The sequence below is a fragment of the Prochlorococcus marinus str. MIT 9201 genome (genome assembly GCF_000759955.1).
GTDB lineage: Bacteria > Cyanobacteriota > Cyanobacteriia > PCC-6307 > Cyanobiaceae > Prochlorococcus_A > Prochlorococcus_A marinus_G.
The window spans coordinates 54215-111885 of sequence record NZ_JNAL01000012.1; the positions used below are offsets into that span (position 1 = coordinate 54215).

The 57671-nt window shown below is 31.4% G+C and carries 67 protein-coding genes (2 of these 67 running past the window's edge); 36 read left to right on the plus strand and 31 right to left on the minus strand.

From position 1 onward, the window contains the following. From EU95_RS03935 to EU95_RS03905, 7 genes are all read right to left on the minus strand, one after another. Nucleotides 1-973, minus strand: the 5' portion of a protein-coding gene (locus tag EU95_RS03935; protein WP_032522272.1) for a ligase-associated DNA damage response DEXH box helicase. The gene continues 1502 nt to the left of window position 1, outside the view; the window shows 973 of its 2475 coding nt (coding positions 1-973); it begins with the start codon at nt 971-973; the stop codon falls past the left edge of the window. Continuing rightward, the gene (locus tag EU95_RS03930) at nt 973-2610 is read right to left on the minus strand and encodes an ATP-dependent DNA ligase (RefSeq protein WP_032522273.1); all 1638 of its coding nucleotides are present in this window, start codon (nt 2608-2610) and stop codon (nt 973-975) included. The genes EU95_RS03935 and EU95_RS03930 overlap by 1 nt, the downstream gene beginning before the upstream one ends. Next, a complete protein-coding gene (locus EU95_RS03925; RefSeq protein ID WP_032522275.1) occupies nt 2607-3599 on the minus strand; it encodes a ligase-associated DNA damage response exonuclease in 993 nt (330 codons plus the stop codon). Before EU95_RS03925 ends, EU95_RS03930 begins: the two co-directional genes overlap by 4 nt. A 34-nt stretch (nt 3600-3633) precedes the next feature. After that, entirely contained in the window at nt 3634-4047 is a 414-nt protein-coding gene (locus EU95_RS03920; protein WP_032522276.1) for a hypothetical protein, read from the minus strand. Nucleotides 4048-4129: 82 nt separating this feature from the next. Further along, the gene (locus EU95_RS03915; RefSeq protein ID WP_032522277.1) at nt 4130-4417 is read right to left on the minus strand and encodes a translation initiation factor IF-2 N-terminal domain-containing protein; all 288 of its coding nucleotides are present in this window, start codon (nt 4415-4417) and stop codon (nt 4130-4132) included. A gap of 95 nt (nt 4418-4512) precedes the next feature. Then, on the minus strand, nt 4513-5832 hold the full coding sequence (locus EU95_RS03910; RefSeq protein WP_032522278.1) for a DUF2130 domain-containing protein: 1320 nt from the start codon (nt 5830-5832) through the stop codon (nt 4513-4515). A 131-nt stretch (nt 5833-5963) separates the two neighbouring features. Continuing rightward, nucleotides 5964-6332 (minus strand): hypothetical protein, encoded by a 369-nt coding sequence (locus EU95_RS03905; RefSeq protein ID WP_032522279.1) that lies wholly within the window; start codon nt 6330-6332, stop codon nt 5964-5966. A 230-nt stretch (nt 6333-6562) separates the two neighbouring features. Here EU95_RS03905 and EU95_RS03900 point away from each other — a divergent pair, with 230 nt between their 5' ends. Continuing rightward, nucleotides 6563-6766: a hypothetical protein gene (locus tag EU95_RS03900; protein ID WP_032522280.1), complete on the plus strand. Its 204-nt coding sequence runs from the start codon at nt 6563-6565 to the stop codon at nt 6764-6766. 49 nt (nt 6767-6815) lie between these two features. On the opposite strand, the gene EU95_RS10095 is transcribed toward EU95_RS03900, so the two are convergent. Then, entirely contained in the window at nt 6816-6989 is a 174-nt protein-coding gene (locus EU95_RS10095) for a hypothetical protein (RefSeq protein ID WP_206537476.1), read from the minus strand. Between the two features lie 134 nt (nt 6990-7123). On the opposite strand from EU95_RS10095, the gene EU95_RS03895 reads away from it, so the two are divergent. Continuing rightward, on the plus strand, nt 7124-7330 hold the full coding sequence (locus EU95_RS03895) for a hypothetical protein (RefSeq protein ID WP_032522281.1): 207 nt from the start codon (nt 7124-7126) through the stop codon (nt 7328-7330). A 14-nt stretch (nt 7331-7344) separates the two neighbouring features. Here the strand turns inward: EU95_RS03895 and EU95_RS03890 are convergent, their stop codons facing one another. Beyond that, entirely contained in the window at nt 7345-7539 is a 195-nt protein-coding gene (locus tag EU95_RS03890; protein ID WP_032522282.1) for a hypothetical protein, read from the minus strand. A 142-nt stretch (nt 7540-7681) separates the two neighbouring features. On the opposite strand from EU95_RS03890, the gene EU95_RS03885 reads away from it, so the two are divergent. Beyond that, the gene (locus tag EU95_RS03885; RefSeq protein ID WP_032522283.1) at nt 7682-7864 is read left to right on the plus strand and encodes a hypothetical protein; all 183 of its coding nucleotides are present in this window, start codon (nt 7682-7684) and stop codon (nt 7862-7864) included. 170 nt (nt 7865-8034) lie between these two features. Here the strand turns inward: EU95_RS03885 and EU95_RS10285 are convergent, their stop codons facing one another. From EU95_RS10285 to EU95_RS03875, 4 genes are all read right to left on the minus strand, one after another. After that, nucleotides 8035-8163, minus strand: a complete 129-nt coding sequence (locus tag EU95_RS10285) for a hypothetical protein (protein ID WP_275040497.1) — start codon at nt 8161-8163, stop codon at nt 8035-8037. A gap of 9 nt (nt 8164-8172) precedes the next feature. After that, complete coding sequence (locus EU95_RS03880; RefSeq protein ID WP_241466725.1) at nt 8173-8553, minus strand: alpha-2-macroglobulin; 381 nt, start codon at nt 8551-8553, stop codon at nt 8173-8175. Between the two features lie 12 nt (nt 8554-8565). Next, nucleotides 8566-8742 carry a hypothetical protein gene (locus EU95_RS09955; protein WP_193742478.1) on the minus strand — a complete coding sequence of 59 codons (177 nt, stop codon included), beginning with the start codon at nt 8740-8742 and terminating at the stop codon, nt 8566-8568. Nucleotides 8743-8818: 76 nt separating this feature from the next. Beyond that, nucleotides 8819-9250, minus strand: coding sequence for a hypothetical protein (locus tag EU95_RS03875; protein WP_032522285.1), 432 nt, complete (start codon nt 9248-9250; stop codon nt 8819-8821). Nucleotides 9251-9383: 133 nt separating this feature from the next. On the opposite strand from EU95_RS03875, the gene EU95_RS03870 reads away from it, so the two are divergent. Then, nucleotides 9384-9653: a hypothetical protein gene (locus tag EU95_RS03870; protein ID WP_032522286.1), complete on the plus strand. Its 270-nt coding sequence runs from the start codon at nt 9384-9386 to the stop codon at nt 9651-9653. Between the two features lie 253 nt (nt 9654-9906). Here the strand turns inward: EU95_RS03870 and EU95_RS03865 are convergent, their stop codons facing one another. Continuing rightward, nucleotides 9907-10185 (minus strand): DUF2103 domain-containing protein, encoded by a 279-nt coding sequence (locus EU95_RS03865; RefSeq protein WP_032522288.1) that lies wholly within the window; start codon nt 10183-10185, stop codon nt 9907-9909. 111 nt (nt 10186-10296) lie between these two features. Between EU95_RS03865 and petN the strand changes: the two genes are divergently transcribed. Continuing rightward, nucleotides 10297-10398, plus strand: coding sequence for a cytochrome b6-f complex subunit PetN (gene petN / locus EU95_RS03860; RefSeq protein ID WP_011376303.1), 102 nt, complete (start codon nt 10297-10299; stop codon nt 10396-10398). A 142-nt stretch (nt 10399-10540) separates the two neighbouring features. Here petN and psb29 read toward each other — a convergent pair whose 3' ends face one another. After that, the gene (gene psb29, locus EU95_RS03855) at nt 10541-11194 is read right to left on the minus strand and encodes a photosystem II biogenesis protein Psp29 (protein ID WP_032522290.1); all 654 of its coding nucleotides are present in this window, start codon (nt 11192-11194) and stop codon (nt 10541-10543) included. Between the two features lie 36 nt (nt 11195-11230). Here psb29 and clpP point away from each other — a divergent pair, with 36 nt between their 5' ends. Continuing rightward, complete coding sequence (clpP, locus tag EU95_RS03850) at nt 11231-11818, plus strand: ATP-dependent Clp endopeptidase proteolytic subunit ClpP (RefSeq protein ID WP_032522291.1); 588 nt, start codon at nt 11231-11233, stop codon at nt 11816-11818. Here the strand turns inward: clpP and ftsH are convergent. Further along, nucleotides 11815-13728, minus strand: coding sequence for an ATP-dependent zinc metalloprotease FtsH (ftsH, locus tag EU95_RS03845; RefSeq protein ID WP_032522293.1), 1914 nt, complete (start codon nt 13726-13728; stop codon nt 11815-11817). The genes clpP and ftsH overlap by 4 nt on opposite strands. Nucleotides 13729-13835: 107 nt before the next feature. Here ftsH and EU95_RS0108965 point away from each other — a divergent pair, with 107 nt between their 5' ends. Beyond that, nucleotides 13836-14045, plus strand: coding sequence for an NAD(P)H dehydrogenase assembly family protein (locus tag EU95_RS0108965; RefSeq protein ID WP_032522347.1), 210 nt, complete (start codon nt 13836-13838; stop codon nt 14043-14045). A gap of 1 nt (nt 14046) precedes the next feature. Here EU95_RS0108965 and EU95_RS03840 read toward each other — a convergent pair whose 3' ends face one another. Then, nucleotides 14047-15264: a M16 family metallopeptidase gene (locus EU95_RS03840; protein WP_032522294.1), complete on the minus strand. Its 1218-nt coding sequence runs from the start codon at nt 15262-15264 to the stop codon at nt 14047-14049. Then, the gene (locus EU95_RS03835; protein ID WP_032522295.1) at nt 15258-16508 is read right to left on the minus strand and encodes a M16 family metallopeptidase; all 1251 of its coding nucleotides are present in this window, start codon (nt 16506-16508) and stop codon (nt 15258-15260) included. The genes EU95_RS03840 and EU95_RS03835 overlap by 7 nt, the downstream gene beginning before the upstream one ends. Nucleotides 16509-16549: 41 nt before the next feature. Here EU95_RS03835 and EU95_RS03830 point away from each other — a divergent pair, with 41 nt between their 5' ends. The 11 genes from EU95_RS03830 to EU95_RS03785 all read left to right on the plus strand — a co-directional run bounded on the left by EU95_RS03830 (nt 16550) and on the right by EU95_RS03785 (nt 27079). After that, nucleotides 16550-17275, plus strand: a complete 726-nt coding sequence (locus tag EU95_RS03830; protein WP_032522296.1) for a phycocyanobilin:ferredoxin oxidoreductase — start codon at nt 16550-16552, stop codon at nt 17273-17275. After that, nucleotides 17275-18186 carry an HlyD family efflux transporter periplasmic adaptor subunit gene (locus EU95_RS03825; RefSeq protein ID WP_032522297.1) on the plus strand — a complete coding sequence of 304 codons (912 nt, stop codon included), beginning with the start codon at nt 17275-17277 and terminating at the stop codon, nt 18184-18186. Before EU95_RS03830 ends, EU95_RS03825 begins: the two co-directional genes overlap by 1 nt. Then, nucleotides 18186-19358 carry an ABC transporter permease DevC gene (devC, locus tag EU95_RS03820; RefSeq protein WP_032522298.1) on the plus strand — a complete coding sequence of 391 codons (1173 nt, stop codon included), beginning with the start codon at nt 18186-18188 and terminating at the stop codon, nt 19356-19358. The genes EU95_RS03825 and devC overlap by 1 nt, the downstream gene beginning before the upstream one ends. 13 nt (nt 19359-19371) lie before the next feature. After that, nucleotides 19372-20100: a DevA family ABC transporter ATP-binding protein gene (locus tag EU95_RS03815; RefSeq protein ID WP_032522299.1), complete on the plus strand. Its 729-nt coding sequence runs from the start codon at nt 19372-19374 to the stop codon at nt 20098-20100. 18 nt (nt 20101-20118) lie between these two features. Continuing rightward, entirely contained in the window at nt 20119-20268 is a 150-nt protein-coding gene (locus EU95_RS09640; protein WP_011376314.1) for a hypothetical protein, read from the plus strand. 61 nt (nt 20269-20329) lie between these two features. Further along, on the plus strand, nt 20330-21241 hold the full coding sequence (locus EU95_RS03810; protein WP_032522300.1) for a glycosyltransferase family 2 protein: 912 nt from the start codon (nt 20330-20332) through the stop codon (nt 21239-21241). 134 nt (nt 21242-21375) lie between these two features. Then, a complete protein-coding gene (gene rpsB, locus EU95_RS03805; RefSeq protein ID WP_032522302.1) occupies nt 21376-22068 on the plus strand; it encodes a 30S ribosomal protein S2 in 693 nt (230 codons plus the stop codon). Nucleotides 22069-22123: 55 nt separating this feature from the next. Further along, nucleotides 22124-22780 carry a translation elongation factor Ts gene (tsf, locus tag EU95_RS03800; protein ID WP_032522303.1) on the plus strand — a complete coding sequence of 219 codons (657 nt, stop codon included), beginning with the start codon at nt 22124-22126 and terminating at the stop codon, nt 22778-22780. Next, complete coding sequence (locus tag EU95_RS03795; protein ID WP_241466726.1) at nt 22734-23858, plus strand: adenylate cyclase; 1125 nt, start codon at nt 22734-22736, stop codon at nt 23856-23858. The genes tsf and EU95_RS03795 overlap by 47 nt, the downstream gene beginning before the upstream one ends. A 22-nt stretch (nt 23859-23880) precedes the next feature. Further along, on the plus strand, nt 23881-26337 hold the full coding sequence (gene recG, locus EU95_RS03790) for an ATP-dependent DNA helicase RecG (RefSeq protein ID WP_032522306.1): 2457 nt from the start codon (nt 23881-23883) through the stop codon (nt 26335-26337). A gap of 58 nt (nt 26338-26395) precedes the next feature. Further along, nucleotides 26396-27079, plus strand: coding sequence for a M15 family metallopeptidase (locus EU95_RS03785; protein ID WP_032522307.1), 684 nt, complete (start codon nt 26396-26398; stop codon nt 27077-27079). A 3-nt stretch (nt 27080-27082) separates the two neighbouring features. On the opposite strand, the gene EU95_RS03780 is transcribed toward EU95_RS03785, so the two are convergent. Then, complete coding sequence (locus tag EU95_RS03780) at nt 27083-28870, minus strand: NADPH-dependent assimilatory sulfite reductase hemoprotein subunit (protein WP_032522308.1); 1788 nt, start codon at nt 28868-28870, stop codon at nt 27083-27085. Between the two features lie 87 nt (nt 28871-28957). Here EU95_RS03780 and glyS point away from each other — a divergent pair, with 87 nt between their 5' ends. Continuing rightward, nucleotides 28958-31120 (plus strand): glycine--tRNA ligase subunit beta, encoded by a 2163-nt coding sequence (gene glyS, locus EU95_RS03775; RefSeq protein ID WP_032522309.1) that lies wholly within the window; start codon nt 28958-28960, stop codon nt 31118-31120. Here the strand turns inward: glyS and chlP are convergent. Continuing rightward, nucleotides 31101-32441: a geranylgeranyl reductase gene (chlP, locus tag EU95_RS03770; RefSeq protein ID WP_032522311.1), complete on the minus strand. Its 1341-nt coding sequence runs from the start codon at nt 32439-32441 to the stop codon at nt 31101-31103. The genes glyS and chlP overlap by 20 nt on opposite strands. Nucleotides 32442-32553: 112 nt before the next feature. On the opposite strand from chlP, the gene EU95_RS03765 reads away from it, so the two are divergent. The 5 genes from EU95_RS03765 (at nt 32554) to ccsB (ending at nt 37440) form a co-directional block, all read left to right on the plus strand. Further along, nucleotides 32554-33273 carry a M15 family metallopeptidase gene (locus EU95_RS03765; protein ID WP_032522312.1) on the plus strand — a complete coding sequence of 240 codons (720 nt, stop codon included), beginning with the start codon at nt 32554-32556 and terminating at the stop codon, nt 33271-33273. A gap of 124 nt (nt 33274-33397) precedes the next feature. Continuing rightward, nucleotides 33398-35194, plus strand: coding sequence for a translational GTPase TypA (gene typA / locus EU95_RS03760; protein WP_032522313.1), 1797 nt, complete (start codon nt 33398-33400; stop codon nt 35192-35194). Between the two features lie 11 nt (nt 35195-35205). Then, complete coding sequence (locus tag EU95_RS03755; protein ID WP_032522315.1) at nt 35206-35574, plus strand: DUF309 domain-containing protein; 369 nt, start codon at nt 35206-35208, stop codon at nt 35572-35574. Nucleotides 35575-35668: 94 nt separating this feature from the next. After that, nucleotides 35669-36397, plus strand: a complete 729-nt coding sequence (gene lptB, locus EU95_RS03750; RefSeq protein WP_032522316.1) for an LPS export ABC transporter ATP-binding protein — start codon at nt 35669-35671, stop codon at nt 36395-36397. A 113-nt stretch (nt 36398-36510) separates the two neighbouring features. Then, the gene (ccsB, locus tag EU95_RS03745; RefSeq protein WP_032522317.1) at nt 36511-37440 is read left to right on the plus strand and encodes a c-type cytochrome biogenesis protein CcsB; all 930 of its coding nucleotides are present in this window, start codon (nt 36511-36513) and stop codon (nt 37438-37440) included. Between the two features lie 35 nt (nt 37441-37475). Here the strand turns inward: ccsB and rpe are convergent, their stop codons facing one another. After that, entirely contained in the window at nt 37476-38231 is a 756-nt protein-coding gene (rpe, locus tag EU95_RS03740; protein ID WP_032522318.1) for a ribulose-phosphate 3-epimerase, read from the minus strand. Nucleotides 38232-38416: 185 nt separating this feature from the next. Here rpe and glpX point away from each other — a divergent pair, with 185 nt between their 5' ends. The 7 genes from glpX (at nt 38417) to EU95_RS03705 (ending at nt 45366) form a co-directional block, all read left to right on the plus strand. Then, nucleotides 38417-39418 (plus strand): class II fructose-bisphosphatase, encoded by a 1002-nt coding sequence (gene glpX / locus EU95_RS03735; RefSeq protein WP_032522319.1) that lies wholly within the window; start codon nt 38417-38419, stop codon nt 39416-39418. Between the two features lie 18 nt (nt 39419-39436). After that, a complete protein-coding gene (locus EU95_RS03730; protein ID WP_032522320.1) occupies nt 39437-40747 on the plus strand; it encodes a glutamyl-tRNA reductase in 1311 nt (436 codons plus the stop codon). 130 nt (nt 40748-40877) lie between these two features. Further along, on the plus strand, nt 40878-42173 hold the full coding sequence (locus EU95_RS03725) for a glucose-1-phosphate adenylyltransferase (protein ID WP_032522321.1): 1296 nt from the start codon (nt 40878-40880) through the stop codon (nt 42171-42173). A gap of 94 nt (nt 42174-42267) precedes the next feature. Next, complete coding sequence (gene gndA, locus EU95_RS03720; protein ID WP_032522322.1) at nt 42268-43686, plus strand: NADP-dependent phosphogluconate dehydrogenase; 1419 nt, start codon at nt 42268-42270, stop codon at nt 43684-43686. After that, nucleotides 43674-44411 (plus strand): 6-phosphogluconolactonase, encoded by a 738-nt coding sequence (pgl, locus tag EU95_RS03715; protein ID WP_032522324.1) that lies wholly within the window; start codon nt 43674-43676, stop codon nt 44409-44411. Before gndA ends, pgl begins: the two co-directional genes overlap by 13 nt. Before the next feature lie 30 nt (nt 44412-44441). Continuing rightward, entirely contained in the window at nt 44442-44990 is a 549-nt protein-coding gene (locus EU95_RS03710; RefSeq protein WP_032522325.1) for a CIA30 family protein, read from the plus strand. Continuing rightward, a complete protein-coding gene (locus EU95_RS03705; protein WP_032522326.1) occupies nt 44980-45366 on the plus strand; it encodes a hypothetical protein in 387 nt (128 codons plus the stop codon). Before EU95_RS03710 ends, EU95_RS03705 begins: the two co-directional genes overlap by 11 nt. A 21-nt stretch (nt 45367-45387) precedes the next feature. On the opposite strand, the gene ilvD is transcribed toward EU95_RS03705, so the two are convergent. Genes ilvD through EU95_RS03690 form a run of 3 tightly spaced genes read right to left on the minus strand, consistent with a single transcriptional unit; the run spans nt 45388 to nt 48022 of the window. After that, complete coding sequence (gene ilvD / locus EU95_RS03700) at nt 45388-47061, minus strand: dihydroxy-acid dehydratase (protein ID WP_032522327.1); 1674 nt, start codon at nt 47059-47061, stop codon at nt 45388-45390. Between the two features lie 23 nt (nt 47062-47084). Beyond that, on the minus strand, nt 47085-47375 hold the full coding sequence (locus EU95_RS03695) for a hypothetical protein (RefSeq protein WP_011376338.1): 291 nt from the start codon (nt 47373-47375) through the stop codon (nt 47085-47087). Nucleotides 47376-47404: 29 nt separating this feature from the next. Then, nucleotides 47405-48022 (minus strand): uracil phosphoribosyltransferase, encoded by a 618-nt coding sequence (locus tag EU95_RS03690; protein ID WP_032522328.1) that lies wholly within the window; start codon nt 48020-48022, stop codon nt 47405-47407. Between the two features lie 63 nt (nt 48023-48085). Between EU95_RS03690 and EU95_RS03685 the strand changes: the two genes are divergently transcribed. The 5 genes from EU95_RS03685 to purQ all read left to right on the plus strand — a co-directional run bounded on the left by EU95_RS03685 (nt 48086) and on the right by purQ (nt 50903). Beyond that, nucleotides 48086-48598 carry a pentapeptide repeat-containing protein gene (locus EU95_RS03685; protein ID WP_032522329.1) on the plus strand — a complete coding sequence of 171 codons (513 nt, stop codon included), beginning with the start codon at nt 48086-48088 and terminating at the stop codon, nt 48596-48598. Between the two features lie 9 nt (nt 48599-48607). Further along, the gene (locus EU95_RS03680) at nt 48608-49672 is read left to right on the plus strand and encodes a GTP-binding protein (RefSeq protein WP_032522330.1); all 1065 of its coding nucleotides are present in this window, start codon (nt 48608-48610) and stop codon (nt 49670-49672) included. A gap of 46 nt (nt 49673-49718) precedes the next feature. Then, nucleotides 49719-49883 carry a hypothetical protein gene (locus tag EU95_RS09960; RefSeq protein WP_193742479.1) on the plus strand — a complete coding sequence of 55 codons (165 nt, stop codon included), beginning with the start codon at nt 49719-49721 and terminating at the stop codon, nt 49881-49883. A gap of 98 nt (nt 49884-49981) precedes the next feature. After that, nucleotides 49982-50236: a phosphoribosylformylglycinamidine synthase subunit PurS gene (gene purS / locus EU95_RS03675; protein WP_032522332.1), complete on the plus strand. Its 255-nt coding sequence runs from the start codon at nt 49982-49984 to the stop codon at nt 50234-50236. A 1-nt stretch (nt 50237) separates the two neighbouring features. Then, nucleotides 50238-50903, plus strand: a complete 666-nt coding sequence (gene purQ / locus EU95_RS03670; protein WP_032522333.1) for a phosphoribosylformylglycinamidine synthase subunit PurQ — start codon at nt 50238-50240, stop codon at nt 50901-50903. Between the two features lie 51 nt (nt 50904-50954). Here purQ and fba read toward each other — a convergent pair whose 3' ends face one another. The 7 genes from fba to leuB form a co-directional block, all read right to left on the minus strand. After that, nucleotides 50955-52028 (minus strand): class II fructose-bisphosphate aldolase, encoded by a 1074-nt coding sequence (fba, locus tag EU95_RS03665; RefSeq protein ID WP_032522334.1) that lies wholly within the window; start codon nt 52026-52028, stop codon nt 50955-50957. A 150-nt stretch (nt 52029-52178) separates the two neighbouring features. Then, nucleotides 52179-53246, minus strand: coding sequence for a class I fructose-bisphosphate aldolase (locus EU95_RS03660; RefSeq protein WP_032522335.1), 1068 nt, complete (start codon nt 53244-53246; stop codon nt 52179-52181). 102 nt (nt 53247-53348) lie between these two features. Then, nucleotides 53349-54446: a Gfo/Idh/MocA family protein gene (locus EU95_RS03655; protein ID WP_032522336.1), complete on the minus strand. Its 1098-nt coding sequence runs from the start codon at nt 54444-54446 to the stop codon at nt 53349-53351. Between the two features lie 2 nt (nt 54447-54448). Next, entirely contained in the window at nt 54449-54841 is a 393-nt protein-coding gene (locus EU95_RS03650; RefSeq protein ID WP_032522348.1) for a hypothetical protein, read from the minus strand. 1 nt (nt 54842) lies between these two features. Further along, entirely contained in the window at nt 54843-55724 is an 882-nt protein-coding gene (gene accD / locus EU95_RS03645; protein ID WP_032522337.1) for an acetyl-CoA carboxylase, carboxyltransferase subunit beta, read from the minus strand. 141 nt (nt 55725-55865) lie between these two features. Beyond that, entirely contained in the window at nt 55866-56765 is a 900-nt protein-coding gene (locus EU95_RS03640) for a phosphoribulokinase (protein ID WP_032522338.1), read from the minus strand. An 89-nt stretch (nt 56766-56854) separates the two neighbouring features. Next, a protein-coding gene (gene leuB / locus EU95_RS03635) for a 3-isopropylmalate dehydrogenase (protein ID WP_032522340.1) crosses the window boundary here: on the minus strand, nt 56855-57671 show its 3' portion. Its footprint extends 257 nt past the window's final position; only the last 817 of its 1074 coding nucleotides appear in the window; its start codon lies beyond the right edge, outside the window — the gene reads right to left on this strand; its stop codon occupies nt 56855-56857.

Sequence of the window (57671 nt, forward strand, 5' to 3'; positions counted from 1 at the left end):
CAACGCCTAGGTCTAATGAACTGGTACAGACTACCCATTTTATTAATCCGTCTTTAACCCCTTCTTCAACTCTTCTTCTATCTTCCTTATCAAGGGAACCATGATGAATGGCTATTCTCTCTTCCATCTCAGGCACAAAAAATCTGAGACATTGATACCATCTCTCAGATTGATTTCTTGTATTGGTAAATAATAAGGTACTTTTATTTTTATCCAAGATTTTTAAAAGTGAAGAATGACTTCTAATTCCTAAATGCCCACTCCATGGAAAAGTTGTTTTCTCCTCTGGTAAAACACTTATAATTTCAATTTCTTTTTGAATATTTGTATTTATTATTTTGGGTTTATTACCCCTCATTCCTACTATCGCTCTTGCCGCTTCTTCAATATTTCCTATAGTGGCCGACATTGCCCAAATTTGTAAATTTTTTATATTCCCTCTTATCCAGCTTAAAGATAATTCGCATTGGTTACCTCTTTTACTGCCCATTAATTCATGCCATTCGTCAATAATTATTGATGATAATTCTCTAAAAATATTATTAGATTCTTTATTAGAAAGTAAAAGACTAAGAGACTCTGGAGTGGTAATAAGAATATTAGGTGGTTTCTTTAATTGCTTTTTCTTTTCATATGGAGAAGTATCTCCATTCCTGATTTCAACAGTAATATTTTTATTAAAATGTAAAGCTGCTAGTTGTATTGAATTCTTTAAATCCCTACTTAAGGCTTTTAAAGGAGTTATTAATAAAATATTTACACTAATATTATTTTTGGGATTTTCTATCTTTGATAAAGGACCCATTATTGCTGCATAAGTTTTGCCACATCCAGTTGGGACTTGAATTATTCCATTTTCCCCATTCAAAAATGCTTCCCATGATTCAATCTGAAATGGTAATGGGTCCCAGCCATTCTTGTAAAAAAAATCTTCAATTTTAGAAATTGAATTAGTTTGCGTAATATTTTTCATTATATTTTTTTCATTAATTCATAAGCATTTTCTAGACTATTAGCATCGGTAATTTTTTTATCTTTTCTCCATTTTGTTATTCTTGGAAATCTTACTGCTATGCCTGATTTATGTCGTTTTGAAATTTGTATCTTTTCGAAAGATATTTCGAATACCATTTCTGGTTTTAATGATCGCACAGGACCAAATTTTTCTATTGTATTTTTCCTTATCCATTTATCAAGCTCTTTAATTTCATTATTCGTTAGACCAGAATAAGCACTAGCAAATTTAATTAATTCTTTGTCTTTCCATAATGCAAAACTATAGTCTGTATAAAGACCAGCTCTTTTCCCGCTTCCTCCCTTAGCATAAATCAAAACCGCATCTAGTTGCATAGGGTCAACTTTATATTTCCACCAAATACCTTTTTTTCTTCCAGAAGTATATATGGATCTCTTGTTCTTAATTACTAATCCTTCAGTATTATTTTCTCGAGATTTTTCTTTATAACTTTGAGCATCTGACCAATCTTTAGGATAGATTAAATCACATATTTTGAAAACATCAGAGATATTATTTTTAGGTTGATTTTGCCATGTTGAAAAATACTTTTCTAACTCAATTCTTCTATTTTCTAATTTAATTTCTCTTATATCCCTTCCTTTAATCTCTAAAAGGTCATAAGCAATGAAAATTATTGGATATTTTATTTGTATTGATCTGGTGGGAGATTTTCTATTTATTCTTTTTTGAAGAAAAGAAAAATTCAATGCAATTTGCTCTTGAAAATCCCAAACTAATAATTCCCCATCAAGAACAAAATCATCTTTTATATTTGACATTTTATCCACTAATTCTGGGAATGATTCATTTACTAATTCTTGACCTCTTGTCCATAACGAAATATTCCCTGATCTTTTAACTAATTGAATTCTGATACCATCGTATTTCCATTCAAACTGGAAATCATTTATGGAATTTTTAATAATTCTATCTTCAAAGGTATTTGCTAAAAGAAATGGGAATGGTTTGGAATTTAATTCTTCAAGTTTTATCTTCTTATTAATTAAAAATTCATATGAATCAACTGAAGGTTTAAAATCTCCCATTAATCTATGAGAAATTATCTCTTCATCAACATTAATTAGTTTTGCAATTGATTTTGTTATTAATCCAATAGAGACTCCTACTCTAAAGGTGCCTGTAAGAATTTTGTTGAAAATTAGATGGTCATCTTCTGGCAATGTTTCCCAAATTTTTTTAATTTCTAAATTCTTCTCATATTCATTAAGTTTTGATAAATCAGGTAATGTTTTACTTAATAATTTATTGAGAGTTATATTTGATATTTTTTTATTTCTAGAATAATTTTTGTTTTTGAGTAATAAAGTAATAACCTCAGCTGAATCACCAACTTTTAAATAACATGTATCAATTAACCATTGAGGGTATTCATATACTTGAGAAAAAAGATTTTTTAAATATCTTCCACTAACAAATCTCTTGTTACTTTTCCCAGTTAATAAATATATTGCCCATGAGTTATCTATAGGTTTATTTGATAAAAAATAATTTTTTAAAACTTCAATTTTATTATTTGTACTATTAATTGAATCTAGATCTGTAAATAATTTTGAAAAATTTTTTAAGCTCATATTATTCCTTGAAAAAAAAGAACATTTATTGATTCCTTCTCAATCAAATATTTACTTATAGATTCACTGTCACCATGATGAAAAAATACGTTTTTTGCTTCAGATTTTTTTACTACTTCCAATATTCCATCCCAATCTGCATGATCAGAGATTGCGAATCCTTTATCATACCCTGATCTTTTTCTTAAAGCTCTTATTGACATCCATCCACTCGCAAAAGCTGTTTGAATATTTTTGAAATTTTTTAGATAAGAACCCTTACTTAAAGATGGAGGTAATAATATTAAATTTCCCTTGAGTTTATCAATCTCTTTTTTATTTTCGATTTTAATAGTTTCATTAATATCAATTCCAAGTTTTTTATAACAATTGTTTATTTTATTAATACTACTATGGGTATAAATATTGCCTTTAAAATTTGTTTGACTAATTTCGTTCAATAATCTCTGAGCTTTCCCTAGTGAATAGCAGAAAAGTAAAGAAGTTTTCTCGGGGGAATTAGTTATCCAGTTTGAAATATTATTAGCTATTTTATTTGTTTCATCCCATTTGAATATTGGTAAACCAAAAGTACATTCGCTTATTAAATAATCAGTTTTTACTATTTCATAGTGTCTACAAGTCTCATCTTTTTGAATTTTAAAGTCTCCTGAAATCAGCCATTTTTCTTCAGCAAAGATAAATCTTATTTGACTCGACCCAAGGATGTGGCCAGATGGATGAAAAGAAATATTGATACCATTTATTTTGAAGTTTTCACCATAATCAAAAGTCTTAATATTTATATTTTCTCCAACTCTCTCTTTAAGAAGTATTGCAGTCTCGTAAGTAGAGATGTACTCTTCACATCCGAATGTAAAGTGATCAAAATGAGCATGAGTTACCAATGCTCTACTTACTGGATTCCTTGGGTCGATCCAAACATCAGCAAGCTCACAATAAAGATTTCCATCTTTATATGTAATTAAATCTTTTTCTTTAGTTCTCAAAACTAAATCTATTAAATAAAGTTAATTTAGCTAATTATGCCCAGGCTTGTTTTGATAAAGCTATAGCTGAAATTGTAAGTAAAGCAATTACTACAAATTTGTTACTCCAATTTATCATAAACAAACTAATTTTATTAGCCGGTACTTTATATAAAAAAGAAACTTTTTCCTCATTTCTTTTGTGTTGCTTTTCATTATTTTCTAAATAATTTAAATTACTAATTTTATTAATTAATTTAGATTCGCAATTTGATAGTTGTTCAACTTGATTTAATAAATCAAAATCTTCTGGTCTTAATAGGGTATTTAGTTCTTTAATTTGGACTTTGTTATTTGCGATAAATTCATTAACTATCTGATCGGTATTATGACCGTTCTTTATTTTTAAAAGAATATCATCTCTTTCCCAGGATTTTTCTAGGGAGTCTAAAATTTTTTTTATGCTCATTTAAGTATTTTTACTTATGATAGATTATTGCCATTATCTTATGTGGTTTATTCTTTGAGGAATAACAAAAAATAAGTTTTTTTTAAGATTTGCGAATTAGTCTGTTAGCAAAATAATTTATCTTTTCTTTTTCTTCAATTTTTTTTGAATTAATTTTTGCTTTTACTTTATTTTCATTTAAATTAACTATTTCATCTGATACATTTTTACCAGTATTGAAATATCTTTTTATTTGTTCTGATTCTTCTTTATTTAATCTTTTTGTTGAACCTTTCGCATTTATTCCAAGTTTCTTGCAGGCTAAAAGTATTCTATTACTTTCGACATTAAGATCTTTAGCAAGAGTGAAAATAGGAGTGTTGATAGACATTATTTTTTTCTATGAAATTTATTATTAATAATATATTTATAAATTAGTAATTAAATCTATTTTTAACTATTATTAATTTCAAATATTTTATTTGATTATGCAACTTCATCTTCGAAACTATTTAAATCATTAAACTTTTTCTTCATAGTTGGATTATTTCTAGTTAATTTCTTAACCGTTAAATCTTGAGATTTGCTGTCAGCAGATAAAAGGTGTTTTTTTGAAAGAATTAGAGCCTCTTTAGTTTTTTGTAAATGAGTTATTGATTTATCTATTTCTAAAATTGCATCATTAAATCTATCCTGGGCAAGGGATACATTTTTACCAACTGCATTCTTAAATTGCTCAAGAGTATTTTCAAAATTTGTAATGTCATAATTCTCACGTTTCATTAAATCAATTTGTGATTTGTATTTTAAAGTTTCCATAGATGCATTTCTTAGTAAAGAAATAATTGGCAAAAAGAATTGAGGTCTAATAACATACATTTTTGGGAATCTATGTGAAACATCTACTATCCCTGCATTATATAATTCGCTATTTGGTTCTAATAGAGAAACAAGTACAGCATACTCACAAGACTTTTGATTTCTATCTTTATCTAATTCTCTCAAAAAATCTTCGTTTTTTCTTTTAGTGCTGCCATTCAAACTTTCGTTCTTCATCTCAAACATTATTGATACAATTTCAACTTTGTTTTCATCAAATTCTCTAAAAATATAATCACCTTTACTACCTGAAGAGACATCATTATCCTTTTCAAAATATGAATTTTTAAATGCCGTAGCGCGATTAAGATTGAATTGATTTTCGCAATGGATTTCTAAGGTTTCTCCTACCATTTTGGTAGACAATCTGGATTTCATTTCTCTTAGTTCCTGAATAGTCAGGTCCCTTTCGCTAATTTTGCTTTTAAATTTTTCTTCAATTAATTTTTCATTTATTGATTGTTCAAGTCTCATCTTTTCAATGGAAGTTGTTAATGCTGAGTTTTCTTTTTCTAATTTAGTAACAGCTTCATTGACTTTATTTTTTAATGATAATTCCGAAATTAAAGATTGGTTTTTAATCTCGTCCTTTAATTTGTTTAATTCATTATTCAGAGAATTAATTTTATTTGTAGCTTGATTGGTTAAATCATTTAGAGCATTTTTTTTCTTCTCTTCTGCGATATTTAATTTAGATTCAAGAGCTTTGATTTCAATCTCTTTAGAGCGTTTATTTTCTATCAATTGCATTTCCATTTCTCGCCTTAGGATTTTCAATGATTTTTTATTATCTTCTTCAGCCAATAGAAGTCGTTCCTTTATTTGTTTATTAAATTCTTCATCTTTTATTTGAAGAAGTATTTCTTCAAAGCTGCTGGGATCAATTCGGAAAGTTTTGCCACATGAAGGGCATTTAATATCTTTCATTTTTAAATTACAAAATTAATATTAGGGAGGATTTAATATTCGAATAATGTAGTAAGAATATTCTTCTTAACTAAGAATAAACAATAGTTATATGTTATGCACTAAAAAATAAAATAAATTTTCGATGAATGTTATATTAATCCAGATTCTTTAAGAATATTAATTTTATTTGCTAATTCAATATCTGCGGATGATATTTTACGATCTAATTTTTTGTAAGAAGAAACTGTGTAACCACTATCATCAACGAATTCATCTTCTGCATCTTTTAAATGCACGTTATCATTTTGAATCTCATTGTAAATATCAGATTTGTATATATTTGATTTATTAGTATTACCATACCCAAAATTTGCAATCCCTCTGGCATCTAATGCTTCCTCAACTAATATTCCAACTACTTTGGATCTACTTATAGATTCGCTTTTTGAAATTTCATCAATAATTTCAAGGACCCTTTTTCTTGGAAGATATCCTATTCTTTTAACTTTATTTTCCATGAGGCTTTGCATATGTCAGTATTGTAACACTTCTGTCAATTACGATTAAAGTATTCTTTGTGGTAATTAAGTGTAAACTTAAATTATTAAAGAAAGTATAATTTTATTGAACCTTATAATAAAACAGTTTCTTAATTAGTTATTCAAAAATTTTAATATGCTTTCTCTAATTAACCACTCAAATTAGGTCAAATTTAAAATTTTTTTTCTAATATAAATTCTTAATTCTTATGGAAGATAAACTTTATGACAATGCTGACAGCTTCGCCATGTCTTTTGACGAGGAATGGAAAAATATTGATTGTGATGATCCGCGATTAAAGATAAATAAAGTATTCGAAATTTTATCTGAGCATCCTTTTTTGGTTTCTAATCCAGAAAATGCAAGAAAAATGGCAGAATTTAGAATATTTTCACTAAAAAAATTTCAATAATTATTTTTGTACTTTTATTTAAACTAGAATTTATTTTAATAATTAGGATCTAAATATTTGGCGAATTAAAAAAGCCTTTACTGTACAAAAATATTATGATTCCTATAATTGGGCCTATCCCAAATACAAAAAGTACTAATTTTGCAGAATTTTTCGTTTGACCTAATTCTTGATTCTTTTTATTTCCCTTAGTTTGAATTTTTTTTGATTTTTTCTTTTTCATGAAAAATATATTACTACAACGCAACATCGAAAAAATTTTTTGCGTTATAAAATCTTATATATTATTGATTTGGTCAAATTTGTTCAGGAATCGAAAAATACAATATTGTATAATGTAATGAATAGAAAGCAAATATGAGTGCAACTAAGAGAGAGGAAGTAATTTCTCACCTTCGATATATAAGGTTAGAATTGAGAGAAATGCATCAAATGCTTATCAAAGAGGATTTGTTACCTGATCTAAGTGAAGCGAAAGAAGTACACGCACAACTTGATGCATTACTTGCTTTGTTATCAGATAAAAAAGTAAAGAAAATTAAAAATCAATTTGGAAAATTTTGATGTATTTGGATGTATTATAAATAATTAGTCGCTGATTCAATCTTTTTTCGATTATCGTGCATTATCTCTAGTTTATTATAAATTTCTTTAATTTGTATTTGTATTGAATCAGTTGAATTTATATTACTCAAAGCATCCATCGCTGATAAAAGACTTTCCTTAGCTTCTATCAGATGTCTACATTCTTTACTGCCTGCTTCGTATGACATAGTATTTAAAGAAACTTATTATCATAAATTTATATGTAATTCTTCCGTATTGCTTGATACTCTTATCAGATAAAAGTTTATTATTGTCATTTTTAATACACTATAAAGAATAAACTTTACTAATAATTATATAAAAAAACTAATGCAAGAAAATTTTAAAAATTATGAATTCTGTATTAAAGTAGCCTTAGATAACGCAAAGAAAAGAATAAATCTGCTTGATAATTTAGATAAAAAGTGTGTTTTGGACGAGTACAAAGAATGGATCAATGATGGTGTAAATAACCATAAAGTTTTAATATTAAGAGAGGACCCAATTATCTAAGAAATAACAAAAGAATTTTTCAATTATTGGCTTTCGATGTGATTTTAAATAAAAAATAAAGACTTGCAATAAAAGTAATTATTAGAATAATTGTTAAAGGAGAAAAATTATACATAATATAATTACAATATTATTTATTAATAATATATTTCATTATAACTGCTTTTAAATCAGTCTTCTTTAAGTAAAGAACAAATAAATTTGTTAAGAATTTCTTTTTCTAAAAAAATCTCTTTACCTTTATAATTTTTTAACTTCTTAAAAATTAAATCAACTAAATCTTCTAATTTTGGGTCCATTATATAAAATTATTTTTCTAATAAATAAATTTTCTCTTCACCAATTTTATCTGGTTTAGTTATTTTACATCCTTTATCTTTTTCCATATCACAATCTTTTGTAGCAGGAATAGATATCCAAGTACAAATCTTTTCTTGTGAATCTTCTTTTAAGATAACCCATCCATCATCTAAGTATTTTGATATACCATCCTTGCCACATGAAAACTTTATTTCAATTCTTTTCTTCTCTGAATTGTTATTCTCATTAATATTTTCTTCAGAATTAATTAAGGGGTATTCTTTCTTGATTAAAGTACTACAAGAACTTAATAAAATTGATATGAAAATTATTTGTGAAAAATTTTTTATTCTTTCCAAATTTTTTATTTTTTTAATATTCAATGCCATTTAAAGTATATTTTATTTTGATTCTATTAATTTTAATAGTTGATCCATTTTAGTCATTAATTTTTTTACATCATCTGGATGTGGTAATACTAATTCTTCAGTAACTTCTAAATGCATTTTCTTTAAGTTTTGCCTTAAATCCTTTAAATGCATTTTTACGTTTTCTTTCTTTTGTACTACATCATTCATAGGGTTAAAAATTAGGTTTGTAAAACTTTAAGTAAATATCATAATATTTTAAGCGTTTTTACCAAATATTTTAAATTTAAAAATTGTCAATTTCAAATATGGCTCTACCACCATAACAAAAATTAGTAGATAACATTCTTAATTTCTTATTATTAAATCCATTAGTACTTTTATTTTTAATAATATAATTTTTTGCAAATGATTCACAATCTAACTTGTTTTTTGAATGTTTAATTACTGGATAAAAATATGCCAACACAATAATTATAAAAAAAATTGTTATGAATGACTTTTTTTCATTTTTGACTAATTCTCTTGCATCCCTGTTTGTTTTTAAAATTTTTATGAGTAATCTATCTGGCAGCCCTATTTGAACAAATAACAATTCCACCCACCATGGAAGATCTCTATTATTCTTCTTTTTTGATTTTCCGGAAGTATTCATTTTCTTGGCTTCATGATTTTGATTTCTAGCATCTTTTGAATTAAATTTTTCTTCTTTATTCATATCATCGAATAATTTAATTGGAATATAGAGCTTTTATTTTGATTTGGAAACTATATTTTTATTTTATAAGTTTTAATTTAATTTATCTATGAATTTTAGTATTGTTAATTTGTAGTTAATATAGAAATCTTAGATGCCAAAAAAGAGAAGGAAGTTAAATAAAGATTTCGAGAGGAAAATATATTCATCAAAAAAAAATGTTGAGTTGGTCTTGGCCAAAATTTATGATATCGATGATGAAGATATACAAAATGAATATATGAACGCGTTTAACGGAGTTGTTTTTCTATATGACGAAGTGAAAATGGATTATGAAATACAAGGATTTAATGATAATTCGGAAGAACTACTCTCAAATTATATGAATGCTTTTAAATTATTCGAATCAGAATTTGAAATTTAAATTCTGATTGCCTCTATAAGGTATTACGGGTATTTCAATTAGATTTCCTTTTTGGAGAAAATACCTTTTCTCTTGCAAATGTTTTATGCACGAGAGCTTCCTTTTTTCTTTATTACAAAATTTTCTTATTTGGTAATCAGTAAGTGAGAATGATTTATTACCAAATGTAAGTAAAGCAAATAAAAAAAAAGATAAATATAATGGTAATTTCATTTAATCTATTGAGATTGAACTCTAATTTTCATTTATTAAATCATTTTCTATTATAAGTATCTATAATTTGTTTTAAATCGGCTTTACTTAAGTCTGTTGAAATAAAAACTTCTTGTGCTGTTGTACCTTTTCTTGCGATTGCTTTATATCCGTTTATTGTCTTAACAGATATTCTAAATATTAATTTAGAGGTTTTTCCTTTTACTCTTGATATTACTGCAGGAGTTACTGTTTTTATATTTGTGTCAAGGGCTAACCTCTTTAGTATTGGGATTAGACCTTCTATATTTGTACTATGATTTAATACTAACCTTCCCAATTTTTTATTTTATATTCTATTGGCAAAATTATGTTTCTGAGAAATTAAAATAAAATTTAAAAAATAAATTACTGAAGTTCTGTTATATTTACAATGAGTTATTTAAATCTAATGATTTTTCAGATAGGATGGGCCGCATTAGCTGCAATTTTTACTTTTTCAATTGCAATGGTTGTTTGGGGTAGAAATGGTGACGGATCTATTGATATATGATTTCATTTATAACTTATGAGGTGTTTTTAAGTAAGTTTCTTATTATTACTTCATTCGTTTTACTTATATTTATAACATTTGCTGTAATTTATATCTCGTATGTCTCTTGGAAAGATAAACAAAGACTAAAAAATAGATAATATTAATTTTGATCTTTTTTCTTATCTTTTATTCTTAGTTCTTCAATCAATTCTTTTGCTTGTTCCATTTTTGTTAAGCTGCTTTTATAAATCCCAATATCTTTTTCTGCTTTATTAGTAGATAAACTTAACTTTTCAAAAATATCAGTGATCATCTTATTAGTATCTGATTCAGTTTTCTCCTTGAGATCTTGGGATTTTGAAATTAATATATATATTCCTAAGTTCAAAATCCTTGAAGGATAAAGTTTAGAATTGTTTTTTTCTATTAATAATTTCAAAATATCTTTTGAGTTTTTATCCTTGAATTCCTTTTGAGAATTTTGAGATATTTCATTAATTTCCTTCGCTTCAAAATTTGTAGAACTGCATAAAGAGTTAAAAAGTAGATCCAAATGTTTCTCCGGTTGATATCCTTTCATTAATTCTTTGAATGTTTCTGTGAGGCCAACACAAAAGAGATAATCTTGCGTAAATTCACTTTGGTGGTTAAGAAGATTAAGTTCGACAAGCATTTCATCCACTATTCTTTTATATAAACCGGGAATGACGAAAGGAAATTTTTCATGAAATAACTTTTTGCTATCTGAAACAGTCAATTTTTCTTTCAATTTTTTATATGTAAACCTTAATAAGGTTAGCGTATGTTGACTCAATATCGTTAGTATCTTATTAACAGATAAACATTAATTATGATCCCTTTAGTCTTAGAAGAGTCTGGCGGTAGTGAAAGAGTATTTGATATTTATTCGAGACTATTGAGAGAGAGAATAATTTTTTTGGGCGAACAAGTTACTAGCGAAACTGCTAATAGAATTGTTGCTCAATTATTATTCCTTGAAGCAGAGGATCCTGACAAAGATATCTATATGTATATAAATTCACCAGGAGGATCTGTCTATGATGGGCTGGGTATCTTTGACACAATGCAGCATGTAAAGCCTGACATACACACTGTTTGTGTAGGTTTGGCAGCTAGTATGGGTGCATTTTTGCTTGCAGCAGGTACTAAAGGTAAAAGAAGCAGCCTCAGACATTCAAGAATAATGATTCATCAACCACTTGGAGGCGCTAGAGGTCAAGCCAGCGACATAAGAATTCAAGCCGATGAAATATTATTCTTAAAAGAGCGACTTAATACAGAATTATCAGAAAGAACTGGTAAGGATTATGACACTATTAAGGAAGATACTGATAGAGATTTTTATATGTCTCCAAGCGAAGCTGTTGAATATGGATTGATTGATGTTGTGTTAGATAAGAAACCTATTAGGGTTTAACTTAATAATTGGGGTGTTCTCTCTTTCTCAGGAATTTTCGTGAATTTAGAAAGAATACTAACAAATTCTTCACCATCTAAAGTTTCTTTTTCTATTAATAAATCTACTATTTTATCCATAGCTTCTCTATTTTCGTTAATTATAGAATAAGTTTCCTTATAGCATTCCTTAACCATTACTCTTACACTTTCGTCAATTTGTTTGGAAATTGAATCGGAGACTTCACTTCTAGTCATCAAATCTCTTCCAACAAAAACTTCTTGATTCCCCCCTTCCAAAGCTATAGGTCCTAAATTACTCATCCCAAATCTTGTAACCATTTGCCTAGCCATTTGAGCGACTTGTTGGAAATCTCCGCCAGCACCAGTTGTTATTTCACCTTCACCAAATACAACATCCTCAGCGGCTCTTCCTCCAAGAGCACCCATTATTCTCGCTTTTAAATTTGCTCTACTTATAAGTGTTTGATCATCATCTGGAGTAAACCAAGTAAGACCTTTTGCTTGTCCTCTTGGAATGACAGTTACTTTTTGTACAGGATCATGAGCTTTAACTAAAGTTCCAATAATTGCATGTCCAACTTCGTGATAAGCAATTAACCTTTTACTTCTTCCATCTGTTAGTGGAGAACCCTCCATTCCAGCAACAATTCTGTCAACTGAATCATCTATTTCTGAAATGCTAATTTCAGTTTTTCTTCTTCTAGCAGTTAAAATTGCAGCCTCATTTAGTAAATTTGCTAAATCAGCTCCAGTGAAGCCTGGAGTTCTTCTTGCAATACTTTCGAGTGTTAGGTCTTCTTTAAGTTTCTTGTTTCTCGCGTGGACTTCAAGAATTGATAATCTACCCTTAATGTCAGGTGCATCTACAGTTACCTGCCTATCAAATCTACCTGGCCTCATAAGAGCTGAGTCTAAGACATCTGGCCTATTTGTAGCTGCAATTATAATTATGCCACTATTACCTTCAAATCCATCCATTTCGGTGAGGAGTTGATTGAGAGTTTGTTCTCTTTCATCATTACCACCTCCAATACCAGCTCCTCTCTGTCTTCCAACAGCATCGATTTCATCGATAAAGATTAAACACGGACTGTTTTCTTTAGCTCTTTTAAAAAGATCTCTTACTCTGCTTGCACCAACTCCAACAAACATCTCAACGAATTCAGAACCTGATAATGAAAAAAATGGAACCCCTGCTTCACCTGCAATGGCCTTTGCTAAAAGAGTTTTACCTGTTCCAGGAGGTCCAACTAGTAAAACGCCTTTGGGAATTCTTGCTCCTACAGAGGTAAATTTTTCTGGTTTTTTTAGAAAAGTAACTACCTCCTGTAAGTCCTGCTTAGCTTCGTTAACACCTGCCACATCGTCAAATACAACACCTGTCTCAGCTTCCATTGCAAATCTTGCCTTTGTCTTTCCAAATTGCATTGCTTGTCCTGGACCCCCTGGCATTCCATTTGATCTCCTTGCCAGTAGGATCAATCCTCCTATTAAAATTGCTGGGAAAAGTAAATTACCTAAAATTCCTAATGCAGGAGGAGCTGTTTTAACAGGATGTACGTCAAAACTAATACCTTCATTTTTAAGATTATTTATTAGTTCTGGTGTTAATCCTGGAAGATCAACCCTCAGTCTTTGAACTTTATTATCCAAATCTGAATCTATTGTCTCTATAACTGCATTTCTACCGCCATCAAAAATATCAACTGATGTAACCCTACCTGAATTTATGTAATCTAAGAATCTACCGTAACTAACCCTTGCTACTGCAGAATTTCTTGGAGCAACGGTTGTTCCATTTGATTTAAGTGAGTCAATATTGCTGGAGGATAAAAATTGGTAGGAAAGTGCAATGACTAAAAGTATAGGTAAAGCCCATAAAATTATAGTTTTAAATTTCTGATTCATTAATTTTTTTTCAAATTTGTTCTAGATTCTAGAATGAAACATCACATTTCGTTGGTATTTTCTATAACTTTATGCTTATATTACTCTTGAATGTATTTGATTTAATGATGAAATTTGAGATTAAAGATAAGGTTAAGTTTATTATGCCCGTTTCATACCTAAAGACATCAGATAATATGCCAATGTTGAGACCACCTGATCTTGTCGCAATTGATGAAATTGGAGAAATACTATCGATAAAGTCACCTGAAACGGTTGAGGTAAAGTTTAGACGAGGCTCATTTTTAATTGATATTGATAAAATTGAAAAAATTTAACTTAAAAGTCTCTATTCCACTTATTTTTGATTTCTAAACAAATTTTTTTGTTTCCAGAAATGCTTATAAAAGGTTTCGAAAAATATTTATTTGTCAATTTTAAAATATCCAATGGAGATATTTTATCTATTTTTGAGTTTAATTCTTCTTCTGAAATAGGATTTATACCATAACTTATTAACTGTATCTTTCTATGTAAAATTTCATCTAAAGATTGATTACTCAAAAGAAATGAACCTTTTAATTTTTCTTTTGCTAAAAATATTTCACTATCAATCAATGGATTTGAAAGTAAGTTTTTCCAAAGCGAGGTTAAAAGTTCAAATGCAAAAAGAGCATTTTTATTGGAAACTGATAAATAAACTAAAAATGGCGCATTATCACTTCTTATAGGATTAAAAACACCAAGATCATATGTGATGCCATTTTTTTCTCTAAAAAGTTTAAATAAAGCAGCGCTCATTCCATAAGACAGGTATGACTCCAAAACTTTAAGTGGTAAGTATTCACTACTTCTACGAGAACAAGTTTGGTTCCCAATCATAATGATTGCTTGATTTGAATCATTGTTAATAAAATCAAATCTATTTAAAGGATTCAAATCATAATTTCCTGAGACTAATTTTTCATTAAATATTTCTTGATTGCTAGTTTTCAAATTTTGTCCATTAATTACTGAATTGTTTGAAATTATGTACATTTCTCTCTTTCTGAAATTTTTATACTCTTCTAAAACATCTTTATAAGTAATTCTTGAGACATCAATTACATTACCTATCGTATTGAAAGCATAAGGATGACTAGAATAAACAATTTTTTTCCATTTTTCAAAACAAATATTGAATGGATTCTCTTTTTCTCTTTTAATCAAATCAATGGAGGATTTTTTTACTTTTTGAAATTCAGTTTCAGAGAGAATTGGCTTATTAATTATCAAATCTAATAAAGGAAGTAACTTACTGAAATGTTCATTTAGGGATTTAATGCTTATCGAAATACCATCTTCAAATACTTCTTGATTTAATTCTGCTCCATAGGACTCAATATACTCTGATAGAGTGAAATTATTAAAACCCTCACAACCTCGAGTAAGTAATGAACTGAGGATCTTGTTTATACCTTTTTGGCCAACACTATCCAAATTACTGCCTCCTTTTATCCAAACTGAAGCAGTTGAAAAATTCCTTTTTTTATTATCTAAAAAATATCTTTTTAACATTTACCAGGGGACGCAATTAAAGTAAATTTCTCTCCACGCATATATTCTGTGATCTCTTTGAAATTGTCCAAATCATTCCAATAATTTAAATGACTTTCTAAATTGTTGATTGAAGATTTTCTCCCCCAAAGAAGTTCATTTCCAAAGAATGAAGAAAGTTGTGTAGATGTTTCTAAATTAAAGATATAGTTACTTTTCACAATATTTATTGCTTTTTTTATTTCATCCAAAGTCAAAGCGTAACAATTTGAAATCTCATCTATTGTTTTATTAATTTTCTTTTCTACTAAATCAATATCTTTGGACTCACAACTTGCTTCCAGTATAAGTAATCCGCCTAACTCACCAGCATTTACATCTACATATACCGATTCAACAAGATTAGTATCTTCTTTTAAAATTTTAACTAATCTGCTGTTTCTTCCTACAGAGAGTATTGATGCTAATATCTCTAATCCAATAATATTTCTTTGATCATTGAGGTTTGGGATAAACCAAGCCATTAATACTCTTGAAAACTCTAAATCATCAAACTTAACTGATTCCCTAACATTCCTAATTTTTAAAATAGGGTTATTTTTTGGATTTATTAAATTTGGACAATTATTTATACCAGATAGATCACTTTTTTCAAAAATTTTATAAATTTCTTCAGAGAGGTTCCCAGCAATTGCAATACAAATTTTTTCGGTAGTGTAATGTTTGCTATGAAATTTTATAAGGTCATTTATCTCCAAGTTTTTAATACTATGTTCAGTTCCAAGAATGGAATTGGCATAATTCGGACTTAGCCAAACCCTTTTCAAAAAATAATTAAATAATCTTTCTTCAGGCTGATCATTTTGTTGTTTTATTTCATCAATAACTACCCCTTTTTCTTTTATAAATTCATCGGGATTGAAATCTGGAGCAACGACAATATTTGTCAAAAGAGCAAGTGATTCTCTAAAGTTACTTTGTGGAACTAGGACATGGTAATGTACATCATCATAACCTGTCGAAGCATTACTTAATCCGCCTAGTGATTCAATTTTATGGTCAAACTCACCTGGCATTATTTTGTTAGATCCTTTAAAAATCATATGTTCTAGAAAATGAGCAGTTCCGTTTTTATCAACCTCCTCAAAGGAAGAACCTGCTTTGCACCAAATATCAATGCTAATAAGCGGCAATTCTTTATTATCCACAAACACACATCGAGTTTTGCTTGAATGGGTGTAGTAACTAACATCTCCTACGTTCATTTAGTTTCTCTCTTTAAATTCCATTTTGGTACCTTTTAGCCTTGTTGTCTGAATCTTTAACTAAAACAAAATTAACTGACCCTCTTATTTTGGACTTATTACAAAATATTAGAGAGCATAGATCCATGCTTGAGGACCTTAAGAGTATAAAAATTGATCCAAATCTAACTAATATAATATCCAACGAAATAGGGAGAGAACTCTATATTGAAAATGAATTTCATAAAGCAAAGGGATTTAGAAAGTTACATATTGAAGTAGCAGAATTTTCAAAGAACCTTAAGATATTACACTGCGTTTTTTTTCCTGATCCAAGGTTTGATATCCCAATTTTTGGTATGGATTTGGTAAAAATAAATGATATTGTTTCTGCTGCCATTGTTGATTTATCCCCGGCATCGCAAAACCAAGGTTTGAAATATGAAAAATTACTTTCTGAAGTTGATAAAAGTTCTTTTACCTCTTTAAGAGAGATTCCTAAATGGGGTGGAATTTTCTCTAATAATGTGTTTTTTGCTGCCTTAAAAAGGAAATCTGAAATTAATAATTTTTGCATAGTTGTTGATCAATACCTCTCTATTTTGATCAAATTAAGTAAGAAAGCTAAACCAGAAGTGAATGAGGAAATTATCAAAGAGAGAATACATTATCAAAAAAATTATTGTGTGCAACAAATGAAAAATGAAAAGACCAGTATGGTTCTTCTAAAATATTTTGATGAAAAATGGGTCAATAACTATATAAAAAAAGTTCTCTTCGATTTTTAATGAAATTCAAAATATTTAAGAATTTAATAATTTATTTATTATTTACACCATTATCACTTGGGATTATTTCATGTTCTGGAAATAATAAATCAAGTTCAAAATTGAAAGAGGAAATAACTTTAGATTTCATACCACCTATTACCGCTGTCGCAGCATTAGGTCAACTTTCTCCTTCTGGAGAGATTAGGCAATTGGCAGCCCCTATAAGTCAGTTTGGCTCTTCCCCTCGAGTTGTTGAAATTTTAGTTAATGAAGGTGATTTTGTAAAAAAAGGAGATATCCTGGCAATCTTTGAAAATGGAGAAAAGTTAATTACTGATCTTGAAAGAAATGAAAATCTAATTAGTACCATTAATGATGAAATTTCCCTAAAGAAAGATCAAATTCAAAGGTATGAGCTGGCTTTGAGCAAAGACGCTTATTCTTTTGTAGAGTTTTCGCAGAGGAAAGATGAATTATTGAAGTTGCAAAAACAGAAAATTAACCTTATCGGAGATCAAAAAAATATCAAGATAGATCTATTTAATTCAAAACTAAGAAGTCCAATTGATGGTTTTATCCTTGGAATAAATACGAGAGTTGGTGAGAGGCCTAAAAATGAAGGGATCTTGGATATTGGTTCTAGTCAAAAAATGGAAGCTTTGATAGAGGTATATGAATCTGATATTGATAGAGTCTTTATATCTCAGAATGTTGAATTGAGCAGTGAGAATGGCGGTTTCCAAAAAATTCTTAAAGGAAAGGTAATTAGGATTAGTCCCCAGGTAAAACAAAGAAAAGTTCTATCGACTGATCCAACAGGGGATGCTGATTCGCGAATTATTGAGGTACTCGTAAAACTAGATCAAGACTCTATAGATATCGTTCAAAATTATGCCGGAATGAAAGTGATTGCCAAATTTATTCCCTAATGAGTTTTTCTTTTATAAAATTCAGAAAAATTCCATTGGCTTGGTTGTTACTAACAAGGCAACCATTAAGACTCGCAGTTGCTATAGCTGGAATCAGTTTTGCAGGTATTTTGATGTTTATGCAATTAGGTTTCAGAGATGGTTTATTTGATACGAGCGTAACTATTCATAAACTTTTAGATGCCGATCTTGTTTTGATAAGTCCTAGATCAAAAAGCTCTATAAGCATGAGTGGATTCCCAAAAAGAAGGTTGATTCAAACTCTTGCAGTAGAAGATGTCGAGAAAACTGCTCCCGTCAATCTTAATTATTTGCTTTGGAGAAATCCCGAAAATCTTAAAACTAGATCAATACTTGCATTAGGTTTTAATCCTTCCGATTCACTTCTTTTAGATGAGGGATTCTCAAAGAAAGCTTATAAATTAAGAAATCCATCAAGAGTTCTTTTTGATAAATTGTCAAGGCCTGAATTTGGACCAATTGAAGAGTGGTTTTTATCAGAAAAAAAAGTTGAGACTGAGGTTGCTGGGAAAAGAGTAATTGTTGAAGGACTTGTGGAGTTGGGACCATCTTTTGGCGCAGATGGTAATTTGATAACTAGCAGAGAAACCTTCTTAAGACTTTTTCCTGCTAATCCTCCTGGAAGTATAGAAATTGGTTTGGTAAAGCTAAAAAAAGGATCTGATCCTGAAGTGATTTCAAGAATATTAAATAACTCACTCCCCAATGATGTTAGGGTTCTTACAAAAAATCAATTTATAGAATTTGAGAAGAATTATTGGAAAAATAGTACTGCAATAGGTTTTATATTTAGTTTGGGAGCACTGATGGGTTTCGTTGTAGGGTGTGTGGTTGTTTATCAAATTCTTTATAGCGACGTTACAGACCACCTCCCAGAATACGCCACCTTATTAGCAATGGGGTATAGACTTAAGTCCCTTTTCTTTGTCGTAGCAAGAGAGGGATTCTTGTTAGCATTGTTTGGTTATTTACCTGCTTATTTCTCTGGTCAAATACTTTATTCAGTAATAAGAAGTTCTACTAAACTCCCAATAATAATGGATGCAGATAAAACTATTCTAATTTTCGTATTGGTTTTAGTTATGTGTATGGGGTCTGCCGCTGTTGCGATGCGGAAATTAGTTGATGCTGATCCTGCCGAAATTTTTTAAAAATTAAAGATAAATGGTTAAAGCTAAAAAATTAAAAAATAATGTTAAAAACCTTAAAACAGTCTCAATAAATAATTTGAGTCACTTTTATGGAAAAAATGAGAATAAAAAACAAGTTCTTAATGAGGTTAATTTAAATATTGATAAAGGAGAGTTGGTCCTTTTGAAAGGACCTTCTGGATGCGGCAAAACGACTCTCTTAACCTTAATTGGTGCCTTGAGAACCTGTCAAAGCGGCGATTTAACTGTATTAAATAATCAGTTAAATGGAGCATCAAGGAAAACGCGTCAGATTCTGAGAAGAAGTATTGGAATGATTTTCCAAGGTCATAATCTTTTGAGATGTTTAACTGCAGAACAAAATGTTCAGATGGGTGCCGATTTAATAAAAGGTTTAACATATTTGCAAAGGCGTGAAATAGCAAGGAACTGGTTGTCGGCAGTAGGATTAGAAGAGCATCATAAAAAGTTGCCAAATGACTTGTCTGGTGGGCAAAAACAGAGAGTAGCAATTGCTCGAGCTTTATCTGCTAACCCAAAACTTTTATTAGCTGATGAACCTACTTCTGCTTTAGATAGCGTCACAGGAAGAGAAATAGTCACTCTTTTAAGAAAACTAGCTAAAGAGCAAAATTGTTCTGTACTTATGGTGACTCATGATCCAAGAATTACTGATATGGCTGATAGGATATTAAATATGGAAGATGGTAAAATATATGGAGCTCACAGTGAGCTAATATAATTAAAAGTCAAAAAATTTATGTCTAAGAGAAGGAATCTAAAAAAAGAGAAGCAGGAACGTAATCGAGCTTATGCTAGAAAATTCAAAAAAAGGAAATTAAGAACTGATGGGAGACCTGATGGTGGAAATGTTACAGGTACAGCAAATAATGGCGGAGCAGCAGATTAGTCAAAATCTTTTATTTTTATCTTTTGAAGTCCAATATATTATGCATATTTAAAGGGTGACCATGAATGTAAGTATTGTTATACCGACTTACAATAGATTACCTATATTAGAGAAATGTCTCGTTGCGCTTGAGAATCAAAAATTAAATACAAATATTAGTAATTATGAAGTAATAGTAGTTGATGATGGATCTACTGATGGAACAAGCTCATGGATAAATAAAAATAAAGCTAATCTCCCACACGTAATTTTATTTCAGCAAGAACATGGAGGACCTGCTCTTGGAAGAAATCTGGGAGTAATTAAATCAAAATATGAAATTATTATATTCATTGATAGTGATCTCATTGTTTTAGAGAATTTTATAAATTGCCACGTAGAAAAATTACTTGCCTCCTGGGAAAAAAATAATAAAAAATGTTTTACTTATGGCTCGGTAGTCAATACATCTAATTTTCTAAATCCTCAGAGTGAAAAATATAAAATAATGGACACTTCTTTTGCTTACTTCGCTACTGGGAATGTTGCGATATCAAAAGAATTGATTTTAAGTGTCGGATTATTCGATACTTCTTTTAGCCTTTACGGTTGGGAGGATTTAGAACTTGGAGAAAGATTAAAAAATATTGGGACAAAATTAATTAAGTGTCCAAATGCAGTCGGTTTTCATTGGCATCCGCCATTTAATTGCGAACAGATAGAATCATTAATAACTCAAGAAAAAGAAAGAGCAAAAATGGCTTTAGTGTTTTATAAGAAACATCCAAATTTAAGGGTTAGATTTATGATCCAATTAACTCCTCTTCATAATTTACTTTGGCAAATTCTTTGCTTGGGAGGACTAATCAGTGTCGATAGAATCCTTCCATTATTAAGATTCCTAGTAAATAAAAGAAGAAATAGACTTGCACTTGAGATACTTAGGATCCCCCTAAATATGATTTACATTAAGCAGTTAACCAAATCAAGATAAAAAACTTTTAGAAATACACATCACTTGCTAGAATCGTTGAAATTAAATTAAATCCACACATCTGACAGTTTCGGGTGATTAATTAATCTTAATTCCCCGTCAGATGGAGGCTAACCCGAAACCCTTTTTAAATTATGGCTGTTGTATCACTATCAGAAATGATGGAAGCAGGTGCTCATTTTGGGCATCAAACTAGACGTTGGAATCCCAAGATGTCTAAGTATATATATTGCGCGAGAAATGGAGTTCATATTATTGATCTTGTAAAAACAGCATTATGTATGAACAATGCGTATAAATGGACGAGAAATGCAGCAAAAAGTGGTAAACGTTTCCTGTTCGTCGGGACAAAAAAACAAGCATCAGATGTCGTAGCTCAGGAAGCTACACGATGTGGAGCTGCATATGTAAACCAAAGATGGCTGGGAGGGATGTTGACCAATTGGACAACAATGAAAGCCAGGATTGAAAGATTAAAGGATCTGGAAAGAATGGAAAGTAGTGGTTCGATAGCAATGAGGCCTAAAAAAGAAGCTGCAGTATTAAGGAGAGAACTTGAAAGATTACAAAAATACTTAGGTGGACTTAAGGGTATGAGAAGATTACCAGATGTAGTTGTATTGGTAGATCAGAGAAGAGAATCTAATGCTGTGCTAGAAGCTAGAAAATTAGATATCTCATTAGTATCAATGTTGGATACAAACTGCGATCCGGATTTATGTGAAGTTCCAATTCCTTGTAACGATGATGCCGTTAGATCTGTGCAACTTATTTTAGGAAGACTTGCAGATGCAATAAATGAAGGTAGAAAGAGTAATAATGCCTAAAGAAAAAATTTAATTCTAATTTAAAACTTACTATTCACTTTTTTTATTATCTCAAATGGGAAACATAACAGCAAAACTTGTAAAAGATCTTAGAGACAAGACTGGCGCAGGAATGATGGACTGCAAAAAAGCACTAAAGGAAACTGATGGAAATGTAGATAAGGCTTTGGAATGGTTAAGAAAGAAAGGTATAGCTAGCGCTGAAAAGAAATCGGGAAGAGTAGCGGCTGAAGGATCAATTGGTAGTTATATTCATACTGGATCAAGAGTAGGAGTTTTACTAGAGTTAAATTGTGAAACTGATTTCGTTGCTAGAGGTGATATATTCCAATCTCTGTTGAAGGATGTCTCAATGCAGATAGCAGCCTGCCCAAATGTTGAATATGTATCAATTGATGAAATACCACAAGATGTTGTGGAAAAAGAAAAGCAGATTGAGATGGGTAGGGATGATTTGGCAGGAAAGCCAGAACAAATTAAAGAAAAAATAGTTGAAGGGAGAATAGCAAAAAGACTTAATGAGTTAGTTTTGCTTTCACAACCATACATTAAAGATAGTTCTTTAACAGTTGAAGATCTTGTCAAACAAGCAGCTGCAAAAATAGGGGAAAATATTAAAGTAAGACGCTTTACAAGATATACATTGGGTGAAGGGATCGAAAAAAATGAGATGGACTTCGCTGAAGAAGTTGCATCAATGCAATCAAACTAGTTACTTTAATGATTTGAATAATTTCAATAATTACATAGATATAGTTGAAATTAATTCCCAATTAGATAGGGCAGACAAACAAAAAAGAATATTATCTAGAAATATCTATAGGGAATATGAACTTTATCTTAATCTCTTAAGAGATCTACTTTACATTTCTGTAGAAAAAGGGCTTAACCAAATATATAGTTATCCAACAATTAATGATAATTTCCTAAGTGAAAATAAATTCTGTAGTGTCTTTGAAAAAAAAATAAGTAAACTAATACTTTCGAATTTGCCCTTATTTACAATAGAACAATTAAAAATAAATGAAGTTGAAAAAAATACAAATAAGGAAATTAATTTTACTATTTTTGATAGTTCTACAAAAACAAAGGATGACCAAAAAGCAAGATTTCAATATGAAGATGTTTTTCAATTAGAGGAACCAATTCAGTTTCAGATTAGTAAAGATATTTCTAACACCTCTGAATATTATCAATCGGATAATTGTGAGAAATTCGTATCACTAGATTTAGATAATAATAATTATTTATCTGATAATAATATTATTGAAAATTTAGGAATTGAAAAACAATTTATTTCATCGCTACTTGAATTAATAGGTGAAGTAAAGGTTGAAAAACCAATACTTCCAGAAAAAGACAATATTAATCAAAAAGATATTTCACCCAAATATCAGAGTCTTAAAATTTTTAATTTAATGGACAAGTCATTGGAAAATTTACTTTTGAATCTTTCATATAAAATTAACCAAGAATTATTTAAGGCTAATCTAATAAAAAAGTTGATATCTAAAGATTCTTTTGAATATTTAGTAGGTAAAAATTTGATGATTAAACATCCACATCCTTTTGTTATTAATTTCGAATTCAATCTAAATCGTTCATCAAAAAGCGATAATCTTCAAAGTATTATTTTCTTAAATATATCTACTGTTGAGTTGGAGTTTAAAAATTTAAATCTCTCTATTAAAAGGAATAAAATAAATGAGTTAAAAAATCAATTTCAGCGTTTGATTAAAAAAGAGACATACTGGAGGCGAAAAGCAAAAACCTTGAATAAGATACATTGAAAAAAATAACTATTTTTAAGATGTGACTTTTAGTGGTAATAATAATAAATTAATCAAAGATTGGATAAGACCCCTTCAAAAGTCTTTAACCATTGAAACTGAAAATAAATTTGTTAATACTCTTGGAAGAGAAAAATATTTTAACGATTATTTGTATGAATCATTGAAAAAAATAGATAATCTAAATCTCTCAGATGAATATTTGGGGATATTTTATGAATTTTCTAAAAAATATAATCAATATAATAAATTAGATGAAAATCAAAGAAAAAGGTTAATAATAGATACAAGAAAAAAACTTTATAAACTTGGTAAAACTTTAGAAATAGAAAATTCTAATAATATTCCTAACAAGATTATCCTGAATAATGCTGATTCTAGTTTGTCTTATGATTCAGATATTTCATTAATAAAAAATGTAGGAAAAGTTTATAAAAATAAGCTTAATGAATTAGGAATTTTTCATATAAAAGATCTAATTAATTATTTTCCTAGAACATACCTAGACTATACTAATAGAGTTAAGATAATAAATTTAAAACCAGATAATTTATACACGTGCATTGCAAAAGTTAAAAGATTTTATATTCATAAGAGTAAAAAAAATAGTAATTTATCAATAATGAATATTGTAGTTTCTGATGAAACTTCTGCAATAAAGGTTACAAAATTTTTTTTAGGAAGAAGATTTAGATCTTATTCCTTCTTCACATCTCAAAAATCTTTGTATACTCCTGGGACTAAATTAGCAATTTCCGGTAAGGTTAAATTGACAGAGTATGGCAAAACTTTTGTAGATCCGCAGATTGAAATTCTTAATGATAACAAAGATAATTTTAATTTCTCAGGCAAAATATTACCCTTGTATTCATTAGGTGAATCATTATCAAATATGAGTTTTATAAAACTTATGAAAAAGGTACTAATTTATGCAAAGCAATATCCAGAAATTTTAAATCAAAAGCAACTTGATTCATTATCTTTATTATCAAAGGGAGAGTCATTGATTAATATTCATTTTCCATCAACTTCACAGGCACTTATTGAGTCAAAAAAACGTTTGGTATTTGATGAGTTACTCCTACTTCAAATAAAGTTCCTACTTAGAAAAAGAAAGACGAATAAAACTGTAACTTACCAACCATTACCTCAAAAGAAATCTTTATTAAAAGAATTTTTAAATTCTTTTCCTTTTGAATTAACAAAATCTCAAGAAAATGTTTTAAATGAAATTAAGAAAGATTTATCTAATCCCGTACCAATGTCTAGATTGCTTCAGGGAGATGTGGGAAGCGGTAAAACCATAATTGCAATAGCATCTCTTTTACTTGTTATTGAAAAAAATCTGCAAGGTGCATTTATGGTCCCAACTGAGGTATTGGCAGAACAGCATTATAAAAATTTATTAAAATATTTGAACCCCCTTTTTGTTTCTGTTGAACTACTTACTGGGAATACCCCTCAAAAAAAGAGAAAAGAAATTTTCTCTAATTTAAATAATGGATTAGTTGATATCCTCGTAGGTACTCATGCATTATTTGAGGATAAAGTCATATTTAATGCATTAGGGATGGTCGTAATTGATGAACAACATAGATTTGGAGTTACTCAAAGAAATAGATTACTTAATAAAGGAGAGAATACTAACTTGTTGTCGATGACAGCAACACCAATTCCAAGAACTCTCGCGCTTTCTATTTATGGTGATTTAGATGTGAGTCAAATTACAGAGCTCCCTCCTGGCAGAGTTCCAATCACAACAAAAATAATTTCAGAAGATGATTTAACTAACTTGTTCAAGATTGTTGAAGATGAGATCAATAAGGGAAAGCAAGCTTATGTGATTTTGCCACTTATAGAAGATTCAGAAAAAATGAATTTAAGCTCTGCAAAGAAAATATTCAAACATTTATCAGAAGAGGTCTTTTTTAACAAAAAAGTTGGATTACTTCATGGCAAATTAAGTTCACAAGAAAAGAATGAAGTAATTAATTCTTTTTTAAAGAATGAAATTAATATATTGGTTTCAACCACTGTAATTGAGGTTGGCATTGATGTGCCTAATGCCACAATTATGATTATTTATAATTCGGACAGATTTGGATTGTCCCAGCTACATCAATTAAGGGGGAGAGTTGGTAGGGGATCTACAAAATCTTTTTGTTATCTGGTAACCCCCGATAAAAATGGATTAGAAAACAAGCGACTTTGTGTTTTGCAAAAATCTAATGATGGCTTTTATATTGCTGAAAAAGACTTGGAACTAAGAGGTCCAGGCCAGATTTTAGGATATAGACAATCCGGATTGCCTGATTTTGTACTCGAAAATTTACCTAACAATAAATTTCTTATTGATAAGGCTCGTGAAGAGGCTATAAAGATTGTTAGTGATGATCCTGATTTAAAAGAAAATATTATTTTAAGGAATATACTTATTGATAATTCTGATAATAAATTTATTCATGATTTCTTGAATTGAAAACCATCATTAGTAATTTTTGAAATATATGCCACTATAAATCAATTGCAAATTTCCATTGAAAATTTGGAATAATATACCAATTAAAGATAATGGAGATAAATTAATAGAAATCCCTAGCGACTTCAACTTTTTAGATCCCCACCCTTATTCTCATTTAGGAGCACCTTACAAAGATAAAACTTCTATCTGGAAATTAAGAGAGGAGGTAGTAAATAGATTAGTAAAAGTAAATGATTATTTGATATCAAAGAGTAGTTTTAACCTTTTAATTTATGACAGTTGGCGACCTCTAGAAGTCCAAGAATTTATGTTTAAAAGAGCATTTTTATTAGAGTGTGAAAAATCCAATATTGATATTTCTTTTGAAAATATAAAATCCTATCCATCCATTCTAAAAAAAATTGAAAAATTTTGGGCATATCCTTCTTATGACACTAGGTATCCCCCCCCTCATTCAACTGGGGGTGCATTGGATGTTTGTTTATCAGATAAAAAAGGAAGTCTTGTTGAAATGGGAAGCATGGTTGATCAAATGGATGAGACCTCAAATCCCTATTTCTATGCAAACATAAAGAATGATGAGGCAATTATTTGGAATAGTAGAAGAACTTTATTAAGGGAAATTATGATTAAATTCGGATTTGCTCAACATCCTAATGAATGGTGGCATTTTAGTTATGGTGATCAATTATGGGCTTGGAAAAATAAAAAAGCAAATGCCTTTTATGGAAAAATCTAAATTCTATTGATTTTTATTTAGTAAATTCAATATATAATTTTCATCTTGAGTATTTATAAAATCTCCGAAATCCAAATCCAAATTACTCTTCCAATTATCAAATAATGGTTGAAGAGTTTTTTCTAAATCGTTAAGTTCCATTCTTTGCAAGTATGGTTTGGCCAGCCTTTGCAGATTTTTACTTCCCCCCAACCATAATTGGTATTTGTTTTGCCCACTTCCAACAAGTGCTAATTCGGCCATATATGGCCTGGTACATCCATTCGGACATCCTGTCATTCTAAATAATATTGTCTTTTGTATTTTTAGATCTAACAGTAAATTTTCAATCCTTTTTAATACATCAGGTAATATTCTTTCAGCTTCAGTCATCGCAAGACCACAAAGTGGTAACGCAGGACAAGCTAAAGCATGTCTTTGTATTTCATTGATGTTTTCTAAATTTTCGTATCCAATTTTTGATAGAGATTTTTGAATTGCACCTTTGTTTTCATTGGCGATATTACAAAGTAAAATATCTTGATTAGGTGTGAGTCTTAAATCTAAATTAAATTTTTTAACAATACTTGTGATTGTATTCTTCTTCTCCCCAGATAACCTCCCTGATAATAATGGCAAACCTACGAAATAGGAAGTTTTATTTTGTTTGTGCCAACCTAGGTAATCAATAAGAACTTTATCCGGTTCTTTCCTAATTTTTTTAATTTCTTTCTTGAAATACTTATCAAGTAGTATCTTTTTGAACCATTTAATACCTTTTCTATGAAGAAGATATTTCATTCTCGAATTTTTTCTTGATTTTCTATCGCCATAATCTCTTTGAATAGCGACAATGCTTTGTATTAATTCATAAATATAAGGTTCTTCAACATACCCAAGTGGATCTGCAATTCTGGCAAAGGTCTCTTCATTATTATGTGTGCGACCCATACCACCTCCAACATAGAAGTTGCACCCTTCCAAGTTTCCATCTTTAGAAGTATAGGCAACTATTCCTATGTCATTGGTAAGAAGATCAACAGAATTGTCCCCAGGAACTGTCACAGCACATTTGAATTTTCTAGGTAAATAAGTTGAACCATAAAGAGGCTCATCTTTTATCCCGCTAAAAACATTATCTTTGAATTGTAGCTTCCTAATTACTTCAATATCTTTGTCAGGCTTAATAGTGTACTCTAAATCTCCATCAGCCCAAAGCTCTAAAAAAGTGCCTTGGCCAGCCATTGGGGTGAGAAGATCTGCAACTTTTTTTGCTAATGCTCTTGCAATTTTGTAGTCTGGCGAATCAAATGGAGCCGCAGGGGCCATAACGTTTCTATTAATGTCTCCACAAGCAGCTAATGTGGAGCCCATTGAATTTACTATTGTTTGAATTACTTCCTTTAGGTTCTCCTTTCTAATTCCATGCATTTGAAAGGCTTGTCTTGTAGTGGCCCTAAGTGTTCCATTACCTAGTTTGTCAGATAATTCATCTAATGCTAAAAATAATTTCCCAGGGACTTCGCCGCCGGGATTTCTTAACCTAAGCATCATTTGCCAATCTTTACTTTTGCCAGGCCTTCTATTTTCCCTGTTATCTTGTTGATAACTACCATGAAATTTTAATAACTGAACTGCATCATTGGTAAAGTGATCACTTTCATTGGCTAATTCCGTAGCAAGCGGTTCCTTAAGAAATTGGCTGCTTTTCTTGAAATTTTCAAATTTAGACACTTCTAATCCATTTGCCAAACAAACCGTTTCTTCTTTGGAGGGATCTTTTTTCTTTTTTACTTTCTCAACCTTGATCAACGGACCAAAACATATCTCTTTTTATACATTAGCGAAAAGCTTATTTAACTGGTAGTAAATTATATTATTAGAAGTCATATTTTTTTCTTGTCTAAATATTTACTTGAGATTGGAACTGAAGAGTTGCCAGCAAAATTTTCTCATTCTGTTTTAGATCAATTTAAATCTCTAATAGAGTTTGAATTGGATAAAAAGTTAATCAAATTCGAAAATATAGTTGTTACCTCCACACCAAGGAGGATAGTTCTACTTCTCGAAGGTTTAGTTGATTATGCAGAAGATAAGATAATAGAAAGAAAAGGGCCTAAAGCAAATTCAGCTTATTTAGATGGATGTCCTACTAATGCCGCTTTAGGATTTGCTAATAGTTTAGATATAGATGTAGGTGAGCTAGAAATAAAAAAGACAGAAAAGGGTGATTTTGTATTTGGAAGGAAAATTGAGAAAGGACTTTCAACAAAAATTTCTTTGTCTTCGATTATCCCAAAATTAGTAAAGAGTCTTCAAGGCCCTAGATTTATGAAATGGGGGTCTGGGGATATGAAATTCTCAAGACCTATTAGGTGGATTGCTTCTATTTATAACGATGAAATTCTTGATTTTGAATTTGATGAATGTGATCCAAAGATCAAAATAAGTAATAAAACAAGAGGTCATAGGCTAATCAATGAAGTTTTAGAAGTTCATAATCCTGATGAATTTTTTGAATTATTAAAACGAAATAGAGTAATAGCTATTCGAGAAGAAAGAAAAGAAAAAATTGAAAGTTTAATAAATCAAGCGTCTAAATCTTTAAATCTGAAACCTGACCTTTCAGGAGGATTACTAAATGAACTAACTGATTTAGTTGAATGGCCAGACTTAATTATTGGCAAATTTAGTAATGAATTTCTTGATCTTCCGGTTGAAGTTCTCTCAACAGTCATGAAAAGTCATCAGCGATACGTTCCTCTTTTATTGAAAAACAAAAGTTTTTCTAAACTAGATTTAAGCTCTGAAAAAAATATTTGTACAACTTTCTGCCTTATTTCAAATGGTCTTGAAGAATCAAATAATAATATTGCCAAAGGTAATGAAAAAGTTTTGAGGGCAAGGTTTTCTGATGCAAAGTTTTTCGTAGAAAGTGACAAAAAAGTTGCCTCAATCAAAAGAAATGAAAAGCTTAAAACTGTTTCCTATTTGAAAGGACTTGGAAATATTTTTCAGAGGGTAGAGAGGATAGAGGAAGTTACAAAAAAAATTCTTAAATTTTTAAATGATAAGTCTTTAGAAGAAAAAAAAATAATAGAAGCTGCTAAATACTGTAAAAACGACTTATGTAGCGAAATTGTTTTCGAATTCCCTGAGCTGCAAGGAATAATGGGTGGTAAATATCTTAAATATGAGGGTTTTAGTGAGGATGTTTGCTTGGCTGTCGCTGAACATTATTTACCTTCTTTTTATAAAGATGCTTTGCCCTCCACAAAATATGGTGCAATAGTTTCTATAGGAGATAAGGTCGAAACTTTAATAAGTATATTTATTTCTGGTAAACGTCCCAGTGGATCATCTGATCCTTATGCTTTAAGAAGAAATTTGAATGGAGTGATTAAAATAATTTGGGATTATGAACTTGATTTACCTTTAGATAAATTATTTAAAGAACTTATTGATTTTTGGAAAATCGCATTTCCGAATTTTAACTTTTCAAAAGAAACGGTGTTTAATGATTTAAATGAATTTTTAGTTCAAAGAATAGTTAGTCATCTTGAAGAAATATCACTTAGTAAAGAACTAATCAAGTCCGTTTGCTCCTCTGATGAATTATCTCAAAAAAGACTATTGAATATTGTTGATCTTAAAAATAGGATTAAATCTATTATCGATTTTAAAAAAAGGTCAACTTTTGTTGAAATCCAAAAGGTAATTACTAGGGTGAGTAAATTAGCTAATAACAGCACTCTTTCAAAAGATGTTTTCTCCACAGAGGGATATGTGAACTCAACACTTTTTGAAAAAGATTGTGAACTTCGAGTTTTTGAATTTATTAGAGAATTAGAAAAAAATCTCTCTTCAGGTTATTGCAATTATTTAAAACTTCTGAATTTGTTCGAGATTAATGTAAATACTATTGAGGATTTATTTGATAATGAAAAGGGTGTCCTAGTAATGACAGAAGATATAGAAATCAGAAATAATAGACTCAATTTATTGGGCTTTATTAGAAATTATTCTCTAAAAATCGCTGACTTTACAATTTTGAGCTCTTAACTTTAATTCCTCCTTTTATCGAATAATTTTCTAGCATTTTTTTTACATCTTTATCTTCCCTAACAGCACTGTCAACAGGTTTATATTTTTGAGGTGCTAGTGCTTTTCCTCTTAAAATTGAACCAAGTGTAAGCATTGTTATTTTTAGCTGTTGTAATGGTTTCATGGAAACAACTCTTTTGTATAAGTAACTATCAAAAGTAAGTCTTTGTACATCCATGTCATCACACATCTCAACAAAAGCTTCTCTTGCAGAATCATTTCTATAAAAAATATTTTGAAGGATTTCTAGAACTTTATAGGTAGTACCATATTTCTTGTCCCATTTTTTTAAATAGTTTTTTAAATCTTTTTCTGATGGAATTACTTGACCGTTATTTGATGCTTCAACAATTTCTTCAGCACACATTCTCCCGCTTTTTGCAGCAAAATATATACCCTCCCCAGAACTTTTTGTGACATATCCTGCTGCATCACCAACTAATGCCATTCTTCCAACAACCCTTCTTGGTCTTGGGTGTTCAGGGATAGGATGTGCTTCTACCTTTATTACCTCTCCGTTAACAAGTCTTTTCTTTGCTCTATTTCTTACTCCCTCTTGAAGTCCCTTAATTAATGACTGATTCTTCTGCATGGTTCCAGTGCCAACAGCAACATGATCATATTTTGGGAATACCCATCCATAAAAATCAGGAGAAACATCAGTACCAACGTACATTTCGGCTAGATCTTCGTAGTAACTCATTTCTTCTTTAGGTAACTTAATCCTTTCTTGAAATGCAATAGCAACTTTGTAGTCTCCTGCATCCATCGCTTTGGCAACTCTACTGTTAGCTCCATCAGCTCCTATTAACAGGTCAACAGTAAGTTCTTTGAGCTCTCCTTTTTTGTCTCCATTCGAGAAGTCTGAATATGATAATTTATATGGCCCATTATTATTATCTCCAGTATCGATAGAGGTAACTAAACCATTTACTAGCGTGGCACCAAGATCTGATGCTCTATTACGCATAAAAGCATCCATAACTTCTCTTCTGCACATCCCAATAAACTCATTATCGCTTTTTCCGTAAACTTTATCTAAGCTAATATCTACCTCTCTATTTGATGGAGATATCATTCTCATATGCCTTACTTTTCTATCGATAATTGACTCAGGCAAATCAAATTCCTCCACCATACAAAGAGGAATAGCTCCTCCACACGGTTTTGCATTGTCTAATTTTCTCTCGAAGAGCCAAGTTTTTATACCAGCTTTAGCAAGTATTTCTGCCGCACATGAACCACTTGGACCTCCACCAATAACAGCTACCCTCAACATACGAAAAAATAATAATATATTTAAAAACCCTACATCTTTTTTGCTTATAAAAGTGCATTTCTTAAAATAATAGTTAATATCGAAATATCTTTTCCAAATTCACCTCTAAATATTGGAACTAAACAAAGATATCCATCAAGTTGATATACCACTTGCCAAAAGAATTTACCTAAATAACCCTAATTCAATATTATTAAAAAAATTATTAATATTTTCTCCATTTATTATCTTTATTATTTCTATCGCTACATTGCGATTGATTTGGAATAGTGAATTAGGACTTCTAAATAATCTTAAAATCCAGGTTCAAAGAAATCACGAAGGTAGAATTTTAGGCCATCTACCATATAATGAAATTTCTAAGGAGAAACTAGTTTTAATTGAGCCCAATATTGAAGTTCATATTGATATGCGCGATTCATTATTGAAGATGAGAGAAGAAGCTAAAAAAGATGGGATATATTTGGTCTTCTTGAGTGGTTATAGATCAATAAATTTGCAAAACGATATCTTTTATTCTTTAAAATCTATTAGAAATCAAGAAGCGGCAGAAAGAGCTAGGGTTTCTGCTCCTCCAGGATATTCTGAACATAGTACAGGTTTTGCAATCGATATTGGTGATGCTACTCAAAGAGAAACAGACTTTGAAACAGACTTCGAAAATACCGACGCCTTTAGATGGCTAAAAAATAATGCAGCTAAGTTTCACTTTAAGTTATCGTTCAACAAAGATAATAAATACATAGATTATGAACCTTGGCATTGGAGATTTGAGGGCTCAATTGAAGCATTAAAAGTTTTTGAAACCTCTAATAGAAAATTAGAAATCTAATCGATTAATAAAATTATTCAATTAAATTATGTTTTTCAAAGTCTTAAAGAGAAAATTTTCATAATAAGCATACTTTGAGTTAGCCTTAATAAAGATAATCTACTACTTATATCAATTTTTATAAATGTCATCTTCGATAAAAGAAATTAGAAATGTTGCAATTATTGCTCACGTAGATCATGGGAAGACAACTCTCGTAGATGCATTGTTATCTCAATCAGGAATATTTAGAGACAATGAAGTCATACCTACATGTGTGATGGATTCAAATGATCTTGAAAGAGAAAGGGGAATAACAATACTCTCAAAAAATACCGCAGTTAACTACAAAGACACCAGAATTAACATTATAGATACACCTGGTCATGCTGACTTTGGAGGAGAGGTCGAGAGGGTCTTGGGAATGGTTGATGGTTGTCTGCTTATTGTTGATGCGAATGAGGGGCCGATGCCACAAACAAGATTTGTTTTAAAAAAAGCATTAGAAAAAGGACTAAGGCCTATAGTCTTTGTGAATAAAATTGATAGACCAAGAGTAGTACCAGAAATAGCAATTGATAAGGTCCTTGATTTGTTTTTAGAATTAGGGGCTGATGACGATCAATGTGATTTTCCTTACCTTTTTGGGAGCGGCCTATCTGGTTTCGCAAAAGAAGAGATGGAATCTAATAGTGATAATATGATGCCTCTTTTTGAAGCTATTATCAGACATGTGCCTCCTCCAATTGGTGACTCAAATAAGCCTCTGCAGCTACAAATAACTACTTTGGATTATTCTGATTTCTTAGGAAGAATTGTAATTGGAAAGATTCATAATGGGACTATAAAAAATGGCCAACAAGCTAGTTTAATTAAAGAAAATGGAAAAACTATTAAAGGTAAGGTTAGTAAACTACTGGGATTTGAGGGATTACAAAGAATTGATATAAATGAAGCATATGCAGGTGATATTGTTGCTGTTTCTGGTTTCGATGACGTCAATATTGGTGAAACAATAGCATGTCCCGATTCTCCTCATCCTCTTCCATTAATCAAAGTTGATGAACCCACCTTAAATATGACCTTTGTAGTCAATGATTCACCATTTGCAGGTAAGGAAGGTAAATTTGTGACTAGTAGACAATTAAAAAATAGATTGGAGAGGGAACTTCTAACAAATGTTGCCCTAAGAGTAGAAGAAACAGATTCTCCCGATAGGTTTTCAGTTTCAGGAAGAGGAGAATTACATTTAGGGATTTTGATTGAAACTATGAGAAGAGAAGGGTTTGAATTTCAAATCTCACAACCTCAAGTAATATTTAGAGAAATTGATAATGTTGAATGTGAACCTATAGAGACTTTAGTTTTAGATGTTCCTGAAGTGTCTGTTGGTTCATGTATCGAGAAACTCGGATGTAGAAAGGCAGAGATGAAAAACATGCAGACAAGTTCAGATGGTAGAACTCAATTAGAATTTCTTGTGCCATCAAGAGGATTAATCGGATTTCGTGGGGAATTTGTAAGGATAACCAGAGGTGAAGGTATCATGAGTCATTCGTTTTATGAATATAAACCTAAAACAGGAGACTTTGAAACTAGAAGGAATGGCGTTCTTATAGCTTTTGAGGAAGGTGTAGCCACATTCTATGCTTTAAAGAATGCTGAAGATAGAGGAGTTTATTTTATTAAACCTGGAGTTAAAGTTTATAAGGGCATGATAATTGGAGAGAATAACAGACCTCAAGATCTTGAATTGAATATATGTAAAACTAAACAGTTGACTAATATGAGGTCTGCAGGAGCAGAAGAACTAGATACTTTGCAGTCACCTGTAGATATCACCCTTGAAAGAGCACTTGAATATATTGGTCCTGATGAAATGCTAGAAGTAACTCCTGATTCAATAAGAATGAGAAAAATAAATAAGAAGAGAAAATTTTAATAACTAATTTCATGAATGAAGAGAGTACAAAAAGTTTTGAAGATTCACTTTTTATTGCTTTAAATCTTTTTAATAATCAGGATTGGTATGAGGCTCATGATGCTTTTGAAGAAATTTGGAATTCTCTTGATGGCGATGAAAGACAAGTCATCCAAGGCATTTTACAAGTATCCGTATCGCAGTTTCATTTAAGTAAGGGTAATTTAAATGGAGCTACAATTTTGCTTGGAGAGGGTTTGGGTAGAATAAAAACTAGAACCAAAACTAATTTAGGAATTGATCTCGATTCCTTTTGCCAATGTTTGGAAGATTTATTGAGAAAATTACAATATAAGGAGATATTAAATGAGAACGATAAGCCTTTTTTGAAACCTCTTTGATGAATATGAATACATCTTTCTCATTTATTAGATTATTATTATCCATTTCATTTTCTTTTCAAGAAAATAAGATAACTAATCGATTTCAAAGAAGATGAATTTAAAAATTCAAAATGTATCCCTTTCAATAAAGGGAAGATTAATTGTAAATAATGTCTCCATAACTGTAAATCCAGGAGAAGTTGTAGGTTTGATGGGACCTAATGGTGCAGGAAAAACCACAACTTTTAATCTTGCAGTTGGGAATATAAAACCTGATAAAGGTGAAGTTATAATGAATGACAAAAATATTACTAATTTTCCACTCCCAACTAGATCAAGATTAGGGTTGGGTTATTTAACTCAGGAGGCCAGCATATTTAGAGACCTCACTGTTAAAGAAAATATAGATTTAGCTTTGCAGAATTCATCTTATAGTCGAGCGGCAATTAGAAGTAGAAGAGAACAATTAATTAATGAATTTAATTTGAATAATTTTTTAGATAATTATGGTTATCAACTTTCAGGAGGAGAGAGAAGGAGGTGTGAGATAGCGAGAGCTCTAACTGTGGGTAGAAAAGGGCCTAAATTCTTATTACTAGACGAACCATTTGCTGGGATAGATCCTTTAGCTGTTAATGATTTAAAGAAACTAATTCTTAAATTAAGTAGCGACGGAGTAGGTATTCTAATTACAGACCATAATGTAAGGGAAACCCTTTTAATTACTAATAAATCATATGTATTAAGTGAAGGAAAAATTTTAGCTTACGGATCATCAAGTGAATTAGCTGATAATCCAATAGTCAAGAAGTATTATCTAGGCGATAATTTCAAACTTTGAAATTCTTTTGCAAAATAAATTAAAACTTTATTATTAAAAATTTACTCATATAAGAATGATTTAAATTATTATTTGGTTGTTATTGAATATTAAAACAGGATAAATTTCTAGAAATGATACTAGATAATCTTTTTAAAAATTTAATATTTGACCCGGTTTCAGTTTTAGGGCTTTTTGTTTTCTATATTTTATTAGTTAATTTACCGATATCTTTAGTCGCAGTTTTTCAAAAAAAATCTTATTTAACTGTAAGAGCACTTACTATTCTTGTAAATTTTTTAATAACATTGCAATTACTTTTTAGGTGGTCAATTTCTGGACATTTCCCAATTAGCAATTTGTATGAATCTCTTTATTTCCTTACTTGGGGTATCACAATGGGACAACTATTGATTGAAAGGGAATATCAATCTCCAATAATTCCATCAATTGCTATACCTATTGAGTTACTGACTGTAGCTTTTGCCTGTTTTGTTTTGCCTGAAGATTTGAAATTGTCATCAAACTTGGTGCCTGCTTTAAGATCTAGTTGGTTAGTAATGCATGTTAGTGTTGTAATGCTTAGTTATGCGGCATTAATAATAGGTTCTTTACTTTCAGCTTCTGTTTTATTCGTTAATAAAAATAAACCGCTTCAAATAAGAAGCAGCTCTGCAGGAGTAGGAGGATTCAAAATTTCTAATAACTATGCTTTAAATGACTTGGTTAATCATATTGAATTTTCTCATTCAGAAGAATTAGATACATTAAGTTATCGTTCTATATTAATAGGTTTTGTTCTTTTAACTCTCGGGTTGATTTCAGGTGCAGTTTGGGCTAATGAGGCATGGGGTACATGGTGGAGTTGGGACCCAAAAGAAACATGGGCATTTATTTCGTGGATGTTTTATGCAGCTTATCTTCATATGAGAATAAGTAAAGGTTGGCAAGGCCGAAGACCAGCATTATTAGCTACTTCTGGGTTCTTAGTGGTTTTAGTATGTTATTTAGGGGTTAATTTCCTAGGAATAGGTTTACATAGTTATGGCTGGATATTTGGGTGATAAGAAAATCACCCATAACTCAGGCATAAAATTTATTAAGGCTCTGAAAGAATATTCCCTTTTTGTGCTTCTTCTGCAACTTTTCTCAGGTCATCACATCCCTCTTTTAAAGTTGGGTAAGCAAACATTCCACTTCCTGCAATAAAACAATTAGCACCGGCACCAGCACATTGTGAAATAGTCCAATTTGCTTTGATGCCTCCATCAACTTCAATGTCTACATTTAAGTTTTTTTCGATAACAAAGTTTCTAATTTCTCTGATTTTATTAAGCATTGTTGGTATGTATGCTTGTCCACCAAAACCTGGATTAACTGTCATAACTAAAACATGATCGACCATATCCATAATGTTTTTTATCATTTCAAATGGAGTATGAGGGTTTAATGCAACAGAAGGAGATCCTCCTAGGTCTCTTATTCTTCCAAGAACTCTATGCAAATGAATATTTGCTTCTGCATGAGCTATTACTACTCCTGGTTCACCATTAGCCCCTTTTGTAGCGCTTACATAAGATTCAAGCATGGTTTCACAATTGTATTGGCTCACCATTAATTGAGTTTCAAAAGGGACATTGCAATATTTCCTGCATGCAGTAATCATTTCAGGACCGAAAGTAAGATTTGGCACGAAATTCCCATCCATCACATCAAATTGAATTCTATCTACCCCAGCCTCCTCAAGCTCTTTCACGCAAGCCCCCATATTTGCCCAATCTGCTGGTAAAACGGAAGGAATTATTTGAATTGGTCTATTAACACCAGCTAAATTTGTTTGATTTGACTCAGTCATTTAATTTTTAAAATATTTAATAAAGATACTATATTTAGTTGTTTATTCCTAATTTCAAGTCACGGCCTGATAAAGTAACAGCTGTAAAGAGTTAAAAAGCTTATTAGCATAATAATCTTATAAAAAATTACACTTTTTATGAGATCATACTCAAAACCTTTTAGAAAATCCTCAAAAATTTAATTGTGAATCAAACTTTAATTCAAGAAATTCTCGAAGTTGTCGAGCAAGCAGCAATTGCTTCAGCAAAACTAACAGGACTTGGTCAAAAAGATGAAGCTGATGCTGCAGCTGTCGAGGCAATGAGATTGCGAATGGGCAAAATTGAAATGAAAGGGAAAATTGTTATTGGAGAAGGTGAAAGAGATGAAGCACCTATGCTCTATATAGGTGAAGAAGTAGGAAGTGGAAATGGACCAGGGGTTGACTTCGCTGTAGATCCTTGTGAAGGAACTAATCTTTGTGCAAATAACCAAAGAGGTTCTATGGCTGTTTTGGCAGCTTCAGATACCGGAGGTCTTTTTAATGCGCCTGATTTCTATATGAACAAATTAGCAGCTCCTCCTGCGGCTAAAGGGAAAGTAGATATTAGAAATTCGGCTACTGAAAACTTGAAAATTCTTAGTGATTGCTTGGATCTCTCTATTGATGAACTTACTGTTGTTGTAATGGATAGAACTAGGCATAAAGATTTAATCAAAGAGATCCGAGGATGTGGTGCAAAAGTACAGCCGATTTCTGATGGTGATGTTCAAGCTGCGATTGCATGTGGTTTTGCAGGCACTGGCACACATTGCTTAATGGGTATAGGTGCAGCTCCTGAAGGTGTTATTTCTGCTGCTGCAATGAGAGCTTTAGGTGGACACTTTCAAGGACAACTAGTTTATGATCCAGCAATTGCTCAAACTTCTGAATGGGCTGATTACACAAAAGAAGGAAATATAAAACGTCTTAATGAAATGGACATAACTGATATAGATAAAATCTATGAAGCTAACGAATTGGCATCGGGAGAAAATGTTGTTTTCGCTGGAAGTGGAATAACTGATGGATTATTATTTGACGGAGTTAAATTTGAAAGGGATTGTGTCAGAACAAGCAGTCTAGTAATTAGTACATTAGATAGTACTGCAAGATTCACAAATACAGTCCATATAAAAGATGGTGCTAAGAGTATCAGCCTTTAAAATTTCACTTTTGGTTTTATGCATATTGTTGTCGTCGGACTAAGTCATCGCACGGCACCCGTAGAAGTGCGTGAGAAGTTAAGTATTCCTGATCAATCTATAAAAGAATCATTGGAAGCATTAAAAGCTTTCTCTGATGTGTTAGAGGTGTCAATTTTAAGTACTTGTAATAGGCTGGAAATATATGCGTTAGTAAAAGATAAAAATACTGGCATTTCATCCATTAAAGAATTTATATCAGAATATTCTGGGATTATTTTTAAAGATTTAAATCCTCACCTTTTTTGTTTTAGACAAGAAGATGCAGTTTTGCATTTAATGAAAGTTTCTGCAGGACTAGATAGCCTCGTTTTAGGTGAAGGCCAAATACTTTCTCAGGTAAAAAAAATGATGAGACTAGGGCAAGAGAATCAATCTACTGGACCTATTCTTAATAGACTATTAACCCAATCTGTCAGTACAGGTAAAAAAGTTAGATCTGAAACAAATTTAGGCACTGGAGCTGTATCAATCAGTTCAGCAGCGGTAGAACTCGCACAATTAAAAATTGGACAAGAAAAAGGTGTTGATACACTTGTGAGTTTGGAATCAGAGAAGGTTCTTGTAGTGGGGGCTGGAAGAATGAGTAGGCTTTTAATAACTCATTTAAAATCAAAAGGATGCCATAAACTTATTCTTGTCAACAGAAATATTGATAGAGCATTAAATCTTGCGGTAGACTTCCCTGATACGGAAATTGTTTGCAAAGGGTTAAACGAATTAGATGAAAATATATCAATATCTTCTCTTGTTTTCACAAGTACAGCGTCAGAAGAACCAATAATTGATCTTGCTAGAATTGAAAAATTAAATTTAAATAATAAACTTAAATTTATTGATATTGGTGTACCGAGAAATATATCTAATGATGTTAAACAACATAAATTTGTAAAATCATTTGATGTGGATGACCTACAGGAGGTCGTTTCAAGAAATCAGGAATTTAGACAGAAAATCGCAAAGGAAGCAGAATGTTTAGTAGAAGAAGAAAGAATCATTTTTCTTGAGTGGTGGGCAAGCTTAGAAGCAGTTCCAGTAATTAATAAACTTAGATCAGATTTGGAGTTAATTAGAAAAGAGGAATTACAAAAAGCTCTTAGTAGGATGGGACCAGATTTTTCTGCAAGAGAAAGAAAAGTTGTGGAAGCTTTGACTAAAGGAATTGTTAATAAAATACTTCACACGCCTGTCACTAAGTTGAGAAGTCCTCAATCAAGAGAAGAGAGGCAAGCTTCTTTAAAAATCGTAGAAAAGTTGTTTTCTTTGGTGGATGAGGATAGAAATAGCTAAATTTTCTTCGTTTATATTAAGTTTTTCAAGTAATTTATCGAAATACCTTCGTAAACTGACCATTCCTATTTTTAAAATTGCCCATAATCAGTTACTTTAAATAGTTGTATCTCTACCTCCATTAGATTGAATGAAGCGTGTGTTGGCCATCATCCTCGGAGGAGGAAAAGGTTCTAGACTTTACCCTTTAACAAAAATGAGGGCGAAACCTGCTGTTCCATTGGCAGGTAAGTATCGTTTAATAGATATCCCAATAAGTAATTGTATTAATTCAGGCATAGAGAAAATGTATGTATTGACTCAGTTCAATAGTGCATCTCTAAATAGACATATAGGAAGAACATATAATTTAAATGGACCTTTTGGACAGGGATTTGTGGAGGTTTTAGCCGCGCAACAGACTCCTGATAGTCCAAAATGGTTCGAAGGGACTGCTGATGCCGTCAGAAAATACCAATGGTTATTTCAAGAATGGGATGTTGATGAATATTTAATATTGTCAGGCGATCAACTGTACAGAATGGACTACAGCTTATTTGTTCAACATCATAGAGATAATGATGCTGATTTAACTGTAGCAGCTTTGCCTGTTGATAAAGCCCAAGCAGAAGGCTTTGGTCTCATGAGAACAGACGATATAGGAAATATAAAAGAATTCAGTGAAAAGCCTACTGGAGAGAAGTTGAAGGCAATGGCAGTAGATACTTCAAAGTTTGGATTAAGTAAGGAGTCAGCTGCCGAAAAACCTTATTTAGCCTCTATGGGTATTTATGTTTTTAGCAGAAATACTTTATTCGATCTTCTAAATAATTTTCCTACTTATACGGATTTTGGTAAGGACATAATTCCTGAAGCCCTTAATAGGGGTGATACTCTTAAAAGTTATGTATTCGATGATTATTGGGAAGATATTGGTACCATCGGGGCATTTTTTGAGTCCAACCTTGCATTGACTGAGCAACCAAAACCTCCATTTAGTTTTTATGATGAAAAATTTCCAATTTATACAAGACCTAGATTTCTTCCCCCTTCTAAACTTGTTGATGCGCAAATTACTGATTCAATAGTTTGTGAAGGTACAATCTTGAAGTCATGCAGTATTTTACATTGTGTTTTAGGTGTAAGAAGCAGGATTGAAAGTGACTCTGTTCTTGAGGATACTCTTGTTATGGGTGCCGACTTCTTTGAATCGCCTGAAGAGAGGATTGAATTAAGAAAAGGAGGCGGAACGCCTCTTGGAGTGGGTGAAGGGACTACTGTGAAAAGAGCAATTCTTGATAAGAATACAAGGATTGGAGATAATGTGGTGATCATTAATAAAGATCGAGTAGAAGAAGCAGATAAACCTGAATTAGGCTTTTATATAAGAAATGGAATTGTTGTAGTAGTTAAAAATGCAACTATTGCAAACGAAACTGTTATTTAAATCTTTTCGATCATTTTTCGCTGACATAAGTATTTTTTTTGAGCAATTTTGTTGAGTTGCAGGCACACTATATTTATTGAGTTTTTTATTTTTTATGTCCAAGGCACATTTTGGTTTGATAGGTCTTGGTGTTATGGGCGAAAATTTAGTTCTTAACGCAGAGAGAAATGGATTTTCTAGTGTAGTTTTTAATAGGACTTATTCAAAAACTGAAGAATTTTTACAAGGTCGTGGCCTTGGGAAAAATATAGAAGGAGCTGAAACTCTTCAAGAATTTGTTCATAAGCTAGAGAGACCTAGAAGAATTCTAATGATGGTAAAAGCTGGACCTGCAACAGATGCTGTTATAGATAATATTTCTGGATATCTCGAAGAAGGAGATTTATTAATAGATGGAGGTAATTCTCAATTTAAAGATACAGAAAGAAGAGTAAATACTCTTGAAAGTAAAAGTTTTGGATACATTGGAATGGGAGTCTCAGGTGGTGCAAAAGGAGCTCTTGAAGGGCCAAGTATGATGCCTGGTGGAACTAAAGCTTCATATGATGCAATAGAAAGCTTATTAACAAAAATGGCTGCCAAAGTAGAAGACGGACCATGTGTTGCATATGTTGGACCAGGAGGCTCAGGCCATTTTGTAAAAACTGTTCATAACGGAATTGAATATGGAATTGAACAGATACTCGCAGAAGCTTATGACCTTATGAAGAGAGTTAAAGGTATGAATGGACAGCAGATGTCTGAGGTATTTGGTATTTGGAATAATACTGATGAATTAGCTTCTTATCTTGTTGAGATAACAGAGATTTGTCTAAATACAAAAGATGAGATAACTGGAGATGATGTTGTCGAAAAAATATTAGATAAAGCTGGTCAGAAAGGTACAGGGTTATGGACTGTTGTAAGTGCGTTAGAACTGGGTGTATCAGTCCCAACTATCTATGCATCTTTAAATGCAAGAGTAATGAGTTCTTTAAAAGATCAGCGTAGCGAGATTGAAAAAACTATTCCATCTAAAGAGATAGAGGATTTTGATTTAGGAAATATATCAGATGGAATGAAACCTTTATTTGATGCTGTAGTCCTTGCCACAATTTCCAGCTATGCCCAAGGAATGGATATTTTAAGAGAAGCATCTTTAGTGTATAACTATGGTTTGAATATGCCGTCAATTGCTCAAATATGGAAAGGTGGTTGCATAATTAGATCAAAATTATTAAGTAAAATTCAAGATGCTTATAACAAAGATCCTAATTTAAAAAATTTAATTTTTGATGATTGGTTCAATAATGAAATTGCGACAAGATTAGATAATTTAGCTAAGGTAGTTTCTTTATCCACAAAAGCAGGAATACCAGTACCATGCCTATCCAGTACTTTAGATTATTTGAATAGTTATAGAACTAATAGACTTCCTCAGAATCTTGTTCAGGCAATGAGAGACTGTTTTGGCTCTCATACATATGAAAGAATTGATAAGGAAGGTAGTTTTCATACTGAATGGATGAAATGATTGAAAAGGTTAAAAATGGATATAAACTAAACATTTTCAAAGACAAGTTAGAACTATCAACAGCTGTTTTTAAGTTTATTGAAAGTCACATTACTCATACTTTAAAAAAGAAAGACAGGTTTAAATTTTGTGTAAGTGGAGGTTCAACTCCTAAATCTGTCTATAAGCTTTTATCAAAAAGTGATCTTAAATGGGATATGGTTGATGTCTTTTTAGGGGATGAAAGATGTGTTGATCCAAATTCAGAATTGAGTAACTCGTTAATGTTGAAGAATTCATTGTTAACTAATTTTGGATCTAAGGCTTTTTTTTATGAAATTTTCAATGATTTAAATGCTGATGATGAAGCTACAAAAAATAAATTTATTTCTAAATTATTTGAAAAATGCGGATCAAACCTTCCAACTTTTGACCTAACATTATTAGGTCTTGGAGACGATGGTCATACAGCTTCGCTCTTTCCTTATCAAAAAAATAATAATGTAGATGATTTTGTTATTTTTAATGAAGGTAAAGGGTTAAAAAGAATTTCATTAACTCCTAAGGTCCTTTCAGCCTCATCAAAAATATTATTTTTGGTAAGTGGATCCAATAAAAGAATTGCTCTTAAAAGGTTATTAGACGAAAAAGAGCCTCTCGATAGAACACCATCAAAACTAATAAAATCTAACAATCAAATTTCAATATTTTGTGATCAAGAATCAGCAAAAGAATTGGAAATTTAGTTAAAGTCTAATAATAATTTTAATCATTCAATGAGTAAAAAAAATTTTTTATTCCAGAAAAAGGAGTTCGATGGTTGGGAAACATTAAATGATACTGTTATGGGCGGATCAAGTTCAGCTTTTTGTGAGATTTCAAATTCGGGTTTGATATTAAAGGGCAATATTGTCGAGAAAGCAGGAGGATTTGTTAGTTGTAGATCGTCTATATATAAACCTTCTTTAAATGTATCTGAGTATTCATCCTTTGAATTAAATATTGATGGACAAGGAAGAACTTTTAAATTTGCTGTCGCTTGTGAAGATGATCTACTAGGACTAACCGAATTTATTCCAGGTGGACTTAGATGGATTAAATCGTTCCCAACAAAAAAATTCGGGACAACAAATGTTCAAATTCCTTTTAGTGAGTTGAAACCTTCAGTAAGGGCTAATAAAGTACGTTTTCCATTTAAATTCAAGCCAGCTAAAATTAAAAGATTGCAACTACTACACTCTAAGTTCGGTGATGATGGATTACTTAATAATGAGTTTAAACAGGGTTCAATAAAAGTTTTAATTAAATCAATAAGTGTTATTTGAAAATCCACCTAAAAATATAGAGAGCTTAATCGCTAAGTCAGCAGATTTAACAAATAAACCTTTTGTTCATTCTGTAGTAAAAATAAATGGTGAATACGAATTCGAAGATGAAGATATTGATTTAACAGTTAATATCTTATGTCGAGATAAAGAAGGTAAAAGATTAGAAATTTATGATCTTGAATTAGAACTTTTTAAATCAAATAAAGAGTTGGTTTTAGTAATCTCTAAGCTTAACTTCGCAGATGAACCAATATTATGGTGTGGAGTTAAAACATTATGGATGGATAGCAATAATGGGAAAAAATGCAACTCACCAAAATACAGTGCTAGATTGGAAAATTTAGCAAATAGGATAAAAAGTTTTATTGATTAAGAAAATAAAATTTGAGCTGATTTATAAATCAGTAACAGCCCCTAAACTTGATGTGCTTACGATTTTCGAATATTTTGAAAGAATTCCTCTTTTGTATTTTTGAATAGGTTTTACCCAATCTTTTTTTCTTTTTTCTAATTCTTCGTCAGATAAATCAACTTCAATTAGTTGTTTTACAGCATCTACTGTAATTAAATCACCTTGTTTTATTAGAGCAATATTTCCTCCTACAGCAGCCTCTGGAGCTATGTGACCCACCACAAGACCATAGGTACCCCCGCTAAATCTGCCATCGGTAATTAAAGCCACCTTCTCTCCTAGCCCTTGACCGACAATCGCAGATGTTGGAGCTAACATTTCTCTCATGCCTGGGCCTCCTACAGGCCCTTCGTTTCTAATAACAACAACATCACCAGCTATGATGTCGTTATTTAATATCGATTTTAAACAATCCTCTTCACTTTCAAAAATCTTTGCGGGACCTTTTAATACAGGGTTTTTTACTCCGCTAATTTTGGCTACAGAACCTTCGCTCGCTAAGTTACCTTTTAATATCGCTAGATGTCCTTTTTTATAAAGAGGGTCATTTAAGTCTCTTATGACATTTTGATTTGTTGGAGGCTTATCTGGAATATTCTGTAAGTATTCTGAGATTTTTTTGCCTTCAATGTTTTTGCAATCGCCATGAATTAATCCTGCATTCAAAAGTATTTTCATTACTTGTGGAATCCCACCTGCCTTATGAAGATCCACAGTCACATATTTACCACTTGGTTTAAGGTCACAAATAACGGGTACTTTTTGTCTGATTCTCTCAAAATCATTAATGTTGATATCTATTCCTGCAGTATTCGCGATAGCTAAGATGTGCAATACCGCATTTGTTGATCCGCCAATTGCCATAATTACTGATATTGCATTTTCAAATGCTTTCTTTGTCATTAGGTCTAGAGGTCTTATATCTTTTTCTATTGCAGAGACTAATATCTCAGCACTTTTATCTGCACTTAGTTCTTTTTCAAGATCTTCAGCAGCCATAGTGGAACTGTGAGGAAGACTTAACCCTAATACTTCAATAACCGCAGACATTGTATTAGCTGTAAACATTCCTCCACAGCTACCAGCACCAGGAATACAATTTTTCTCAACTTGGATTAGCCTTTCTTCATTAATTTTGCCTGATGTTAATTGTCCAACAGCTTCAAATGCACTAACAACAGTAAGATCTTCTCCATGCAATTTCCCTGGCTTAATTGTCCCTCCATAAATGAAAATTGAGGGAATATTCATTCTTGCAATCGCAATCATGGCACCCGGCATATTTTTATCACATCCACCTATAGCAAGTACTCCATCCATACTCTGAGCATTGCATGCTGTTTCAATTGAATCAGCAATAACTTCTCTTGAAACTAGGGAATATTTCATACCCTCTGTTCCCATAGAAATCCCATCACTTACTGTTATAGTCCCAAACATCTGAGGCATCCCACCTGATCTTTTTATTGACTCTTCAGCTTTTATGGCTAATTTATTTAAACCCATATTGCATGGTGTTATGGTGCTGTATCCATTTGCAACACCAATAATAGGTTTATTAAAATCTTCATCATTAAATCCAACAGCTCTTAACATCGACCTGTTAGGCGATCTTTGCACACCTTGGGTTATTGCAGATGATCTGAGTTTATTCATATTATTTGAGAACCTTTTTTATTCTATTGCCCCAACTCTTCAAGTTGCTTCCTCACATCAGCAATTGCAGAATTAAGTTGCTCAACTTTCTTCTCCAGATTCTCTCCTTCAACTTCATTTATATTCTCATTTGAATCAATCGCTTCTGAGCCGTCTTGAATTCTGGAGGAATACATCATTGCTTTTTGTTTTTTTTCCTCCTTTCTTTTGTCTGCTTCGGATATTAACCACCAAGCTAGACCTGCTGCACCAATAAAAGCACCGCTTATTAATGATAAAAGATTATTTGAAGACGAATCTCTGTATTCAGACATTGGTAAAATATTTACTCCTATATTCTATATTAGTTCTTATCTTGAAATATAGTACTTAAACGCGATAGAGGATTCCCAATCCCGGGTACTAATAATTGTGTTTTTTCGTCTTCCTCATCTATGCAAGAAGTGTAAATTACCTGATTAGGGAGCAATTTCGCAATTTCATTTAACCCTTTATTTGAGCAAATAGCAGTTATTAAAAGAATCCTATTTGAATCAACACCTAATTCCTTTAATTTTATTAAAGTTTCTAGTGTTGTTGATTTTGTTGTTATTTGTTCTGAATAAAATATAAGTCCTTCATTTGATTCAATAGTTTTAGGAAGTTCTCCTAATGAGAGGGTTGAATTAGGAATTACTTCTTTAGATCCAAACCAAAGAGATAACCCTTCGGGCAAAATTGCGAGCACTTTTATTGGATAATCATTATTAATAAAGAATCCATCTGCGTCTCCATTATCAGTATTTACTATTTCTTTTTTATATGGCAGCCAATTACGTAATGCTTCATATGTAAGCCATTTCCCTAATTGTTCATATCCAGTTGAGTACAAAATATTTGGTGTATTTTTTTCTCGCAATATTGAAAGCCAATGTTTTATTAATGGATGAGGTGGAACAATAACCTTTAGTGACATTGCCATATATTTTCCTTTAAGATACTCTTACAAACTTTAAATACTTAAGTTCTAAAATACAGTCTTATCATGATTAAATCAATTGTTTTCCCCTCGCTAAAGAATGCATTAATTACTTTGTTATTGGTTGGGATTTTATTTTTTAATTCTGTAAATTCTGCATGGGCTAAAAGACCTCCTGAGATTAGAAACCAGCAAGACCTTAATTTAGAGCCAGATATGCATGGTCAAGACTTAAGCGGTAACGAATACGTTAAGTTTGATTTGAATGGGTTTAATTTCAGTGAAAGTAATTTAGAAGGGGCGGTATTTAATAATAGTAAATTGCAAAACTCAAAGTTTAATGGAGCAAATTTAAGAGATGCACTAGCTTATGCAACAGACTTTACAGATGCTGATCTTTCGGATGTCAATTTTACTAATGCTTTATTAATGGAGAGTAATTTTGAAGGTGCAAAAATAGATGGTGCAGATTTTACTGATGCTGTTCTTAGTCGTACACAACAAAAACAATTATGTGCGATCGCTAATGGGATAAATAGTTCTACAGGAGAGAGTACAGAATATAGCCTAGGTTGTTAATCATCAAAGATGAAAAAAAAAATTCCAGTTATTGTTGTTTCGGGATTTCTTGGTTCAGGTAAAACAACTTTTCTAAGATATCTATTAAAAGAGAGTAATAAAAAATTTGGTTTAATAATTAATGAATTTGGTGATGTTGGAATTGACGGTGATTTGATTAGAAGTTGTGATAAATGCGATGAATCTGAAGACGACTGCGTTATCGAATTAAACAATGGATGTTTATGTTGTACTGTTCAAGATGATTTTGTTCCATCAATAAAAGCTCTCCTAGAATTTAATCCTCCTATCGAATCAATAATTATCGAAACAAGTGGTTTGGCACTACCTATTCCCTTAATTAAAGCACTTAACTGGCCTGAGATTAGGTCTTCCATCTATCTTGATGTAGTTGTTGGAATCGTTAATGGAGAGTCAATGCTTAATGGTTCACCAATTAATGATTTAAATAAAATAACAAAACAATATAATGAAACAGATAAAATTGATCACAACGCCACTATAGATGAGCTTTTTGAGGAGCAACTAGAAGTTTCTGATATCGTTTTAGTCTCAAGATCAGATATCTTAAATGATGATCAGTTTGACGTTGTAAAAAATAAAATTCAAGGAAGTCTAAACTCATCTACACCAGTCCTTAAATCCAAGAATGGCAAAATTGATTTAAATTATCTATTTGACTTTAATTTTAAAAAAGAGACCTATAAAGAATTTTTAAAGGAAGAACATGACCATAATCATGTTGAGCTTGTATCAGATTCATTTAAATTAAATTATTTCCTTGAAAAAAATGACTTTGAAAAGGAGATGTTAAAAATCTTGGATGAATTAAACATTCTTCGAATAAAAGGACGTATTTGGATACCAAACAAATCATTGCCTTTACAAATACAAATTATCGGAAAGAAAATTAATACTTGGTTTGAAGAAGCTCCAGATAATTGTTGGAGACCAAATGATAATGCTGGGCTTGAATTAGTAATAATTTCCTTTGATGAAAAATCTATAAAAAATTTCAATAGAAAAATTAAAGAGAAATTTAAGATTTTAAGTGAACCAAAAATAGCAATTTGACTTTATAGTTAGCTGTCGGGATACTAACTACAGTAGACAGCCCAAGATGAAAAATCCAAAAATTACTTTAAAACAAATAATCTCTGAAGAAGTTACATCAATTGATAAAATAAAATGTTCAAAATGTGGAGGGGCAGGAAATTTTAAAACACATGAAAATTCTAGAAGAACTTGTTTAGTTTGTTTTGGTAGAGGTTACATAAATATTTAATAACTCAGAAAACCTTAATGTAAAAAATATTTGTTTATTAATCAATAGTTCTTTTTATTAAAATTTAAACTAATCTTCTAGTAGAAATTAATTTTTAATTGGACCAATTTGCTGTAAAAGTTTTTGTAAGACTAAGACCCTCAGTTTTAGATCCAGCAGGGGAAGCTACCAAATCTGCTTCTATAAAACTTGGAGCCGAGGGAATAAAATCATTACGTGTAGGAAAAATGATTGAGGTAAAAATAGAAGGTAATGGTGAAAACGAAGTAAGAGAAAAAATTGATTTATTGTGTGATAGGTTATTCGCAAATACCGTTATTGAAGATTATGAGTATTCTCTAGAAAAACTATAAGATGGATAATTTTACTGTAGGAGTTGTTGTCTTCCCTGGTTCTAATTGTGATCGTGATGTTTCATGGGCATTGGAAGGTTGTTTAGACATAAGAACGAAATACTTGTGGCATGAGTCTTCAGATTTAAGCGATGTAGATGCAATAGTTTTACCCGGAGGATTTAGCTATGGTGATTATTTAAGATGCGGAGCAATAGCGAGATTCTCACCATTAATAAATTCTTTGGATAACTTTGTGAAAAGTGGAAGAAGAGTTTTAGGAATTTGTAATGGTTTCCAAATTTTAACAGAATCAGGCTTTTTGCCTGGTGCCCTTACTGCAAATAAAAATCTTAATTTCATCTGTGATGATGTTGAACTTGATATTGTTTCTTCAAAAGGAGGTTGGTTTAATGATGGAGGTGAAAAACAAACTATTAAGTTACCCATAGCGCATGGGGAAGGAAGATATCATTGTGATTCTGATACTTTAAAAAAACTTCTAGATAATGAATTGATCGCTTTGAGATATAAAAATAATCCTAATGGATCCTCATTCGATATCGCAGGCATAACTAATGAAAAGGGTAATGTTCTAGGTTTAATGCCTCATCCAGAGCGAGCTTGTGACGAGACAATTGGTGGGACTGATGGTGTCGTCACATTAAAATCATTAATATTGAAATAAAAAAAGACCTCCAATTTTGGAGGTCTTTTTCTTGATTGATTCCGTTATTAATTAAACAGTAGCTATAACTTTGGGATCTAAATCACCTTTAGCGTAAAGATCAGCAAAGTAATTGGTGCTGTTTTGCTTGATCTTACTTGCTTGACCTTCACACCAGAACTGCTTGTATCTGTCAAGACAAACTTGCTTCATGTATTTTCTAGCAGGTTTGTTGAAATGTCTGGGGTCAAAGTTTGCCTTGTCTGCAAATGCTGCCTCTCTTACCGCAGCAGTGAAAGCAAGCCTGTTATCAGTATCAATGTTGACTTTCCTAACTCCATTTCTTATTCCCTCTTGAATCTCTTCAACAGGAACACCATATGTTTGAGGGATTTCACCACCATATTTGTTAATGATATCCAACCATTCTTGAGGTACTGAACTAGATCCATGCATTACAAGATGTGTATTTGGAAGTGCTTTATGGATTTCAGCAATTCTGCTTATCGCAAGAACTTCTCCTGTAGGCTTCCTTGTGAATTTATATGCACCATGACTTGTACCTATAGCAATTGCTAATGCATCAACTTTTGTTTTAGCAACAAAATCTGCCGCTTCTTCAGGATCAGTCAAAAGCATATCTGTAGAAAGTTCACCTTCAAATCCATGACCATCTTCTGCCTCACCTTTTCCTGTTTCTAATGAACCTAAGCAACCTAATTCTCCTTCAACACTAACTCCAACTGAATGAGCAAAATCCACCACTTTTTTTGTGACAGCAACATTATATTCGTAACTCGCGGGTGTTTTTGCATCTGCCTCTAAAGAACCATCCATCATTACAGATGTAAAACCATTTATTGCTGCTGAATAACATGTTGATGGCTCGTTACCATGGTCTTGGTGCATTACAACTGGAATATTAGGATAAGTTTCAGTTGCAGCAAGAATTAGATGGCGAAGGAATATTTCTCCAGCATAATTTCTAGCACCTCTTGAAGCTTGAAGAATTACAGGACTGTCTGTTTCATATGCAGCCTCCATAATCGCTTGAACTTGTTCAAGGTTATTTACGTTAAACGCTGGGATACCATATCCATTTTCAGCAGCGTGATCTAAAAGTAGTCTTAGGGGAACAAGGGCCATAATTAAAATTAATTAGATGCTTAGTAATTAAGCTATATGTTCCGCGAGTTTAGTATATTGAGGTATCAAATGTCACGTCATTAGATATACAAAATACTAAATTAAAGAAACTAATTTTATGACCCAGTGTATATTTTTAGAATTTTTAGGTTAGTAAGTATAGCCTGCAACAAATAATTGCTCATCTGATGAGGGTTGAGACCCTGCTACGTAGGAACCTGTAGAGGCTTCTGAGTTTGCTTGAGCTCTTGCTATCAAGGCCTTTTGACCACCATCTACATCACTTCCTTTCCAGGCCTTTAAACATGAGTGCTGTAAGGCTCTTCCATATGAGAATGAAACGTTCCATAAAGCTTTCCTGTAAAGAGTGTTCATATTATTTAAATAAACTGAAGCAGCCTCCTCGCTTAATCCTCCTGATAAGAATACTATCCCAGGGACAGACGCAGGAACGCATCTTTCCATGGTTCTAATAGTCATCTCGGCAACTTTCATAGGATCTGCCTTAGTTGGACAATCTGCTCCATTTACCGTCATGGAAGGTTTTAAAAGTGTTCCCTCAAGAAAGACTCCATTTGCTTGACAAGCCATGTAAACCTGCTTAATAACCTCTTCTTGAACTTCAGCAGTTTTTTCAATTGTATGATCTCCGTCCATTAAGATTTCAGGTTCAATAATTGGTACCAAGCCCGATTCTTGCACTGATCTAGCATATCTTGCTAGTCCCCAAGCGTTCTCTTGTATTGATAGTTTTGAAGGGCAACCATCACTTGTTATCTGAAGAACTGCTCTCCACTTTGCAAATCTTGCGCCTTGTTCATAATATTTTGCTGCTCTTTCAACTAATCCATCTAGGCCAGAGCAAAAAGTTTCCACATCTCCTGCTCCAGGAAGTGGATTTAAACCTTTATCAACTTTTATACCTGGAATAATACCTAAATCATTTAATTTCTTAACCATTGATTCACCATCTTGGTGATTCTGATAAAGAGTTTCTTCAAAAAGGATTGCTCCACTTATGTATTTACCAAGACCTTCTGTAGTAAAAAGCATACCTCTATATGCTTTCCTGTTCTCTTCTGTATTCTCGACACCAATTCCAGCTAGTCTTTTCCCAACTGTTTTGGTGGATTCATCTACTGCTAATATCCCTTTACCTTTTGAAGCTAGTAATTGAGCATTTTCTTTAAGCTCATTTTTGTAATAATTTAAAGCCATCCTTAAAAATTCAGTTCAATTGATTTTTCCAGAATATGAAGAAAAAATAAAACCAATCTAATACTTTATGAGGTGATATTTGCTACGTATTAATGTATAGCCCTAAATTTTTATACTTAATCCACTCTTAGATGATTCTTTTATAGCTTCACAAACTTTGTGACTTGCAAGTCCCTCGCACAAGCCTGGAATGATGGGCGTTTTATTGAAAATACTCTTAGCCCATAAATTTTGAATTCTCAAAACTGGAGCTATTCTCCCATCAGTCCATGTTTTTTCAAAATTAAAACTTGAATCTGCAGTTAGATTTTGTATTTTATTTTCGTTGTTTGAATATTTCAAATTAAAACCATGTACATAATCTTTTTGGTTTTCGCTTTTAAGAATAAGTGAACCTTCGCTTCCATATATTTCTAAACTAAATCCTCTTCCATTTTTAGAAATCGATGATAAAGATACCTGACATGGAATAAGATTCGAGCCGTAGTTTGATATCTCTATATTTGCTAAACACACGTCTTCACTCGTAACATCATTTAAATCAGATGAATCAGGTAAAGGTCTTTTTTTTATTGATGTTGCTAACTTGCCAGACACGTTTATTGCTTCCCCAAAAAACCAATTCAACATATCGAATGCATGAGTACCTAAGGCGCCAATAACTCCTCCACCTTTTTCTTCCAATGAATACCAATTCCAGGCTCTTTTGGGGTCTGATCTACTGCCCATTAACCAATCTAATTTGACTAAATATATATCTCCTAAGATATTTTCATCAATAAGTTTTTTTGTCTGAAGGAAAAGAGGTACTGCTCTATATTCAAAATCAACACATACGCTTAAATTATTAATCAAAGATATTCTCTGAAGCTCTTCAATTTCTGAGGAGGATATTGAAACGGGTTTTTCTAAAAGCAAATTTTTATTATTCTCAAGAGCTTGTTTTGCTAATTTAAATCTTGATTCAGGAGGGGTAGCAATTATAATTCCATCAATTTTTGGAGACTTAACTAATTCTTCCCAATTATGAAAGAACTCTAATCCAGTTTCTTTTTCATGTATCGATTTTTGCTTAGTCTCATAATGATAAATAGCTACAGGAGTTAAATAATCAGACTCTTTTAATGCCTCTAAATGAACTTTTTTCCCAAACCCTAAACCGGCTATTGCTATTTTTAATTTTTTATTTTTAGTATTCATTCTTATCTTTTAATAAACTCTGAACAACTATTTTCAATAACAACATCTATTAGCTCATCATTATTAGAAGTCTGCCATTTTGAATTGAATTGAGGAATTCCATTTATGGAAGTATCTTTGAACTTTTTTTCATCGCAATTAATTCTCATTACATAAAGTGATAACTCTCCATCATCATTAGAATTAGTTGGATTTTTAAAAAACTTTGTTAAGACACTTATTTCACCATTTGGAAGGGGTTTAATACTGCCTTTATCAAGCCATTCTTTTCCATCATCATTCTCTTTGAGGAGAACCCAGTCAACATTTCCTATCGCATATGAATAGGAAGCAAAATTTAAAGTAATCAATAAAACGCATAAAGAAAAATAAAAGAAATTTGAAATTATTCTCATTTTATATATTTGTTTTTGCAAGTTCTTTTACACCATGAATTTTTAGAATTTTAGTCAAAGTATCTTTGAGATCCTTCCTTTTAACTATTACATCAACAAAACCATGTGCAAGCAGATATTCAGCTGTTTGAAAATTATCGGGTAATTTTTCTCTTAATGTTTGTTCTATAACCCTTCTTCCAGCAAATCCAATAAGAGCTTTAGGTTCAGCCAAAATTAAATCACCTAACATTGCAAAGCTTGCTGTTACCCCCCCAGTAGTTGGATGAGTTAATAAGGGCATGTATAGAAGATTTTTTTCTTTATGTTTTTTTAATGCTCCAGATATTTTTGCCATTTGCATGAGACTTAACATACCTTCTTGCATCCTCGCTCCTCCTGATGCGCAAACAATAAGAATTGGAAAATTTTCTAAAGTTGCTCTTTCAATTATTCTTGTAATTTTTTCACCAACTACTGAACCCATAGACCCTCCCATAAATCTAAAATCCATAACAGCTAATGCTAAAGGCATTGAATTTACGGAACAGATACCTGTTACGACTCCATCTCTTAAACCTGTGCCTGCTTGACTTTCTTTAATTCGATCAGCATATGACCTTCTATCTTTAAAACCCAAAGGATCTGTAGGACTTAGTGATCTATCAAACTCTTCGAATGAATTTTTGTCAGCAATTATATTTATCCTTTCATCACTATTAATCCTATTATGGTGACCACAATTACTACAAACATTGCAATTAGAAATTAGGTCTTTTCTATAGGCTACTTGCGAACATTCTGAACATTTAACCCACAAACCATCTCCCTCGTCAGTATCTTGCGAAACTTTCCCAACAAATTGATCTTTACGCCTTGCGGCAAACCAGTCGATTAATGACACAATAAAACCTGTTTTTTCTATTTAAATCTAAGCAAGGTCCTTTTATCAAGAAAGATATATAAATATTTGAGATTTTATAGATTAGAAATTCCGTAATCCTTAGAAAAAATATAATGATTTTAGTTAATATTCGAAAATTAACTATCCTTTATTTTTCTCCTCAATCATTTTATGAATTATTGGGGTAAGAATAAGTTCCATTGCAAAACCCATTTTACCTCCATTTACAACGATACTAGTTGGACTTGACATAAATGAATCGTGAATCATTCCAAGCAAGTATTGAAAATCAATTCCCCATTTTTCTCTTGCTCCTTTTCTGAAATGTATAATCACAAAGCTCTCGTCAGGAGTTGGAATATTCCTGCATATGAAAGGATTGGAAGTGTCAATTGTGGGAATTCTTTGGAAATTAATATCAGTTTTACTGAATTGTGGACAAATGTGATTTATATAATCAGGCATTCTTCTTAATATAGTATCCACAATGGTTTCTGCTGAGTAACCTCTTTCTGCATTATCTCTATGGATTTTTTGAATCCACTCTAAATTTGTTATTGGAACAACGCCAACAAGTAAATCAGCATAAGATGCCACATTGTATCCATCACCTTCTACCCCACCATGTAACCCTTCATAAAAAAGTACGTCTGTCCCTTCAGGAATATCCTCCCATGGGGTGAATTGACCAGGTTCTAGGGATGTCCCAAGTCTTGTATTATGTTCTTCAGCTTCTTCAGGACTATGTAGGTAATATCTTTTCTTCCCTCCTCCAGTTTCTCCATAAATTTTAAAAAGTTCTTCTAGTTTGTCAAAAAGATTAGCTTCTGGACCAAAGTGAGAAAAATTTTCACCTTTCGAAAGAGCCTCTGCCATAGCTTTTTTCATGGGCATTCTCTCAAACCTGTGGTAACTATCACCTTCTACAACTGCGGGAACAATATCTTCTCTGGCAAAAATATGCTCAAAGGCTCTTTTTACCGTACTTGTTCCTGCTCCTGAAGATCCTGTTACAGCGACTACTGGATGACGTTTTGACATTTTTTAAAAACAATATCTAGTAATTCTGACAGGTCATATGCCAACTTTATGTTCAACTTAAAAATATTTTTTTATTTATTAATTTTTTTTTAAATTTCGTCTAATATTTTATCTCCGATTTCACTGCAAGATAATACTTTGGAAGACCCATCAGCTAAATCAGCTGTTCTAAATCCTTTTGATAATACTTTATCAATAGCGGTTTCTAAATTTCCTGCGGCTTCTTCTTCATTTAATCCGATTTTTAACATCATTGATGCGGATAAAAGCATTGCAATAGGATTTGCTATGTTTTTGCCAGCTATGTCAGGAGCCGAACCATGAACAGGTTCAAAAACTCCTGGCCCATTATTGTTTAGAGAAGCAGATGGAAGCATACCTATAGAACCAGTTAACATTGCGGCTAAGTCGCTTAAAATATCTCCAAATAAATTACTTGTTAAAATTACATCAAATTGACCAGGATCTCTAACTAATTGCATTGCTGCATTATCAACGTACATATTGCTTAGAGATATATTTTTATCTTTTGAGGTGATATTTAAAACTGTATCTCTCCACAATTGACTAACCTCAAGAACATTTGATTTATCAACAGAACAAATTTTTTTATTTCTTTGGTTGGCAATTTTTATTGCTATTTCTGTTATTCTCTCTATTTCGGCCGAATCATAAACCATCGTATTAAAAGCTTTTGGGATTTTTGTATTTGTTATTAGTCCTCTTGGCTTTCCAAAATAAATTCCCCCTATTAATTCTCTTACAACAATAAGATCTACATGCTCAACGATTTCTTTTTTTAATGTACTTGCATCTAATAGAGATTTTCTTATTTTGACAGGCCTGATATTCGCGAAAAGGTTTAGGGCAGATCTTAACTTTAGTAACCCACTTTCTGGCCTTAAT

Coding starts and splice junctions, on each gene's coding strand:
- EU95_RS10095 (WP_206537476.1), bottom strand. CDS start 6,989: ATGAAAAAGAAAAAATCAAAAAAAATTCAAACTAAGGGAAATAAAAAG.
- EU95_RS03755 (WP_032522315.1), top strand. CDS start 35,206: ATGAATGAAGAGAGTACAAAAAGTTTTGAAGATTCACTTTTTATTGCT.
- EU95_RS03915 (WP_032522277.1), bottom strand. CDS start 4,417: ATGTCTATCAACACTCCTATTTTCACTCTTGCTAAAGATCTTAATGTC.
- EU95_RS03880 (WP_241466725.1), bottom strand. CDS start 8,553: ATGGCATTGAATATTAAAAAAATAAAAAATTTGGAAAGAATAAAAAAT.
- EU95_RS09640 (WP_011376314.1), top strand. CDS start 20,119: ATGTCTAAGAGAAGGAATCTAAAAAAAGAGAAGCAGGAACGTAATCGA.
- EU95_RS10285 (WP_275040497.1), bottom strand. CDS start 8,163: ATGGACCCAAAATTAGAAGATTTAGTTGATTTAATTTTTAAGAAGTTA.
- ftsH (WP_032522293.1), bottom strand. CDS start 13,728: ATGAATCAGAAATTTAAAACTATAATTTTATGGGCTTTACCTATACTT.
- EU95_RS03690 (WP_032522328.1), bottom strand. CDS start 48,022: ATGGCAATGTCACTAAAGGTTATTGTTCCACCTCATCCATTAATAAAA.
- EU95_RS03680 (WP_032522330.1), top strand. CDS start 48,608: ATGAAAAAAAAAATTCCAGTTATTGTTGTTTCGGGATTTCTTGGTTCA.
- EU95_RS09955 (WP_193742478.1), bottom strand. CDS start 8,742: ATGAATGATGTAGTACAAAAGAAAGAAAACGTAAAAATGCATTTAAAG.
- devC (WP_032522298.1), top strand. CDS start 18,186: ATGAGTTTTTCTTTTATAAAATTCAGAAAAATTCCATTGGCTTGGTTG.
- EU95_RS03815 (WP_032522299.1), top strand. CDS start 19,372: ATGGTTAAAGCTAAAAAATTAAAAAATAATGTTAAAAACCTTAAAACA.
- EU95_RS03795 (WP_241466726.1), top strand. CDS start 22,734: ATGAGATGGACTTCGCTGAAGAAGTTGCATCAATGCAATCAAACTAGT.
- EU95_RS03730 (WP_032522320.1), top strand. CDS start 39,437: ATGCATATTGTTGTCGTCGGACTAAGTCATCGCACGGCACCCGTAGAA.
- petN (WP_011376303.1), top strand. CDS start 10,297: ATGATTTTTCAGATAGGATGGGCCGCATTAGCTGCAATTTTTACTTTT.
- chlP (WP_032522311.1), bottom strand. CDS start 32,441: ATGTTGAGGGTAGCTGTTATTGGTGGAGGTCCAAGTGGTTCATGTGCG.
- EU95_RS03870 (WP_032522286.1), top strand. CDS start 9,384: ATGCCAAAAAAGAGAAGGAAGTTAAATAAAGATTTCGAGAGGAAAATA.
- EU95_RS03650 (WP_032522348.1), bottom strand. CDS start 54,841: ATGAGAATAATTTCAAATTTCTTTTATTTTTCTTTATGCGTTTTATTG.
- typA (WP_032522313.1), top strand. CDS start 33,398: ATGTCATCTTCGATAAAAGAAATTAGAAATGTTGCAATTATTGCTCAC.
- rpsB (WP_032522302.1), top strand. CDS start 21,376: ATGGCTGTTGTATCACTATCAGAAATGATGGAAGCAGGTGCTCATTTT.
- EU95_RS03710 (WP_032522325.1), top strand. CDS start 44,442: ATGAGTAAAAAAAATTTTTTATTCCAGAAAAAGGAGTTCGATGGTTGG.
- pgl (WP_032522324.1), top strand. CDS start 43,674: ATGGATGAAATGATTGAAAAGGTTAAAAATGGATATAAACTAAACATT.
- ccsB (WP_032522317.1), top strand. CDS start 36,511: ATGATACTAGATAATCTTTTTAAAAATTTAATATTTGACCCGGTTTCA.
- ilvD (WP_032522327.1), bottom strand. CDS start 47,061: ATGAATAAACTCAGATCATCTGCAATAACCCAAGGTGTGCAAAGATCG.
- EU95_RS03920 (WP_032522276.1), bottom strand. CDS start 4,047: ATGAGCATAAAAAAAATTTTAGACTCCCTAGAAAAATCCTGGGAAAGA.
- EU95_RS03890 (WP_032522282.1), bottom strand. CDS start 7,539: ATGTCATACGAAGCAGGCAGTAAAGAATGTAGACATCTGATAGAAGCT.
- EU95_RS09960 (WP_193742479.1), top strand. CDS start 49,719: ATGAAAAATCCAAAAATTACTTTAAAACAAATAATCTCTGAAGAAGTT.
- purQ (WP_032522333.1), top strand. CDS start 50,238: ATGGATAATTTTACTGTAGGAGTTGTTGTCTTCCCTGGTTCTAATTGT.
- gndA (WP_032522322.1), top strand. CDS start 42,268: ATGTCCAAGGCACATTTTGGTTTGATAGGTCTTGGTGTTATGGGCGAA.
- EU95_RS03930 (WP_032522273.1), bottom strand. CDS start 2,610: ATGAGCTTAAAAAATTTTTCAAAATTATTTACAGATCTAGATTCAATT.
- EU95_RS03825 (WP_032522297.1), top strand. CDS start 17,275: ATGAAATTCAAAATATTTAAGAATTTAATAATTTATTTATTATTTACA.
- clpP (WP_032522291.1), top strand. CDS start 11,231: ATGATCCCTTTAGTCTTAGAAGAGTCTGGCGGTAGTGAAAGAGTATTT.
- EU95_RS03885 (WP_032522283.1), top strand. CDS start 7,682: ATGCAAGAAAATTTTAAAAATTATGAATTCTGTATTAAAGTAGCCTTA.
- EU95_RS03660 (WP_032522335.1), bottom strand. CDS start 53,246: ATGGCTTTAAATTATTACAAAAATGAGCTTAAAGAAAATGCTCAATTA.
- EU95_RS03840 (WP_032522294.1), bottom strand. CDS start 15,264: ATGTTAAAAAGATATTTTTTAGATAATAAAAAAAGGAATTTTTCAACT.
- EU95_RS03685 (WP_032522329.1), top strand. CDS start 48,086: ATGATTAAATCAATTGTTTTCCCCTCGCTAAAGAATGCATTAATTACT.
- EU95_RS03695 (WP_011376338.1), bottom strand. CDS start 47,375: ATGTCTGAATACAGAGATTCGTCTTCAAATAATCTTTTATCATTAATA.
- rpe (WP_032522318.1), bottom strand. CDS start 38,231: ATGACTGAGTCAAATCAAACAAATTTAGCTGGTGTTAATAGACCAATT.
- EU95_RS03910 (WP_032522278.1), bottom strand. CDS start 5,832: ATGAAAGATATTAAATGCCCTTCATGTGGCAAAACTTTCCGAATTGAT.
- EU95_RS03725 (WP_032522321.1), top strand. CDS start 40,878: ATGAAGCGTGTGTTGGCCATCATCCTCGGAGGAGGAAAAGGTTCTAGA.
- tsf (WP_032522303.1), top strand. CDS start 22,124: ATGGGAAACATAACAGCAAAACTTGTAAAAGATCTTAGAGACAAGACT.
- EU95_RS03875 (WP_032522285.1), bottom strand. CDS start 9,250: ATGAATAAAGAAGAAAAATTTAATTCAAAAGATGCTAGAAATCAAAAT.
- EU95_RS03640 (WP_032522338.1), bottom strand. CDS start 56,765: ATGTCAAAACGTCATCCAGTAGTCGCTGTAACAGGATCTTCAGGAGCA.
- EU95_RS0108965 (WP_032522347.1), top strand. CDS start 13,836: ATGAAATTTGAGATTAAAGATAAGGTTAAGTTTATTATGCCCGTTTCA.
- EU95_RS03655 (WP_032522336.1), bottom strand. CDS start 54,446: ATGAATACTAAAAATAAAAAATTAAAAATAGCAATAGCCGGTTTAGGG.
- EU95_RS03905 (WP_032522279.1), bottom strand. CDS start 6,332: ATGGAAAATAAAGTTAAAAGAATAGGATATCTTCCAAGAAAAAGGGTC.
- EU95_RS03900 (WP_032522280.1), top strand. CDS start 6,563: ATGGAAGATAAACTTTATGACAATGCTGACAGCTTCGCCATGTCTTTT.
- EU95_RS03810 (WP_032522300.1), top strand. CDS start 20,330: ATGAATGTAAGTATTGTTATACCGACTTACAATAGATTACCTATATTA.
- fba (WP_032522334.1), bottom strand. CDS start 52,028: ATGGCCCTTGTTCCCCTAAGACTACTTTTAGATCACGCTGCTGAAAAT.
- EU95_RS03895 (WP_032522281.1), top strand. CDS start 7,124: ATGAGTGCAACTAAGAGAGAGGAAGTAATTTCTCACCTTCGATATATA.
- EU95_RS03835 (WP_032522295.1), bottom strand. CDS start 16,508: ATGAACGTAGGAGATGTTAGTTACTACACCCATTCAAGCAAAACTCGA.
- lptB (WP_032522316.1), top strand. CDS start 35,669: ATGAATTTAAAAATTCAAAATGTATCCCTTTCAATAAAGGGAAGATTA.